Raw genomic sequence first — 57,671 nt, forward strand, 5'->3', positions numbered from 1 at the left:
GGGGAGTAAGTTATTAGGATTATGTATTATTGTAGGGTTAGTCTCGATTAACTCTGACGCATGGCTCGATGTATTGATCTGGTCAGGGATCGGTATTGTGATTCTTTGTCTGGTGTATCTGGTGTTCGATTGGGTTACACCACGCACTAAAGTCTGTGAACAGATCGAAAAAGGAAATATGGCTATTGCTCAACTGTTACGTTCATTAATTATCGGAATTTCTTTTGTAATTGGAACGTTTGTTATGTAGATCCATTCATTATAAAAAAACAGCTTTCGTATCTGAAGAATATCCTCAGACCGAAAGCTGTTTTTTTTCATTACTTATACGTTTACTACTTTAATTAAGAAGCTGCTCCATAGGAACCGCTTTTGAATGTTGTAGGATCATACCATTTGTATCCTGCCGCTGGTGTTGCCCATGGTTCTGCTTGTGGTTCTGTAGAAGTAGCAGGTGTCTCGATCGGCAACAATGATGTTGGGCTATCTAAAGTTAGACCCGATACTTGGCTTAAGCTTGTATAGCTTTCTTTCACAGCCAACCATCTTACAGTTTGTACCAACAACTTCGCATCATTCACTTCTTTGTATCCATCATAGGTTGTTTTTTTAGCGCCTGTTTCTTCACGTAGATATTTTGGAGAAGCATCTTCGACTGGTGAAGAATCACCGATAAATGCTGCTTTACCTGCTCCTACTTTAGAGATTGCTGCGTAAGGACCTTCTGCACGTCCACCGCCATTGTATACCCCTTGATCGACTGCATTGTTCCATTTAGATACAGAAGACGGTAAATATACAATTCCTTTAGCTTTGGTTGGATCTAAAATAGCTAGTGTAGAACCCGCATGCATCGCTACTGAACTCACGCCTGATGTGATTCCGAATGCTTGGGAAGAAGCTACGATATCATTGGCATTCACATCACCTAGCGCGTTGTAACGGAAACGAATACCAAAGTTCGACCCTAACCAGTCCGAACCGCTTACACCTTGCATTGCTGGAGAAGCCGCTTCTTCAGCTGTCATGCCTTTAGTTGGGTTACTGTAAGCACCACGACGGTAGCCATTGATCGCTTCAGATCCATCCCAACGGTTTTTGTTACGGTCTGCATTATAATGATCGGCAATAAAGAAAATACTACCGCCACCTTTTACATATTGAAGCATTGCTGCTTGTTCTGTTGCTTTGAAAGGAACGTTAGGCTCAGCGATAACGAATACATCGTATCCTTTGATCTTATCATAAGTAATCGCTTGCTCTCCAAATGTATAGGGTACTGGACGAGTAAGTGCATCTACTGTAAATCCGTCTGCTTTGAGTCCATTTGCAAAGTCAGAGAATCCACCATCGATTACCCAATCTGCTGCACCTGCTGTTTGAGCATGCGTGTTATCAAACAATACTTTTTTACCTGTACCGTTAGGAAGAGGTGTATCTGTCCCTGGTTCTGTAGGAGGTGTAGTTGTGCCGCCATCTAAAGTAACAGATGATGGGCTTTTCACACCTGCAAAATTATTATATGCACCGGCTGTACCTGTAACGACAATCGTTTTGCCAATTAGACTTGGATTGCTCTGTAAACCGAACTGTGAACGAAAAGCAGTACTCAATTGTACATCTAACAGCTTGCTTGTTGTACGTTCGCTGCTACTGTCTGCGATTAATACATTGAAATCATTTGCAAACGGGCTTGTAAAATCGCCTGTAGAAGCTCCTGAAGCATGTCCAACAACAATCCCTTTAACTGTAATTGTAGACCCGCCACTTTGAGCCTGAATCGCTTGAGCAACAGTTAATGTTGTTGCTGCTTCTGCTACCGGACGATATCCACCCAATAAAGAAATGAACATCAATAATGCTGTCAAAAGCACTATCGTTAACTGCTTCGTTACCACCTTATGCATATAACAATTCCTCCTTTGATAGGTAGAGACAGAATGACTCATTCTGATTCTCTTATTATCATAATTCTATTTTGTCTATCTAATTCCTCTTTTATGTAAATTTTTAATTAAAAGTAAATTTAAACATCCAGAACACTGTAAACATACTAAAAAATACGATCTCATCAACAATAAGAGATCGTATATCTATTTTGAATACTATAGGACTGGCTAGATTATTAAAGTGAAGACTGTGCTAGACAGGAACGATTGCGCCCTTGCTGTTTGGCTTGATACAACGCTTGATCGGTCTTTTCTAACAATTCATCCCACATCAGTGCAGGATACATCCCAATGCCGATCGAGATGGTGATATGAATCATTTTGCCATTAGGTAATATAAATTTCTTCTTCTCCACATTGGTACGTAACGTCTCTGCAATCATTTTGGCTTCGGTTAATTGACAATATTCCAGCCAGACCGCAAATTCTTCTCCACCTTTGCGAGCACCATAATCGGTACTGCGAATACTTTGTTGAATTACATTAGCAAGCTGAAAAAGTACGGCATCCCCCGCAGGATGACCATACACATCATTCACTTTTTTAAAATGATCAATATCAATAAACAGTAGCGAATGTGCCATATCGGTTTCCTGATGTTGCAATTGCTCAAACTTCTTCTCAAAAGCTCTTGGATTATGCAATCCGGTCAAAAAGTCGAATTGAGCTTCTTTGCTGACTTTTTCAAACAATTCGTTATTTTTGCGCAGGGATCGAGTAAGCATAAAAATAAATAAAGTCGCCGCTGATTCCACGACAATAAAAACCAATACTTTATCAATTTCATTTCTTCCTAATACGATACATAAAGAAGCCGTAGCAATAATCGTCAGTGCAATGCCTGAATATAACCATTTTTTATAAAAAGTCATACTTCGCGAAAAAATCCATGAAGCGACAATACACAGCGTCGCCGCATTGATTAATCCTAATATTGCGCTTAACCCTATCGTTGGACTCAATATAATACGGGTGATCATGATCATAATCGTGGTGATAATCCCAGCTACACTGCCACCCATACTGATCGAAAGTACAATCGATATCTGGCGTAAATCCAGCAAAACATTATCTCCAACTGGAAAGGTGAATTGCATCAATGTCGCTCCCAAGCAACCGAAAAAAAGTCCGATCCATTGACGCTTTATATAGGTACTTGTTTTGAAATGGGCATTCAAATAATTCAATAACATACTTCCAAAAAAAGAAAATGTTGCTAGAATACAAAAATTCATAAATAAGTCTTTGAACAACATTTGTTCACGTCCCTTTAACTACGAAAATAATAAGTATATCTATATACATCGTCAGTCTAACGATTTTATTCAATAGTCCTTATTTATTATTTTAGAGGGCGATACAAAACTGGTTTCTGCCTGCTTTTTTCGCTTGATACAATGCATCATCTGTTTTATCTAATAATTCGTCACACGGGTGCAGTGGATAAAACCCAATACCAATAGATACGGTAAGCGACACTTGTCGTCCATCAGGAATCACAAAGGTATGTTTCTCTATATTTTTGCGAATGTTCTCTGCCCATTCTATCGCCTCCGCTTGCTGTTCTACATGTTCTAAGATCAGAGAGAACTCTTCTCCTCCTTTACGAGAACAATGATCACAGACACGCACACTACGACGTAACACCTCTGCGAATTGAACCAGTACAGCATCTCCAGCAGAATGACCGTACTGATCATTAATCATTTTAAAATGATCAATATCTAACAGAAACAATGCAAACGGGATATGCTTTTCCTGACTTAACTGATTGTACTTCATTTCAAATCCACGATAGTTGTATAACCCTGTGAGAAAATCCAATTGTACTTCTTGACTCATAGCATCATACAGTTGGTTATACCGTCTTAACCGCTCAATTAATAAATATGTAAAAATAAATGATGAAAATAAAATAAGGATAAACAGAATCAGTGTCGTTTCTTTGGTAAACCCTGACCAGATTAGGAAAAAGAATAATGAGTTCAATGTCGAAATCAATGAAGTTATTACCCATTTACGACTAAACGATTGCCGGGTTCGAAAAACAAGATAGGTGATTAGAAGTGTCATGCAGGCGTTAGCTATCCCTAAAAAAGAAACGATACTGATTGGAGCAGACAGCCATAAGCGTGCAATTGAAATAATAAGGGTGGTAATCGTCCCTGAGATGCCTCCACCGAGCACTGTTGCTACAATAATAGGAATTTGGCGCAGATCCAGTAATGTTCCGTTATCTAATTTGAATGTAAAGTGCATCTGAATAATACCAAATAAACCCAAAAAAGCCCCTGTTAAGCAGCTTAAAACAAATGGACTAATACGCGGGTTGCTACGCCAATTACGAAAAACGATATTCCCAAAAAATAAAAAAGTAGAGATGATACAAAAATTAATAAACATATCTTTTATGATCATAAATAAAGTACCCCTTTTACTCTAAATCGCTTTCTATCTATACCTTATCTATTGTTCAGAGCAAAAGGTCTGATAGCAATATAGATTCGTCTAAGCATAATGTAATCTAACATGGAAATCACTTCAAAATTGTCTTTTTCACTTTACAATTTGGGTATAGTTCGATAAAATGTCCAATAGACCAATCATCCTACCTTTAGGAGTGAATATTATTTTTAATAAATTAGAAAAACAATCGTTGGTAGATCAAGTCTATTCACAGATTGAACAACGAATCAAAAATAACAGCTGGGCAATTGGTATGCGTATTCCCAAAGAAGCTGAATTAATGGAACAGTTCGGTGTCAGTCGTAATACATTACGTGAAGCTGTTCGTGCACTTGTTCATGTCGGTCTGTTATCGACCAGACAAGGGGACGGAACATTCGTGATCGCTAACAGTGAACTGCATTCTGTTTTGCAAAAGCGGGTACAAAATTCCACCGTTGTTGAAGTTCTTGAAGTGCGGCATGCACTCGATCGCGAAGCCGTTGCACTCGCTTGCCTTAGACGCACCGATGAGGATCTACAACAGATGGATCATTATGCTGATTTGTGCCAGCAACATATCGATGCAGGGCAGATCGCTGAATTTGTAGAAGCCGACTTTAAGCTACATCAAGCCATCACAGCCGCTTCTTACAATCAATTGCTGATTGATCTCTATGCTCACCTGTTTGAACAGATTCAAATGTCGATTACCAGTACAACTGAACTGAGTGATTCGTATTGCACAGGACATCGTAATTTGATTCAAGCGATTCGTGAACAACAAAGTGAACAAGCGATGTTGATTGTAGATGACTATATTACTTATTTTACGGATCGACTTCAGTCATTGGATCACTCTCCATCGCCTGAAGACCAAGGATGATCTATCCATGTGTTACTTATTAGGGTATCAACGCTTGAACGATCAAGTGTTATAGAAAGGACTAAGAAATGAACCGTACTTCTTTGAACGATGCGGAATCAGGATTATCCCTGAGGAATCCGCTTTTTGTATTGATTTGTATTTTGTTTACCGCTATTAATATGCGTAGCCCTATTACGGCGATCAGTCCGTTACTGGATTTGATCCGTCACGATTTCCCAGTTTCTAATACGATGGCTGGATTTTTGACCACTATTCCTTTGGTTGCTTTTGCGATTCTTTCTCCTTTTGTCGCTAAGCTAGCTGGAAAGTACGGCATGGAACGTATTATTATTATCTCGCTGATGGTCTTAACCATCGGTGGATGGTTACGTCCTTTTGGCGGACTGCCTATGCTGTTAATCGGTACATTTTTAACAGGTTTGGCGATTGCAATCGTCAATGTGATTTTGCCGGGTATGATCAAGCGCGAATTTCCTTTTCGTGTTGGGATTATGACCAGTATTTATTCGATCTGTATGAATGTATTCGCCGCTACCGCTTCAGCAGTAAGTCTACCTTTAGCTAATACGGGACTTGGTTGGAAAGGTTCGATTTTGATCTGGACGGTGCTTGCGATGGTCGCACTGATCTTATGGATTCCGCAACAACGTTACAATCAACCTGCCAAATTAATGAAACACAGTGTCAAAGCCACTCGCAGTGTATGGCGTTCTCCTTTGGCTTGGAAAATCACAATTTTTATGGGTATGCAATCTATGATTTTCTATGTATCGATCGCATGGTTGCCTGATATTTTGCAAGAACAAGGACTGACTAATATTCAATCCGGTTACATGTTATCTTTAATGCAATTTTCGATGTTGCCATTTAACTTTATTATTCCTATTCTAGCAGCGAAGCTCAAAACACAGCGTCCACTGGTATTATTCACCGTAATGTTGTACCTAATTTCACTGCTGGGCATTATCTTTGTAGATGGCTACTTATGGTGGACAGCCACTTGTCTAATTTTATTAGGGATTGCAGGCGCTTCTTCATTCAGTCTTTCCATGATGTTTTTCAGTCTGCGTACACATACTGCTAATCAAGCGGCTGATCTATCTGGAATGTCGCAATCCATTGGTTACTTGCTTGCGGCATGTGGTCCTACCCTTTTCGGGATACTGCATGATGTCACAGGCAACTGGAAATTACCGCTCAGTATACTGGTAATCGCTACTTTCGTGATTCTTTATACCGGAATGATGGCAGGCGGTAAAGGCTTTATTCATCCTGAAGAAAAAACAGCTTCTGCTGGCTAATTCAATCAAGTATGTGTGAATACCCTTAAAATCGGGTATGTTTTATAAGAGATCAGATTTAAAGGAGGAGCTAAATAATGACTACTGATTTAATTTCAGTTAAGAAGTTGAACAATGGTGTAAATATGCCCTGGTTTGGTCTGGGTGTATGGCAAGTTGAAGATGGTAACGAAGCGATTGATTCGGTAAAAGCTGCACTTAAAAGCGGTTATCGTGCAATAGATACAGCTGCTGCTTATGGTAATGAAGAAAGTGTCGGCAAAGCAATCAAAGAATCAGGGATTGCTCGTGATGAACTATTCATTACATCAAAAGTATGGAATAAAGATCAAGGGTATGAATCGACTCTTGCTGCTTTTGAAGAAACGATGAAGAAATTAGATCTAGACGTATTGGATCTCTATCTGATTCACTGGCCTGTTGCTGGTAAATATAAAGACACATGGCGTGCTATGGAAAAACTATACAAAGACGGACGTATTCGTGCGATCGGCGTAAGTAATTTCCAAACACATCATTTAGATGATTTGTTAGCTGATGCTGAAGTGGTTCCTGCGGTCAACCAAGTGGAATTCCATCCGCTATTAACGCAAACCGAATTGCTTGCGTACAGTGAAGAAAAAGGAATTCAATTGGAAGCATGGTCTCCATTAGCTCGTGGTAAATTATTCGACAACGAAGTGATCAAAGAGATCGCTGATAAATATGGTAAAGAGCCTGCTCAAGTGATCTTACGCTGGGTACTCGATAAAGGTGTCGTCGTGATCACGCGTTCGGTTAAAGAAAAACGTATCGCTTCTAACGCTGAAATCTTTGATTTCAAATTAACGGTTGAAGAAATTGATCGTATCAGTGCACTCAACAAAAATGAGCGTACCGGTCCAGATCCAGACAACTTCGATTTCTAAATCCAAAATAAAAGCTTGAATGTACTGCTATAACAGAGTGCATTCAAGCTTTTTTTTGATACAAAAAAGCTCCCGACATGTGCCGGAAGCATAATAATAACTCAAGCGCTATTCGCTATTTGAATTATTTTTCGTTATAAGCGATCAACCTACAATTGAACTACGATTGCCTAGTAAAGCTTGTTTGAGATGGTTGTATTGATTAAGTATGGAATCTACTCTTCTAGACTGGTCCAATACGCGGCGATCGTGAAGGTCATAAAACTGCACCATTTCATTAAGTTCCCGGCGCTCTAGTTCTATCGATTCCTCAATCTCTTTTAGATGTTCCAAGAAACTCACCTCCTACCGCAGTATCTTATCAAGCATTATCATGAAAACTATTCTTTTCTATACAATCTTCTACAAGCCTAGTCTTCATCAAACAGTACAACATGTAAATAGAGTACTTTCTAAGAATTTTACCAAACGATTCCTAATTCTACCATATCAGATTTACACGTACTTTATATTCTAAAGTGAATGATACCGTCAACCTTTAATTATATATCAAAATGCCCTGAACGAGCTACTTTTGTTTTTAAATATTTTTCATTAAATTCAGAGATATCGCCCCATAATGGTACACGTTCTTTCACTTCGGCTCCTGAACGTTGTAACGCTTCTAATTTGCGCGGATTATTTGTAATCAATGTTACCGGCAATGTACGTAGATGATTCAACACATTTATCGCGTCATCATAATTACGCATATCATCTTCAAATCCAAGTTCTAGATTCGCTTCTACCGTATCCATTCCTTGTTCTTGCAAGACATAAGCCATCGCTTTGCTGAATAGACCAATACCACGTCCTTCATGATTTGCCAGATAAAATAACGCACCTGATCCGTGAGCTGCAATCATTTTCATCGACTGCTTCAATTGGAATCCACAGTCACAACGCTTACTTCCAAAGATATCACCTGTATGACAAATACTATGCATCCGAATTAAAGCATCTGGAGATTGTTTGAAATCACCATATACAAGTACACTCGATTGTTGCGCTTCTGCTAAATTAGATGAAGATAACATTTCAATAATAGCCGCTTGATCATAATCACCTTCACCGCACAAATTCCCCGGCATACTATCGCATCGCAACCAGCAATACCACTGGAATACAACAGTCTCATTGTCCAAATTGACAGGTAAACGAATCGGTCCTACTAAGTAGATTGATTTATCTGCACTCGGTACGATTTGAATATGATCTTGCAAAGCCGCTGTAATTTTAGGATTAATCATTATTATTACCTCCAGAGTCCATATGTTCATGTTCTATCCTGTATATGATTGTAGATACGTTATATGAAGTGATATGGATTATATGCCTTCATGTTGGAAAGATGCAAATTGTGCGCGAAAAGCAGCTTCTTTGACCAGTTGGCTATCCAGTTCAGCCGCAGTCTCAGGACGACGGGCATGTTCAAATTCTTTTAATCGGCTTGCGCTAAACTGATGAGTAGACAGCGCATCAATGAGAATCGGAGCCAATACATGAGCATCCTTCATTGCGCTATTTACACCAATAGCTCCGGTGGGGCTAAATGTATGTGCCGCATCTCCCATAATGACTAATCCATCTTGCACCCATGTATCACAGACACAGCTCTGCACTTTGAGCAATACGAAATCTTCCCATGAACGGATATGCTGATCGACAATAGGTGTTAATTCAGGAAAGGCTTCAGTCAGTGAGCGCACAAAAGATTCAAAAGGAGTCTTGCGTAATTGAGGATACGTATCTTGCGGAATATTCCAACCGATTTGGAGATACCCGCCTTCTTGACTGAAAACCGATAACTGCGCATCTTGTGCCAGAGCCATTCGTACCGTTGCAGGCCACTGTGCAGGCGCAGGAATACGTGCCCATAATAGATCAAATCCATGCTTTACAATATCCGCATGAATCCCCGCCAGCTTACGTACCGAAGAATATCGACCATCTGTACCTACTACAATCTGGCTACGGATGGTTAATTCTTGCCCTTCATGTCTTACTTTAACACCGTTAACAGACCCATACTGTGGATCTCGTATCAGGTCAATCACCGTGGTATTCATCATCAATTCATAATTAGAATACGGCAAAGATTGATCTAATAGAACCTGTAGCAGATGCTTTTGCGGTACATGAATACCGGTATGTTGTTCTCCAGGTGCAGGTTGAATCGTTTTGATGATTTGACCATGCTGAAAATATTCTACACGTTCCATCAGCAATAGCCCTGCTTCACGAACTTTTTCATAAAGCCCGTATTGCTTCAGAATCTGCTCACCCTGTGTATTCAAATGTTCACCACGGAACTCTTTATCAATATGACCATGACGTTCTAACAAAATAACAGATACTCCTTGTGCAGCCAGTAAATAACCTAACAATGCACCGCCAGGCCCTGCTCCAACTATACATACATCTGCAACCTTTTCCATCAGATTGTTCTCCTTACCTTGCTTTTCAGTAGCTTTATTTATAATAGTTCAAATAGTAATTTTTATTACTTACTTTTAATAAGTTAATTATATTTTAAGATGCTAATCCTTGTCAACTTTTGCATAGACTGCAATCAACAACCTGTTTACGTAACCGAAAAAGCCAGAGCATCATTACGCTCTAGCTTCTTTATCGGTTGCAGATCACAAATTAATTTGAGGTTTCTGGGAATGTAATCCACTTTTAAGACCTTCTATATCTAATCCATCTGTAGCAAAGGCTTGCCGAACAAGCATCGGTTGAATAAATTCATCGTATTTGCCTAAATACGGAGCTTCTTCTTCTGCTAGTAATTGCTCTGGATTCTCAATCCGTTCACACTCTGCAATAATCTCAGCAGCAATCTCGGCGGCATCAGCTTGACCAGATACCACGAAGTAATACGGTTCTAACGGTGTCACTGATCGCAGCCCTAGACGCTCAGATAGATTGTTTTTGAGCAAACGCTCCAGTGTACGGAAAGGTTTGCTTCCAATCCATGGCAAAATAAAGCAGGAATCACCTCCAGCAGGTAACACGATTTTTTTGAGCAAATCGGTTTCTCTCGCTAATCGACGGGCTCGCTCTAATCGTGCTTTAGCTTGTGGAGCTAGATATGGATAATGATCGTTCGATGCCAGAATCTCACGAATCTTCTGCATAATCATCGTATCCATATCCCCACCAGCACCAAGCCAGAGCGTATCGACTTTCCCTTTGGATGACTTCACATAGACAGCACGGTGACGACTATCAATCTCTTCCACTTTCCAGAGCTTACCTGCTAACGAAAAACAGTACCCCGGTGGCGGAACAGTAGTAATCGAACCAATTTCTTCAGATCCATTGTAGACAGCATGTTCTTCATCGTCTTTGAATACCGCATAGAAACGGAAATTGTTTACGATCTTTTCACCTGCTAGACCGATAATCAATGTTCCTTCTTCGGTATATTGAAGATGATCCAGTTGCAGTAAATATTGTAGAAAAGACTGATATTGCTCTGCACTAAAATGTCTAAAAGGCGGTAACGTCAAAATAGCACGTGCTAATTCAGCAGGTTCAGCTTCGCCCATACTTTTGAGAATACTCATCGTCTGGTGATACAGAATCCCTATCGGTAATTTACGTGCACTGAAAGGCTCGACCCATTTCTGCTTCACATACAATTCGATGACTGCAATCGCACGCAACATAATCCACGGCATACGTGCAGGTAATTGCGCTTCTTCATCTTCTTCTTCTGGACAGACGAAGATCATTTCTGAGACCGAACCTTCACGCCGTCCTGAACGTCCTAAGCGCTGTACAAAGCTGGAGCATGAATAAGGCGCTCCTAACTGGATCACACGTTCAAGTTCTCCTAGATCGATCCCGAGTTCAAGTGTTAACGTAGCGGCGGCAACAGCAGGCCCATATCCTTCACGTAAAGCGGCTTCGGCTTCTTCTCGTAACAATGCCGAGATACTGCCATGATGCACATGAAAAATATCAGATTCATGACGATTAGCCGCGACAGCTCTCATTTCAAGCGTAATGTATTCAGCATCTGAGCGACTATTAGTGAAGATCAGTGCTTTTTTATGATGAGTCTGATCGTAGATAAAGTTATGATACGCCTGTTGAGCATATTCTAATTGTTGCGCTTGTTCTTCATTACGAGCATTGGGAAATGAAAAGTGTTCGATACTGAGGCGCAATTTGCGATTGCCTTCAGGCGATACGATCTCAACCGGTTGCCCTGTGCCTGCGGCTAACCACTGCGTCGCACTTTCATAATCACTGAGTGTGGCAGATAATCCGATCCGTTGCGGACGACAACCACCCATACGCTCAATACGGGATAATTGAGATAATACCTGAATGCCACGATCGGCTCCCATAAAAGCATGGACTTCATCAACAACGATATACCGTAGATCACCGAATAATGCCGGAATCGAATTGGGACGATTCATCAACAATCCTTCCAGTGACTCCGGTGTAATCTGTAAAATACCTGAAGGATTTTTCATCAGCTTGGTTTTCTGTGACTGAGGGACATCTCCATGCCAGTGCCAGACCGGAATATCTGAATCTCGCAATACGCCTTTGAGCCGTTCAAATTGATCATTAATTAAAGCTTTGAGCGGCCCTATATATAAAATGCCTACCGATTTGGACGGATGCTCATGTAAAGCCGTTAATGCTGGAAAAAAAGCAGCCTCTGTTTTACCAGAAGCTGTCCCTGAAGCGATAAGCAGATGATGAGGTGTGTCCAGAAGGACGCGACAAGCTTCCACCTGTGCTTCACGCATTTCTTTCCATCCACTGCGATACATGTATTCTTGTATAAACGGAGCCAGTCGGTAAAAGGGATGATTTCTACTCATAAATCAAACTCCGCTAAAAAATCATCCACTTCATCTTTAGGCGCAGACGGTTGAGGAGCTGTCCCGCTTGATGTTGCACGTTGATTCGATGATGGATTAGGCACTACATCAGGATCTGCACCATATCCTCCACCATGTGAATTTGTTGGTGCTGTCGCTAACTGCCCTAACAATTCATCGAATGATAATTCTTCATTGAAATGAAGAGTATTCAGCAAATCTACAAAATCACGCACTACTTCACGAGGTGTCAGCAATTCTTCTGCACCCATCCGGGAAACCGCAATTTGCATAAAAGCGACCAGTTGATGTTGCTCTAATGTCGATTGGTATTTGTGATGCTGACTATGAATATCACGTAGCTTTTGTAGCATTAACAATATTTCTTCATGAGATAACATTTCCAAACGAATCACAGGACCTGCAAAATTTTTGGTTCCACTGCTACCGAACCGACTTTCAGATAAACGGGAACGCAGCGCTTCATAGCTATATAATCCACGACGAGGATCTTCTACAAATTGAGGTGTTCCACCGACAAATACACCCAGATGCCCTGCTTTACCCTGCATCGTATCATTGAAGATCGTGAGTAGCTTTTCATAATTACTTTGACGGGAGACGCTATTGGAAATTTTGTATAAATTCACGCCTTCATCGACAAATAATAGCAACCCCTGATAACCGATACGAGCGGCAAATTCTGCCCATAATTTCATATAATCGTACCAGCCATCATCATCAATAATGACGCCTACATTCAGTTCACGTCTGGCTTCGGTACGGGTTGGATATTCGCCACGTAACCAGCGTAGTGCCGATTGCTTGAGTGTATCTTCCCCTAAGCGAATCCCTTGCCAGTACGCCGACAACACTTTGGCAAAATCAAATCCGTGTACCCAGCCTTCCATTTCTGATGTTACCGAATGGATACGACGTTGCACTTCAATCCCGATCGAAGGATCATCGGCAGATACATTATTTTCTTCCATTACTTGTTGTTGTAGTGTGGATATCCATTTCTGTAACATCGACTCAAGAGCTCCGCCATCTGGACGGGTACGTGTCGATAGATTGGTCATCAGTTCACGGTATGTTCCAAGTCCTTGACCTTTCGATCCTGTAAGACGACGTTCCGGAGATAGATCGGCATCGGCTACCACAAAACCGCGATCCATTGCATAATTGCGGATCATTTGCAGTAAAAAGCTTTTACCGCTACCATAACGACCTGTAATTAATTTGAAAGCCGCTCCGCCATCAGCGACATTATCCAGCTCACGTAGAATCGATTCCACTTCATATTTACGACCAACCGCTACATGTTCCAGACCGATACGGGGAACAACCCCTGCCGCAAAAGAATTCACTAATGCGGTGGTGATACGTTTGGGTATTTTCACTTCATTCATTTTCTTTTCACCTCATGATGATTGCATCAAGCACTGTTCTATATTCTTCCATAATCGTACCTTCTTCAAGTAAAAGGTCACCGATTGTATCCATCGCCAGATCATTAATTTCATCAACTAGCAGTGCTGGCATCGTGCCACCTTTACTAGCAATATCACGTAAAACAGAATCGCTAACTTCATCCAATAATCCCGCCAAAAATTGAATATGATGCGGTTGTAGACCATCGATCCAATCTTGCCACGCTTCATCCCATTCAGCAGGTAAAGGAGACAGAATAGTGATTGTCGATAAATCGGTTGGTTGTATATTAGACAAGGACGGTGAAGCCACTGGAAGTTGTTCTTCGTTTTCCACTTGTGCTGTTGACTGTAATTGCTCGGTTCCCTGTACTTGCTCTGCTTGTTGCATAGTTGGTTCTGGTGCAGATTGTTGAGTTTGCTCTAGTTGTTCTTTCGCTTCGAGCGCAGGAGCATCAACAGCTACAGCATGTTCAGCGATCCATGTTGTCCATTCTTCTTCACTACTGATTTTTTCTTCTTCCCGTAAAGTCAGCATTTGGCGAACCACATCCGAATCGGCTTGTAATTGCTCTAATACGGATGTATCGATCTGCACTTGTCTTGGTGCAGGCACTTCTTCTTGCACTGTAAATATACGCTTGATATACCGTTCAATCAAGCGAGCAATTTCAGGCTCAATTGGTGGATTAATACGCAGTCGACCACTAAATTCGAGATGACGACGTAGTTCATTTTCAGTTAATTTGACGATACTGGTTAGAAAATCTCGTAAAGGCTTATGTTCGCACAAAGGTAATCGTCTGACAGTAGCTGTTCGACCATAGATGGTTGAGTCATAGACAGCACTGCGGAACAGATAGCGCTCTGTTTCCCGATAGACGGTTGGACGGAAAATTTGAATTAGACGTGCGCCCTGCTGTTTTTCCAGAAAAGCATCGACAGCCGCTAATACTTTGGGCACATATTCTTGAATCCATTCGCTACCCTTTTCAACATAAAAGCGACTACGTTCAATATCGTAATCCAGTAAACGATGTAATAGTTCAAATGGAATCTGTACAGGCTGTGATGACCAGATACGCTCCCATTCCAGATCATCCAGTTCGGTTGGTAAATGGTCTGGCGCTGCAATCATCAATTCGCTTAACGATTCATTCAGTCCATGTACTTGCCCAAAGTCCAATACCCACTGTGGAATATATCGATCTAATTTAATAAATTTTTTACGATATTGACGCCATAAATTCATTAAATATTGATGTCCTTCTAACGGTTGTTGCCAGCCTGCTCCATTAATAATCTCATAACACATTAAGAAAATATAAGACAAATTGGTTGCAGGATATCGACCTTCACGCACTTCTTGTCGCCAGTAGAAATACCACTTTTTCTGTCGCCAGGTCATACTTTCGTAAGTCGGCCAGTAGCTCATAAAGGGTACAAATTCAGCTTCTTCTTCCCGATGTTCAATCATTTCATGAGCACGCTTCGCAAAAATGTGTTCTGCGGTCTGAATCGCTGACTTGGAACGTAGTTCTTCATCGGTTTCTACTAAGGTAGAATTGGACGATTCAGCATAAGAAACATATACCGGTGCTAGATCTGTATTCATCGTAGCAGCTTCTTCGTGATCGTGTTGAATACGATGATCGGGAAGCTCAAGATTTATTTCTGCTACAGGGTTCTCTACAGCATCTTGTGAATGTACCACTTGATGTTCAGCATCATCGATAGGTGGAATTTTCCATGAAGACATCGATGCACAATCTACAGGAATATAAGATGCCTGCTGCTTGGAATTCACTACTTTATACGTAGCTGGTTGTTGAAGCTCCATTTCATAACCACTGATCTCATCCGGATCACGATCACGTGAAGGTCGCTCTGAGATCGACTCTGGTGAGAGGTTTACAGAAGGAGTATCTTCTTTTTTATATTGAAAAGACTGTAGCCAGCCTTGATGGTCATAGATAATATGATCTTTTTTCCAATCTTCGTCTAATGTGGTGTCTGTAGTATCTATAGAAATATCAGCTGGACGCTCAGGGATACGCAATCCACGTTCTTCGGTTCCCCACTCAAATTCAGCAAATCCACCTTTACGTTCACTCACTTGTGGCAATCCAGATTGAAGTGCACGCTTCACCATCATTGGAAAAGCAGGTGGTAATTCAGTCAAAGGATGGTCAGGATCAACAATCGCATATTCACGCACAACCGAATGAAATAATTTGAGCAGACTGGTCTGAGCCGTTCGCATATGAGGTTCATCTAACTGTTGACCTTCTGCATAGATCGCTAAACGTAAGCGAGTGGTTAACTTATTCATCGCTTTATAGACTTTGCTTGTCACACTATCTGTTAATTCATCAGGTTCTAAATAAATAGCAATATCGACGCCACCTGGTAAAATGGCGGCTCTTCCAGTCAAAAGACTTGCAGGCACAGCTATAAGTGGTAATGTCGATTTGTTTTTGGCAGTACTCGTCTTGCTCGATAGTTCAGACGCTTCTTGCCAGTACGAACCAAGTGTGGGTTGCCACAATTTTTGCAATCCAGTCAATAGAGGCTTTTTCCCAATAATGGCAATCTTACATGCTGGAAATTTACGAATATATTCTTCCAGAAAATGCTGTAAAGACTCGCTGTGTCTCATCATGCCACCTAAGATGCCGCCTGAAATTCCCCAGTGTGTCAAAAACTCAAAATGCTGTTCTAGATCACGCTCTGTCGGCAATACCAAATCTGGAATCAACAATTGTTCCCACGGTCCGCTCAGTCGTTCAGAACCACGCTGAATAATCTCTTGCGATGTTAATTTACTATTTTTATCAAGCGATGTTCCGTCAGCCATTCTCCCCATCGGCCCTAGCCCTAATTCTCGTAGAACATCGGCTTCAATCTGTCCATGCTCATGAAGACCCACATAGGTTCCAGATGCACCAAGACGACGAGACAATTCTACCGCAGGATAACGAATCCCACTAATCTCAATCATCGGCACTGCTGTCACTTGTCCGACACCATTTTTGGCATCTCGTCTACCTTCTAACACCCATTTGGCTTCTACATGTACCCCATCGGTAAATTCTTCGGGAGCCGCATAAGGAATATAGTCGTCAGCCACTTGAAAATTCTGATCTTGTGCATAAGCAGGATCAATACCATAAATGATTTCTTCATCCACCGTATCCTCTAAATAATGATCAAGATCATCGACAGCATAACTGGATTCAGCTGAAGTCGAGATCGCTATCGTTGTGGTAGGCTCGCTTCCTCCTGATAAGACGGCTTCTGCACTTCCATCATAACTAGCATCAATAGGGGTACCGTCAAACAACTCTAATGTGCCCGGAACTAATCGTGCTAATCGAGTGTATAATTTATGCGCTTCTTCTGGCTTGAGCAGACATTCACTATGCCCGTAAGAAGAATGTTGCCATCTATGATCAGCATTACGAAGTGTTTTACCCATAACCATCTGCTGTACTTCCTCAGCTTGTTCCTCTTCCACGACTCCATCTGCACGCGAAATATGCAGGAAAAAGCCTCGATCTTCTTCGAAGCTTAATAATGCCGTATAGGTTCTATCTGTATAGGATATTGGCGATGGTGAATGCATAATAGACTCCTTGCCTTTCCTTCAATAATATTGATAATCCGTTTGGTAAACATAATATCCCATTATACATGAACCCGATGGGAGAATGGTATAGGTTACGAACATATTTTCGTTTATTTCTTTTTATTTTCTACAGTTTTTCTACAATTGCTTACAAATTTATAATCTGGCTGGAATCTGAAAAGAGCGATGTACCCAACCGATCAGATCCATTTCATCACTCAGACCTCCGATATAACTGATATATCCATCCGGGCGAATCAGTACATATCCCCCTTTGCCCATGCCATAGCGCTGATGAAGATCATGGTCTGCGTCCACATGAATATGAGAAGGTAACGGTAAAGAAGTCATTAACGGATGATCTGGTAACCAAATATGCACGTCAATAATATCTTTCCATTTCACAGCCACTTGAGTCAGTAAAGAACGGTGATCCGGTTCGTCGATATCATCTTCGAGTGTTGGTGGCTTAGGACTTGGAATCACAGGATGTTCTCCTGCAAATAAAAGTAGCGTATGTCGAGGCGATTGTCCGTATCCTCCATCAGGTACTCGTTCTCCTGCATGAAGCATCGGGCGATGCCAGCCTTTGCCTTGTTGTACGATTGGACTACGGTCATATGCTATACCTGTTTCTGAAAGTAAGCGGAATAAGCGTTTTTGAATTACTTTACGTGAAGAGAGTAACGGAGCGACTGTATTGCGAATAGCGATCGGTACAGAATGACGTGTAGTCGCTAGCTTGGTGAATAATGATGTACCTCGTAACAACTGCTGTCCAATCGGTTCACGTTCAGCATGATAACTATCCAATAGACTCTCCGCAGCATACCCCTGACACACTAGCGCTAATTTCCACCCTAGATTAAAAGCATCTTGTATCCCGGTATTCATCCCTTGTCCACCAATCGGTGAATGAATATGAGCGGCATCCCCTGCTAGAAAAATAGATCCTGTGCGATAGTTTTTCACTTTACGCTGATGAACAGCGAATTTTGCCAACCAGATCGGATTAGACATATTTACTTTGATCGGCAGACAAATATCCAGTACTGCTTGAATATCGGCTAATGATATCGATTGATCTTTGGAAGAAGAAATCACATATTCAGGTGGCATCCCGATAATGACTCGATGTCGATGATTTAACATCGGGAAAAAGGCAGTCAGATAGCCTTTATTAAGATACACATGCAGTTTGTTATGATCTTGCTTCCAATCGATCTGTACATCTGCCAAAGCAAACGATTGAGCTAACGCTTCGCCTTCAAATGGAATCCCGCTCAGATGACGAACCGTACTATGAGCGCCATCACAACCTACTATCCAGCGTGCAGATATCTCTTCTTCTAACTGAGCGTCACCTGCCATATGTTGCACGATAGCATGTACCTGAGAATGTTCTTGATCTCCCTGATGTAATGATATTAATTCAGTTTGCCGTTCTACAGTGCCACCTAGTGCTGTTAAGCGATCAATAAGTACCTGTTCGGTGATATTTTGTGGAACCATCAGCACATAAGGATAAGGGCTCTGGATCAATGAAGGGAACTCGACCTGTGCGAGTACTTTGGTATAGCTTGATGCTTGCATTCCGGTGACTTGATGTCCTTGAGCGATTAATGTATCTGCTACCTCTGCTTGATGTAATAATTCTAATGTCCGTGCCATCACACCTAGCGCTTTGGAATAGATCGAAGGATGAGCACATTTGTCGATAATACGATATGAGATGCCGCGTCTCGCCAGTTCAATCGCAAGCGTCAGCCCTGTAGGTCCTGCTCCTACAATCAATACATCACAATGATGAATATCCCGATAACCATTAGAATGAATCGTCATAGCTACACCTCCTTTGATCTACAACATAAAGGTACTCTTTATTTCAATGATTGTATCGTACTGTATATAGTAAAAGCTCGCTTTCTTAGAAACAGAAAAGCGAGCTTTTACATATCAAATGGTCTATCGAGTCGTGCTTATTGTACTACCTATTAAGGTGTCTCTGTTGTTGCGGAATCATCCATGATAGATGTGATAACATACTCGGTACTATCAATTTTGATTTTGTTGATATTATGGCTATCTGTTTTGGCAGGCAAATCGATCGTTACGGTATAGGGATTACTTTCAGATAGTTGTGCTTGAGATACAGGTTCGGCTTCTTCTGTTGGTGTGGTACTTGATATCGAAGAATCTGTTGTTCCTGTTTCTGTTGTTGCATCAGTATCTGTACTGTCCGTTGGATCGGTTGTATCTGAACCTGATGTGGATTCAGATGTTTTTGCATCATTATTTGTATTATTAGTCGTTGTAGATACCATCGTTACAGTAGAGCTATCATTACCATCAACTGTACTTGCTGTATCGTCATCACTCGTTGCTGTAGAATCGTTAGTCGATGGTTCTGACGAGGTATCACTACCACTACTTGTTGGTGCTTTACAGATCGACTTCGCATTTAACTGAGTATAGTCTACTTTTTGCCCATTTCCCATCATTAAAGTAGCTTTGGTAGGCGCAAAAGCTTCGCAAGTCGCACGATCAGCAAAATGGAAAGCTAATCCTGTCGCATTGCTATCTGTACTTGTTGTTGACGTTATACTTGTAGAAGCATTTGGAGTCTGTAAGGTAACTACTACTTTAGGCAGTTGAACCGTTTCTGTTGGTGGTTCTACTACTTCTGGGGTTGGTTCTACCACAGGTGTCGTCTGATCAACTGTAATCACACCAAACACTTTCAGTCCATAAAGCGATAGTCCACCGATCGCTACTAGTAATACCACTGCTAGCAGCGCTAATAAGGGCATACGTTTTCGATTACGTTTAAACCATTTGGAAAGTGGTGTCGCTAGTTCATCTCTCGCTTTAACATATACTGACCGTAAAGCAGGTCCTTCATTTGCAAAATCAGCTTTGGCTTGAGCAGCAAGTGTTCCTTTACGGAATGCTTCTGGATCATGTCGACGAAAATAAGCCAAAATAGCTGTCTCATACGCAGGTACAAATTGGGGATACTTTGACTGACGACTGGACGTTTTTTTGTTCGTGTCTGTTGTCTTCGCTCTATCTTTGGTCAATCTGTTATCAGACGTAGATGGTTGCGAATGATGAGGATCTGGTCGCATAAATTCTACTCTTCCTTCAGACCAATGGAAAAATGGATAAATTTGTTCAGGACTAGAGGCATGCTGACGAACAGCTTCGACCATTGCAGAATAATCCAAATCATTGGGTTCAGCACTATAGCTAAACGCCGCTGCCAATCGACCAAATTGACCTTTTCGAATATCTTCAGCTAACCACAACCGACCTAACTGTTGAACCTGATCTTTTTCATTCGGTTGCAATTGATGTAGTAAATTCATTAACTCTGCGGATAATTCTTTTTCAGTAAACCAGATATATAGCAGTTGCAAAGCTAACTTTTTCGCATTCAAACGACGTTCCGCACGTTCAGGATATTCATCACTTGGTAAAGGAAGCGATAAGAAGTCTGCGGTTAATAACTTTTCACGTGTCAACGAAGACCATTCCAAGTCATTCAATAACAATCGTTCAGCAGAAGCTCGCATATCATCACCTAGACCTGATTGTATCCAAGCCTCCGGTTGAATCGTTTGTCCGTTTAACGAACCTGTATCTACTTCGTCTAATAATGTAAATACTGTTCCTGTCGCAATCATCAAGTCTGCACTATGACGTAATGCTTCCATAAAGGACTGACCTGCACGATTACAATAATCGTCCATCTCTAATAACTGTGGATAGGTTGTGCCCCATTCGACAGCCAGATGAATCACTTCTTCAACCGTTTGTGCTTGATGGAATTTGCGCTCTATTAAAGGGTTCAATAACATCACAGCCAGTGTCGGCTGACTCCCTGCCATATGGATAAAAGCCTCATTCAAAGCAGGGTGTTTCTCCATCATCATATACAAAGCCTGACTTGCTGCGGTCTGTCCTGCTGCTACAGCATTACGAGTCGCCCAGATAAAATACTCTACGATTTTGCGTCCGGTATGTACTTCATCAATACCGTAATATTCGGCAAAACATTCGGCAATCGCAATATCAGGTACAGCGCCTGTTCGCATTTCATCAAATTCACGATCAAAACGAGATAAAAATAAATCATTTACACGTATCGCTGAATCTAATGCACCTGCTGGACGTAGATGTTTGAGCAAAGACTGCAAGATGGAAGCAGGGTGTTCGCTGTACAATTGCTCGTCTCCCGCTTCGACACGAAATAGCGTGGTCCACTCATCATATTGAGCAGGATCAGGCAATTCTTCCGTAGAAGCATCCCGTCCAGCTTGTCCGCTATCCGCAAATTCTTGCAATGCACGCAACTGATCCGGTTGTGCTAAATGTTCCCAGACCCATTCGGTATACACTTGACCTGCTTTTTCCGGTTGAGCAGGATGAATACGACCTGTACTCCAATCAAAATGATAATCGCGTTCAATATTGCGATCACCTGCACGAATCGATCCACTTTCGACAAACATCAGTTGCATCCCTTTACGACTTTCCGGCTCTTTGGCATACGTAGTAAACCCTAGTCGACGACGGAAAGCATATGGAAGTGCTTCGGTAATCACCGCTGTTAATTGCTTCGCATAGATCGATAATTCACTGATTGGTACATTGAGCGAAATATACACTTTACGACGCTTGTGAATCGCAGACATGACTGCTCCGATCAATTGACGAAAAGCAACACCATCTATTCCCAATTGCTCTAGCAATGCTATCCGATTGAATGCAGCAGAAGTCGAAGGGATATCTTGTAATTGTGGCAAGTCTTGTCCTTGATCGACATTGTATTGCTCCTGAAAATCGGCTTGTAACCATGTATGATATTGATGCACCCATTCTTCAGCACGTACTGCTGGAATAATGTAATTATGCGAAAAGAATGTACTTCTTAATCCTGTAAAATCGGCATTTACATAATGACTATTTCCCAGTACCATATCGCCTGTTTCCAGTCGTACCAGTTGTAGGGCAGACGGGAATAATGCATCTTCTTTTTCACCTTTAGCTAACAATTCTGCTGGCGCATCGTATACACATAATGGATGAATATACTTTTTAATAAAAGAGTTATCCAACCCAGAAGATTTGGCGATCGTATCATAACCTTCAGTGGAGCGGAAAATACCACTTTTCTCGCGTGTATACATCTGTTGATCGATCAGAGCATTCGAGAATAAAGTCAAGCTTTCCCTCTCCCCTCGATATAATTCAGTTTGTACAATAGCCAGATAAATGGCTCATCCACACGAATAGGGCTAACTACACTTTGTAGCTTCTGATCAATCGGATTACTTCCTAATGCAGAGACTGCAAAATAAGCAGTATCTTTGAAATACACATCCATCGTTCCTTTAAATGGACGATCAACACGTTCGATAAAGCGGCGGATTTCACCATCTATATTTTCAAATTCGTTCAAATCAAAATAATCACGATGAATAACATTATGGAATACGTTACTATTGGATTTGATATACTCGCCTTCATCTCCACGTAACGACTCTAGCATATCGCTTTTCGTGAGTACCACAGCTGTTGGGATATCGGTTTTGCTATCTTCTTGATGAGCAATAAAGTCGCTAAATAAGGTTAAGACCACATCACGAGGTTCATCATAACGGGACACCCATTCGCCTTTATCATCACCCAGCTTAATCCGAATACGGTCACGGATCGAGCGAATCTGTAGCGGATCAACCATAAATAAAATACCCGCAGAATTTTTAATATGCTGACCGTGTAAACCTAGATAATCTTGATCGACCATACCTTCACCAGCCACATCAAAAAACACCAGTGTTAAAGGTGGCTTAGATTCATCTTTGAATACGAATTGGAAAATAAAAGGTTCTTGCATTCGTTCTTTTTGCGTGGAACCGAGTAGATCGCCACGTTCAAATAAAGGTTCTTCATAATTGATACGGAACTTGCGGCTAATCTCTGTCGTCAATGGCATACAAGCGGCATCAAAGTTCTCTGCTGTTGTATTTTGCAAGGTATGGATCAGCGCTGTCATATAGACCGATTTTCCTACCTGCGAAGCTCCAACGATAGAAATAATATTACTCGGTACTTTGCCTGAAGTAACAGGTAATTCATTATGACAATGAGGACACAGACGACGACGTGTAACTTCACCATAACGATCATTTAGCCCAACCAATACATGATCCGAATAAATACGTTGCTCTTCAGGGACATCCGTCGGAAGCAATACAGCTTCCATATCATGCACAGTATCAAGTCCGAAGCGAGAGCGGTACTTGTTTAACTTCGCATCTTCACCGAGTCCATAATCTTCATCATCTTCACGGTGATGCGAAGCACGGAACTCTACATCTTCCGGTGAAAATTTGTTAAAACAAAACGGGCATACGATATCATAAAATAACGGTCTAGGTGCGGCTTCCGGTTTCTTTTTGAACCAATCGAAGATATTCATATCAACTATCTTCCCCCTACTCCAAAATCAATTCGTACATCTGTCCATATGTACGTCCATCGGTAAAAAAGAGTCTTACATATTCATTTTTGCCTACTTCAATCGCTGGCAATTCGTTACGTCCTGCTTGAAAAGGAGCTGCAAAAGGATAAATAATGCCATCATCTTTGTTTGTAGCATAGCCGCCTTCTTTTTTCACATAACATAATACTTCTTTGGGAATAGGAACTTCTGCATGAACTTCGATCCGAACTGTTTTACGTTTACCAAACCATGTTCCTTGTTGTTTGATCGAATAGTAAATTTTAGCTTTTCCTGCACTGAGTTCTATCGTATTTTGACCGTCAGGTTGACGCACCAGTACCGTTTCTCCTTGTTCTTCATACGTGAGATAGACGGTATACGTCATTCTGCCAAAATGATCGACTCGTTCTGTATAAGAGCCATTATTCGCTTTATATTCTTCTTTAGTGTATAGACGCAGACTGGCAGGAGCAGAATCTGGCTGATCCGACTGACTATACTCTTCTTCGCCAACTGCGGACATCTGCGTTACTTTTTCGATATAGACAGCTTCAGCATCACGTGGCCATAACCATCGCAATGTACATAATCCGTCTTGCGCTTGTCCGGTCAATCCATGAATCCCTTGATTGGTTTTCAGTTCGGTATACAGCATGTAAAGATCCCCTTTCCTGGTCTGCATCTATCTATAGATTGGATTATATTTTAAAAGTTAGAATTAACGTTGGAATGTACCACTACTTGTTCCCCGGCGGCGGCGTGGTCCTTCAGAAGGTGTAGTTGGCGTTGGTGTAGAACTGCGTTTGATCATTCGTTTGCTATTTTCACCAATAGGTACCACCAGTGTAAATATAGCGATAATAAACGCTAGAATCATCACTGCTAAAAAGCGTACGACTCCATCCGTCCAATCTGTTTTGCCGATACCCCATTCCAGTAACCATCCTGCCAGTAGACCGGCGACTCCACCACCAATTCCAAAGCTACGTGCCAGAAAACGGTTATCAAACATTAATCCCATACCGACACCCATTAATGCTCCCAACAACATAACAAGGATCACGTGTAGAATAACATAGTAGAGATTGCTGTAAAACGGTTCACTACGTTCTGTGACCAGTGTACGTTTATCTAATGTATCGTAGATTTGTTGGAACGTCTGTGGTAATTGAGAAGCATCAGATACATTATAATAGTTACCGCCTGTCTGACTAGCAATATCTGTCAGTAGATTTGTTCCACCTGCATCTGTCAAATTCAATCCTACTGTATTAATCGAGATTCCTTTAGCTTGATAAGGAGCCAGTGCTGAAGAATCCAATGCACTATATCCATCAGACAACATGATTACCACAGTACCACGAGTATCATCATTTTGAGCTGTAATTTGTTGCATCGCTGTTTCTAAAGCACCTGTAAAATTAGTGCCTCCTGTAGTTGTTGCCATTGCATCCATTGTAGTTGTAATCTGCTGTTTGGATGCATCATTGATTTCGGTCAATGGCAAAACTACACTTGCTTGATCACTGAATCCGATAATACCTACACGTTTATCATCATCCATTGAATTGACCATATTTTTAACCGCTTGAAAACGTTGATTTTGTGCATCTGTTTCTAGCATACTACCAGAATTATCAATTACCACGACAACATCACGAATCGACTTTACTCCATTAAATCCGATCTGGTAAATCGCTTCGCCTCCAAGACCTCCAAGAAACATAAGAACCAATGTAGCAGGTACAAATAGTTTCCAAGAAAGCCCTGCATAACGTTGACGCCATGAAGCCCCACTTAATTTCGGTGAAATCGTTTCAGCTAACAAACAGAACCCACCAATAAACAAACTAATTATTCCGAAATATAATCCAATTAGAATCACACGCGGCATCCGATCAAAATAAGAATGGATCAACCATTCTCCCAAAATAAAACCAATCGCGCCTCCAATCAGACTGAATAATAGCATAAGCCAATTCACTTTGCGTTGCATATGTGGCATCTCCCCTTTCATTGGAGTAGGTGAAGTTTCGTTTATAGACTTTGAGTAGTTAGAGTTTCTGAATTAAACTTCAACCTTAAATAAAGTGCGGTGGTGATATAAAAAAGCTATGTAGAGAGTGGATGTAAGTTTGACCACTTCGAGGAAAAGATGATCCTTTTCCTCTTCGTTACGTGGTAAGTGGCTACATAGTTTTAAAAAATATAAAAGCTTAGAAATCCCTTATTTTTTAATCATCACATGGTGTCTTAAATAAAACAAGAAACCAAACTTTCAAGTAACTTGTTCTTTTCTTTCTTCTTACCCCACCCTGCCAGGCAAATGCTACTGTATTGAATTTTTAGCATGTACTCCCCGCTCTGAGCGGAGGGAAAAGAATCACTCTGAAAGAGCGAAGCGATCGCATTTTCAAATCGATACCGACCGCAAAGCGGTTATTCAAGGTATCGATTTGGAACAGCGACGACAAGAGTGATTCTTTTCCCAAAGCGGTCAAACCAACGTACAAGCTATACATGAAAATCATACCCATTTGCAATATACGTATCATAATATGTTTTACCATTACGATAGTAGATCAAGTCTTCAATTGTAAATCCACCCATTAGATTCAGCTTTTCTACACCACTGGTGCGATCTTCATGGACAAATCCTGTTTTGTAAATACGAGTCGTATTATCGACACCTGCGGCATACCGTACAAATTCACCATTTGCATTACCAAACATATATTTTTCTTCATAACGATGTTTGTGCGTATAATCCAACAGACGAATATGAATAACGGCTCGGTCTTCAAGCGTACGATACAACTCTTTGAATAAATCTTCTTGCGATAACGCTTGCTTATTCTCGTATGCGATCGTAACATTAGCACGATTCAATAATTCCTGTTCAAAGGTCTGTGTAAATGCTCGGGATGCTAATAATTCTTTACGGCACACGTCCATCAGACGTTCCAATAGAGTAGAAGCTCCTTGCTGTAACCATAACGTTACGTCGCCTACACTTCGCTCTTCGAAAAAGGCACCATCTCCACGTTTTTCTTCAATTTCGTCCATAACTTCAGCGGTTAGACGACTGTAGTAATCATGGATATTTTGCCCGATATAATCATCTGCTGTACGAATACTATCTGTTGCAGCTACTTGTAAATTAGAACCGAGCGTGTCCATACTTTTCACCTGTTGCATACTGTCACGATGAACCGTAGCCAGATGCTCTTCAAAACGGCGATACAAACGCAATCTAGTTTGCAAACGCAAAATATGCAATTTACGTGGATAAATCGTATCAATCAATGCACGGGTAAGTCCGCGAATATTATGCTTTTCCATAAAAGGTAATCGCTGGAATGATAAATCGTCTGCACGACTGTTGTACCATTCATCCAGTTCGGCTTGTGCATTTTCTAAGGTATTCATTAGATCACGAGTACGTGCATGATAATCTTGCCAGATGCTATGTTCTCCTGATTCATCGGTCCATTCTGCTAACTGATAGAAATGGATATGAGAATGTTGACGAAGCATCTCTGTGATATTCGCTTGCAGTTCACGTCCAGCATCCCATTGTTCGATCCGCTTAATCATTTCTTGCTCATAATTATCACGGAAAAAGCTTTCGCCACCATATTCGAACAGAGCATGTTCTGCTTCACGTAGACTCATTGATTTGAGCTGATTAAAGCTTGTCGCTCGTGTCATAAGACCATTCATATCTTCCAGACGACTGCTATTAGGTACGAAATGATCTATTCGATCATCCATACGCTGTTCATCGAGACCTAATAATTCGAGCTTCTCACGGCTACCCACAATCGTTGAATGCTTCATCCGCTTCATGATGCCGTAAAAGAATTGCTCCAATACAGTCAAAGCAATCGCTCGATCAGGTCGTCTAACTCTAGCAAATCCAGCAGACACTAAGCCTTGATTGCCGTCTCCATTACGCACATTATTTTTGAACGCATTATTATTGTAATCTGATCCATAAACAGAAGATTCGCCACCCGTTTCCAGACGCTGACGGTTTTTGAGCAGACTGATCCGACAAATAATATCGTAGCTACTTTCCATCCCACCATTGACCGAGATACCTCGTTCATTACGATCAGATAATACATAAGCCAGTTCGAATAATGGAGAAGGCGCATGTTGTACCATAACGGCTAATCCGTCTTCAGTACGTTGTAACGGCGCAGTCAGTGTATAATCTGCTGATTGTATATGTTCCAATTCTTTTAGAAAAGCAACACCTGCTGAACTGGAATAACCAAACTGTTCTTCTTGATCACCTTCATATATGAGCGCATACATATCCATCTGTACAGACTTGAAAGACTGTCCTAGAATCGAACGAGCTAACAATGATATCTCAGGAACTAGGATATTCATCGGATCATCGACACGTGTAATCACAGAAACATGCAATCGATCAAACGAAGAATACATACGTCCGAACTCAGCTAAACGGCGAGCCGCCTGCCGGAACGTACGATTCAGTTCCAGCAGATGCTTGCCATCTTTTTGAAAATGGTGATGCCAATCAGGGCGTTGCGTTTTTTTGTGATGATCATTAACAGTAGGACGGGATAAAAAAGTCGTAATTTTTTGCGCTTCTAAAGCATCTGTAGTCTGACCTGTACGCATAGAAGTAACATGTTCTTGCTCATAACGAGCTTCTTTAGCACGTCTAGCTTGCTGCTCTTCTCCTGTCGGTTCAGGAGCAATTTCGACATACATGACACCAGCACTATTATCCCACTTCTGAGCATTAATCTGCATAACAGGACGTACAGCATCTTGAATCAGATCCCCGATAAACAGGAAAACGGCGGGGTAGTGAATACTGCTCCGCCCATCTCCCTGCCCGGCTGTTTTCTCCTCGTCAGCAGCATATGCATCTGCGAATTGTTTCAGCCGAACGTCCATCTTATTTCAACTTCCGGCGAATATCGCTTAATTTCGTAACCATTTGTTTGTAGAATTGGTAAGCTTCATCACCATTAGCCAATTCAACACGTTCGTATTCTAGACGATCTCTAGCTTCTAGATACGCTTCATACAATTCATCCAATTTGTTAAGAAGTGGTGCGATATCTTCGGATGAAGTCATCTCGTTATCTCGGCGATCGGCTTTGCGCATCAATGTCGCACGGTTTTTCTGATCAAGATTGCGGAAATGTTCAAACACTTCAAATTCCACAAAATTACGGCTCTTCATCAGATTTGCAAAAGCATCCCATGCTTCTTCTTCTGGATCACGATCATATACGTACAATGCACCTTTTTTGGTAATTGTATCGGTATAAAGGGCTTGTAAGAACTGATCAGTCAGTTTCTCTTCACCTTCGTAACGACTTAACATACCTTCTAATTCGGCAATTTTAGCTTGAATACTTTCATACTTAGCCAGTTCTGCACGTACACGTTCGATCATTTTTGGTGAACGAATCAAGTTTTCGCGTGCTAGATCTTCGTTAAAGCTACCAAAGATATCTTTCGTCGATTCATGTGGCAATCCTTCTGTCATTAAGCGTCTCAATTCAGCTAGCGCGCGCTTAACCTCACCCAGATTCGGACGAGCTGCATCCAGACGCATATCATAACTAGCCAATGCAGCAAGTAGATCGAATGATTGTGTGAAATGAACCGCAAAACGACTGCTGGTGTTTTGATCTGCATCTTTTTCAACGATAATGCCTAGTTGCTTCGCACGAGCATAATCTGCACGCACACGAGCATTGTAACTTTGTACACGAGCATTGGTGTACGTTTCACCCCATGATTGTTCAGGGATCGGTGAAGGCAAGTACGTCCAGTTTTCTTTCTCCGTCTGTACCAAATGTCGGCCAATACCTTCACGGTCAAGAATCGTACGCTCATAGTTCTCTTCATACACTTTCAGTGGGGTATAAACGAACAATGGCACACCATTACGAGTATTCAACCAGAATATACGGTTTTTCACTTTACTTTCTTTAATCGTAAAGTGGGATTTACCCAGTGCATTATTCTGGAAGTTACGAATACCACGCAAAATGCTCGGCGCTTGAACAGGAACAGACACGAATCCCCATGAAGGGAAATGAAGATTACCTGCACTGTTGCTCAAATGGAACACCGGTACAGCTTCATCGTCCAATTTACTAGCAATGGTACGTTCTACAAATTTCTCGATCGGCTCATCTTGACCGTACTTCATCACTAAGAAATCTTCCATCGAACGTGTGATCAGATCACCGAATTTGTCGCTTAAGAAATCAGAGATCGAACGTACAATATCAACTTCTTGCTCTTTTACCCATTGATCGGAATGCTCTAGCAATTGTGCAGAGAAATCACGAATCAGATCATCGCCATCTTTGCTATCCATAATATCGCTCACTGCTTTAGAGATATCCGGTACGCTGACTAGATTCCAATAGTACGTTTTGTTACCACGATGATCTTCTTGCTCATTCGCATTGGTCAACAACTCACCATTTTTCTCGAAAATAGAGCTTAATGCATTCAGTACTTCGGTAAATACACCATAAATACGATTATTTTCACGATTCAACATTTCATACAAATCTTCATAGAATTCGATCATTTGTTGAGTACGTTCTACATCAGCACGCAACCAGTATTCATCAATTTTAGCTTCAATATATACATTTTTCTTTTTGTCTTTGGATACAAAAGCACTTTTCGCATCGCCTAGACGTTCATTGGCATAATCAGCCGCTGATTCGATATCACGTGGAATACGAGTCTGACTTTCACGCAAGGTTTCGATATACGATAGTAGCATTTTCAGTAATGAGAATCCTTTTTCTGAGTACAACAGACGTGATACATAGAAAGGACCTTGTTCTGGATGCAGGAACATACGGCGAATCTGATCCGAAAATTGTCCGACAATCTCGCCTGGCAATTGTTGCTTCGCTTTGATGTATTCTTCACGAGCACGAATCAAGAATGTTTGCTCAAGTTCCGTATCCATATTCACAGCTTGCATTTTGACCACATTGTTGAAGCTGAGACGTTCACTATTTTCAAATCCAGGCAATGGTTCTGGAACACGAGATTCGAATGTTTTGGTCATTGTCTCGACATCTACACCTAGTTTGCGAGCGAAGTTCTCTACCGCTTCTTGATCTGGCGCTTGATCGAACATTTTGTCCATTTTCTGGAACAGGCGATACGCAAGATAGGTTGTCATTTCTTCGATCGGCAAGACCGCAGAAGATGCACCGATAATGTTGTATTCATAGTTCGCAGGATACGCACGGTTCATCTGTGCAATATTGGTACGAATATTACTGATATAATCATGGATCGCAAACTCTTCACCAGATGCTTTTTCTTCACTCGCCATAAAGTTGGTAATATTCTCAGCAGTTACATTCATACAATAGTCGTATGCATTTTCAAGCAATTTACCTTCAGTATTCGTCGCTGAGATCAAATGACATAGATTAAATGGAGCCAGTGGCGAATTGACATTCAGTATACTGCCGTATTGCTGTTTAAAACGTTCCCCACGACTGTCTACATTCATCCAGTAATCGAGCTCTTTTAGAGCAGCATATCCATTTTTGCGAATATATTCGCGTGTATGCTCGCTTAAGCTTTTATTGGATAAGTTGACGTCTGGTGTAAATAAATAACCTAGCATATTCAGACGGTCTACTCCTGCTGCGCCATAATCACGTTCTACAATACCACGCACAATGTACGAAATATCTAAGAAACAACCACTACCTGTACCGCCCGATAGCCCTGTCAGTAGAAAGACCATTAATTTTTTGTTTGTACCGACAGATAACGTTTTGATTTTTTTATCGATACTTTGTACGACTTGATTAATCTTTGTAAATAACAGCAATCGTCCTGCTTGGCGTACACCAGCCGCGCCATTCATACCATCAGTAATCCCTAGTTCTGGAGATAACCATTCCGTGATATACGGTTCTAATAGGCTACGGTTTTGAAGTAATCCACCAATCTCTGCATTGGATAACAATACAAACTCATTGATTGGATCAAGTCCGATACCTTTATATTTTTTATTGCGATCTTGTTCGTTCGTTTCAAAAGCAAGAAATTCGACATTATCCGGTTTGTCTTGCTTTTTCTTAGTCATTGGATCTTCTGGAAGCTTAAAGCGTCGGTTGATCTGGTATTTTAGACGCAATAGTGCATCAATACCTGTACCCCCAAGTCCGATAATCAAAATAGGGTTGTCGATCGTATCGACGCGTATTTTATCACTGACAATACCACCGCCAAGTGATACGTCCAGTTGTTGAATGTGTTCTCTAACGATTGGTTTCATGAATGATCCCCCTTGGGCGAATTAAATTTTCTTTGTTTTGTTGGTGGGTGGTTGTGAGGACAAGCGCTGCGGGGTGGATAGTTCTTGCCGTCGCTGGTAAGATCGGATATCTTGATTTGACCACGGAGTGGTCGATATCCGAGTCTTAAAGGCGACTTTCAGAACTATTCCATCCCCTTCGCTTGTGCATCCTTCCACTTTGGAGCGCTTGAGTAGGAAGAAGAAAGATTGAATCGCTTGGATTTGCAATCCGGTGCTGGGTTATAATTTACAAATTATAAGAATGGAATAAGCAATAGATTATATAAAGATATATGTCATGAGATACATACTTTAAAGTACAGGTTTTGGTTTCAATAATCTATTGTACTGAATGATTATGAGATTTTGGAAAGAAGAACTAGATGACGAATAAGCAATTATATAATTTTTTAGTATACATCAGTCATATGAATAGTTTGTGTACACTATTATGTTAGATATTCAAGCAAAATGGTTTTATCGACCTGACGTAATCCAATCGTGATGCGGTCACCGCTTTTGAGTTCAAAGCCTTTAGAAGCGTCGATCGCACGAGCAGATTTTTCGATCACATTATCGGCGTTGTTCCGAATCATAATGCGGTCGTTACTGCTTGGTGTGAACACGATATTTTCGGTTTCTTTAAGCTCAGGTGCGAGTTGAACTAATTGATGCAGGTTGAACTTGCCGCGGAATGTAGTCAGTTTTTTGTATTGTGGGTATGAGCGTTCGCCGGTATTCTCATCACGAATCTCGATGACTATTTGTCCGACAAATCCACGATTTCTTTTTTTCAAGAAACTCAGTAAGAACCACAATCCTGCAAGTACCAATAATGCTACGACTGCAATAATGATCCATGTCATCAGACCTAAGCCTGCTTGTTCACCACTACCTGATACTCCACCTTTAGCGTCAATCGTTACAGGCGCTGTTTCACGGTAAAAGCTTTGTTCTTCTGCACGAGCAACCAGTTGATAGACATGGTTGTCTGGTACTTCAAAGGTACCTTTAAATTCACTACCATCTGTGGTTAAAGGAACTTGACTGGTGGTTCCTGTATCCACATCCGTCACATTGAGTACAGCTTTCATACTACTGGCTTGCGAATTATCTGTTAATTTCTGACCACCGCTTGTTAAATAAGAAACGATATCGATTTTATCGCCTTTACTGTATGCTTTGGTTGGAATAGGATCTAGTGCTAATTCCAGGTTATAATTGAACACCAGATTAATATCAATCTTATCTTGATCGACACCCTTAACCTGTAATGTCCAATCTCCTTGCTCTGGAGATAGTAATTTGACTAGCGAATAACTTTTAGAAGTAGACATGCTTACTTTATCCGATGGCACAGCTACGGCGTTTCCAGATGGATCGACTAATTTCACTTCAACCGCTTCTGAAGACATAATCGAGATGTTCGCTTCTTTTACGTTGGCATTTGGAATATGAATTTTCACATCTTGAAATTGTCCATTCCCTGTAATTGAATCGACAGGTACGACATTCACTTCTTGATGAGCTGCAAAAATTTCACTTAAAATCTCTGGCAATTCTTCTGCTGAAGTTGTTACAAAAGATTTACCACCTGTATCATCAGCAATTTTTTTCAAAGCTTCTTGATTCAGCTTACCGTCTGCATTTAGACCAATTGTATAGACTGGATAGCCATCTTTTTTCGCTTGTTCTACCGCTGTATTCAGATCCGTATCGGCTTGGCTATTGCTACGCCCGGAATTACTATTCAACTGATTGTTACCATCCGCGAACAATACAATCATCGGTTCATGCCCTTGTTGAGCATTATCTTGTAAAATAGTAACGGCTTCTTTCATCCCTACCGAAATATCGGTATACGCTCCTCGGGTAAGTCCATCTATAAACGATTTCAGTTCTGTTTTATCATCAGCAGACTGAATAGCAGTCAATGCTTTCTCGCGTTCAATGCGGTCTGTATACGATACTATTCCTACGCGATCGCCTTGCGATGGTAGCATATCTATAAATAGTTTCATCGCCTCACTACCAAGCTGTTGTGGATCACTGGATTTCATTGAATTACTTGCATCCAGTACCAATACGGCATCAACAGATGTAGTCGAATTATTGGGGCTCGTTGTCGCTGAAGCAGCGAACATCGTGCTAGGCAGCTGTGTCAGGCACAGAACCAAAGCCAGCAGGATATACATAAAACTTGTATTTCTTCGGGACATAAGTCTACTCCTTCACTGGATAGATGGCTCTACGATACACCATCTTACGACATTTTCATTAAGCGCTGGTTAATTTCACCTTAACATGCCTTAAAAATCATAAAGTGAAAAATTTGATACTATTCTAATTACAATATCCATTTTACTCCATTTTGGATAATAAATCACAAACCCATATGAGCTTTTGATCATAACAAGCCGGATACCATTATAACGCATATTCCCAAATATTTTCCCCACCTTAAGACGGGGGAAGCCACTGGACTATAGGCTAAAAGTTGAATATTGCTCACCATTTTCGCTATTCTGTAATAGATTATGCGCTAAAATATAGGTATAGTGAGGTTGTTGAACATTTTATAATTCAACGAGCAATCACGATCCTCCCTTAGATTAAAGTTAAACTCGATAAATCTGATTAAGAAAGGAATGTCATATGTTTGCATACGTATGTCTCGCGGTTTTGTTTCTTTTTGTTATCATAAGATTGTCTATGTACGCATTTAAACGCAAACGTGTCCCGACAGAAGACGAATTAGAAAAGCAATTACTATCTACTATTAACCAAAGAAGCTAACGGATGCGCAGATTTGCCCAATTCCTTGTTATCTGACTCCTGACGTTATTTATAAATACGATGTATAGCGAGTGATCTTAATCCATGACAACCACCAAAAAATCGATTCAATTACCTGTGCTTCATCGCACCCGGCGGGTGTATGATCCTTTACGGATATGTCGTAAATGTCGAAACTTTACTATTTTACCGGGCGACGCTTGTCCGGATTGTGGCAAACAAGCTCTTGTTCCTGTGATGCGACAAGCCAGCCTACGTGCCAAGCGCAAAATGCTCAATGAAATTCTGTTTGCTCTTCTTCTTACTATTATAGCGGTTGTTGTATCTAAAGAGATGACCGAAATCATAATCTCTGTGATTACAGGTGTCATATTGATCGTCGCCTTAATTCTGGTACAACGTCGCATGTTATCCAAAGAAACATTAAGGCAGTTAGCCCGACTATTCAAAACAGAAGGCAAAACGATCTATGAAGGCACTGTACGTGATCAATCGACAGCAGTAGCAGTTGTACGTAGTGGTGAAGATGTAGAAGGATATCATATGTTACGCCAAGCAGCTGTTGTAGTGCATAATGATCGACTACGATTAGCTCAATTATCCCTGTTACAAAATTTTCGGTTACGCAGTGATATGGACCTAGATCTCGATTCATTGATCGTACATGATTTTGATCCGTTATTAGCCGAATATATCGGTGAAATCGCTAAGATTAAGCGTGAAATGGTGAAAGATCGCGCAATCCGCTATGTGATTGCCCATGAACCGCAAATTTTAAAAATGGAAAATGGCATGAACATTTTGGTTAGTGTTACGTCATCAGCGGTACGAATGAAGCGTTATGTCACGATGTATCCAGGATTTATTCGCCGTTATGCACGCTTTTTGCCAAAAGATCGCTTTCTTCGTCTATACCGGATGATCCAAAATGATCCTGCACAAAAAGACAGTACGATGGCTGTCGATCTAGAGAATATCCGCCAGGAATTGTACAAAGGTGATTCTGATTTTGAGCCTGCTGTTACCGGAATAGGCATCTCATGAGTATTATTCGTTTATTTGCATTACGCAATCTGTTAATTGTAGCCTGCGCTATTGCAGCTGGACTAGCGATCTATAAAGGTATTCAGATTTCTCAAAAGATTCATGCGGTGCAAGAAGCTGATCGTTATTATGCACAGCAAAAATGGGTCGAAGCGGAAACCTTTTATCAAAAAGCCAATACCAACACATCGATTCACTATCAAAATGAACATATTGCGAATCGGTTACTTCAATTATTACCTATTACCGATTGGAAACAGACCGTAAGTTCCAGTCAACAACAGCTTCAATCTGCCGCTAGCACCCAGCAATTTCAAGCTTATATGACTGCTTATAAATTATGGCAACAGCAGATAAGTGAGCAACAACAAGCAGATCAAAGATACACCGTACAGTATAAACAGATTACCAATGAATCGAAGATCAATGAGCAACTCAAGACTGATTTCCAAGCATTCCGTGAACTGTTTGAAGCCGGTCTGCAACATAATATACAAAAGCGCAATTATACCGATGAATCCGACAAATGGAATCTATTAATGATTCCAGAGAAATATTTAGCGGTCAAAGGTACACGTCAAGCTTACTTGAATACACTGTTCAAAACATATGATCAGACCAAATTAACACGATTGGCTGCTGCTGGCGATTTTACTGCTTTTCTAGAGCAAGCACGGATCACTTGGGAAGGGTATCACCAGCATAATTGGAGCGCAACATGGGTACTGACTATTGCTCAAAATAATGCAGCGACGATTCTTAACAAAGATATTACAAGTCAGCAGATCAGTAATTTTGTGACTCATGCTCAACGCTTCAATCAATGGGTAACGACTGTGAACTTAAGTTCGTCTCCTGTAACCACAACGATCAATAATGAGATTGCTTCGTTAATTCGTGAAGCAAATACGCTGGTTACAGCGGGTCAATATCAGCAAGCTCTTGATATTTATCAAGCCTTACAACCTGTGCAAGATATGACTACGCTGATCGGGCAGACCAAGTTAGCATGGGCTTCTAGTGATCCACTCTATGTTTTACAAAGTTCCAATCCTTCATTGACGTATCAACATGTGGTCGGAGGCACCAATGGGCTGAATGCAGATGTATATACACTGGCAACCGATTCTGCTAATCATCTCTATATTGGTCGCATGACCGCTGATGGAGCAACCAGTATTCTCTCTGGAGAAATTGCACAGAATGCTGGTCAGATTCGTACGCTGGCTATTGTGAATACATTAGGAACACCCGATCAACCTGTTATTGAGATTCAATCGGAGCCGAGTGGAGATCGTACAGCTCTTTATTCTTTTTATGCTGTAGAAAATAGTGGTTTTCGTGCACTGCTTTCAGTAGAAGCTGACGGATATACCATCGGTGATAACCAAACGATTCAGGTGCAAAATCCATCTGATCTTCCTAAAGGACAGACAGCGATCTATACACGTAATGAAGACGGAGAGTATACACGTACAGAGACACAGAATGAATATACTTCGATTGATGGAGCCACATTAACTAGCTATCTCAATGAGCCTGTTTCATTTGAAACCAATATCGTATCGGTTGATGATCAGGGTGCGATAGCCTTAGTAGGTGAGCAATATATTCGTCTTCGTGGTGCGCTTAATTGGGCAACAGGTACGTTCATCGTATCCGGTGTGTTCCGAGGAGAATTTGAACCTTTCACATCTTCATCAGGTAGCAATGAAACTGATCCTTCAGCAGAAAATAACTTTTCTACAGAAGGAAACACAGTGCCTACCGATGAGACAGGGTTAATGCAAGAACCTGATTATGGAGTCGATACACCTGACGCTCCTGCTAATCTGGATGCTAATGTAACGATTCCTGTATTTGAAGTCGAATCTCTACAATAAAAGATAATCTACATCAAAAAAGCTAGTGATTAGGAGCCAATACCTCCGCTATATCACTAGCTTTTTCTGAATTTATCCGCCTAATCCAACAAAAATCATAATTAATACCAGTTCGATCATATATCCAATCACTAATAACATGGGAATACTGATTACTAAAAGAAAATTGCGCATAGAAGCACTCACATCTGGTGCTTTGCTTATCCAGCGATATAACCCTCTCCACGCCAAGATTAGCGCAGGAACAATCGCAAGTATTCCTACTGTAACAACAGCTATATAGAGAGACTGTTGATCAGCCGTACTGGCACCTTGTGTCATCAGATTGGATTTGCGGATCATCAGGAACACCCACACAGCCGCTACAAGAATATAATATAATTTGATCCCATTGCTAAATGAAATAAGCTTTTTGTCCAAGCTTGTTCCTCCTCTATTCTCAATCCATACTCGTTCGTCCACGTATCTTCTAATTATATCAAGTTCTATGTGAAAAAGAAGCAAGCGATCAATGCTACAACAAAAGCAGACAAAACGGCAAAAGACCAAGATGATGTTCTTGGTCTTTTGCCGTTATTTGATTCATACGTTTCTATTGTACGTATACATAAACTATTTATTTGCGTTTGCGTGAATTCATCACAGCAACTCCACCAAGAACCAAGGCAATAATAGCAATAATCAATGTCGTCACTTGAAGACCATTACTGCTCGCTGGTTGTTCCATTGGCATAGTATTCATATCAGTCGATGGTGCTGTATCTGTTGTTGTACCTGTCGCTGGAGTTGTTGCTGTTGTATCTGTGCCTGTCGCTTCATCTGTCGCTGTTGCAGTATCTTCTGTTGCGGCTGCATCATGTCCATCTGTTGTTGGCGCTGCTGGTGTGGCTGTAGCTGCATTTTCAGTAATCGTTGTAATCGAGTGTGGAAGTTCGCTGCCTTCTTTGCCTGTCCACTCCACTACGCTACCATCACTATAGTATTGATAAGCATCCCAAGCCAATTCGCCATCTTTGGCTGGATTTTCACCTACAAATACGAACTGTTGAAATTGACCTGCTTCGATACCGCCACTTTCAGCTTCCCAAGTGATCGATGTAATCTCATCAGCATCATTTTTCTCAGTCGTTGTTTTCCAACCCGGTACAGGTTGATATTGTTTGAACGATAAATTTTCCGGTACTTTTAAGGTTACTTTAGTCGTTGGCAAGTCTTTTTCAGAAGGTACTTTGATCGTATACGTCTCCCATGCGGAAGGCATGGACTGAGCAGGCTTAACCGTTACATGAGCACTAGCAATACTGCTAAATGTAAGGAATCCTGCTACCATTACTGCGGAACCGATTGTGATCATTTTGGTAAATACTGAATTTGTTTTCATTCTGTATACGCCCCTTTGTCATGTATATATAAAGACAGGCAGATAGTGAATTACCTGTTTTCGAACAAGTTATGAACCTACTCGCAATGTAAAATCAGTGTCGATTGTATCCAAAGATTTGGTCAAAACATGAACTTTCACATTCCAGTTCCCATTCATACTCACCATACCTGATTTCTGATACACGCCGTCTTTTCCATCACTTGCAGTCAGTAAGATTTCAGTAGGTGCCATCGCCATATCCATATGATTCATGGTTAAAGTGATCTGTTCCACATCTACAGGTTTGGCTTCATTTTTATTTTTGACCGATACGATAAAGTTATTGCTACCCATCTGTGCGCTAGGTACTTCTAACTTAATCTCATATCCATCCACTTCTTGTGTCTGTACGGTCTGCTTCGGTGTGGCTCCATTACTGATCGGCCCTGCTTGTGGGGATAAATGAACCAGTGCTGCCGCTAGCATCAAGATCACAAAGCCAGTCAACACTTCCCACATCAAGTCTTTGCCCAGTTCTTCTTTTTGCTGTCGCCCTTTCACATAATTCATAGCGCCAAATGCTGCCATAACCAAGAATAACAACATTTTAGATAATAGCGTTAAGCCATAAGCGGTATTGAACAGTGCTTTGAGACTAGGCAAATAAATAATACTTCCATAGATACCTGTTACTAATAATGCCGCTACTGATATAATCGCCCACCATGAGAATCGGCGAACAATACTCCAATATACGACTTTGCGTTCATCTCCTGCAAACGGAGCCACAATACGCGGGATAAACACAGCCATCGCTACTAGTGCACCACTCCAGACGAGAGCAGAGACCAGGTGAATAAAATCAGCTGCGATCGCTATACCTGCATACGGTTCTGCATAAGCGTGTCCATCAAGCGACTTGGCAAGTAACTGTACAATCATCAGCACCACAGCAACGATACCAACAGTTCGCTTCGCCGAGGAAGACAGTTTGCTATGAGCATATAACGCTAATACGATAACCATTAGTACAGCGGTAATAATCTGGATCAACCACACCTGTCCGAAAGTCGTTTCACGGAATGTATTAGCGAATTCAGTGGTGGTCTGCATGATCGGTATATCTGCATTCCAAGCGATCCGCAAAGGCAATTGAATCAGCAATGCAATCACAGTGACTGCCATACCTATCCATAAAAATAGAGTATAACGACGTTGACGCATCCATGTTGTCGCTTCAGATGTACGTAATTTGGCAGGGAGTAAGAATAATGATAAAGCAAGTAATCCCAGTACCAAAGATTGACCGGTATATTGCAACCAGCGCATCAAAATCAATAGCGGATTCACCGATTTACTATCCGGTGTTGTAGTTGCCGCATCAGACATCTTTTTGCCAGCACCGTCTCCTACTTGAAATACAATCCCACCTTCTACGGGATGTCCATCTCCTGAGACCGCTTTCCATGAAATATTGTAAATATCGTCAGGAAGCTTCACAGGAATAGCTGCTTCTAATAGAGCCGCATTTTTACTATCAATAACAGCTTTGACTCCATCAATTTTTTTACCGGAGGAATCCATCAATATAATCTGATAATAAGCAGGTTGTATCGATTCATTGAATAACAATGTAATTTTATTAGGTGCTTTATCTAGCACTTCATTTTGAGCTGGAGAAGATTCTTGAACATACGAATGAGCAGAAGTACTTTGTGGAAAAAATAATCCGCCACAGATACTCACTATCATCAGTAGTACTGGTAACAAAAAACGCTGCTTTCTGATTAAAAAATGAGAATAACTATAAATACGCTCCACCTACTTTATGTGAGATGCCTTCTATGAAGTCTGTTGTATGCAGTCACAATTTCTATACTATAGAAGTGTCTTCATCCTGAACATGACTATATAGGGCTATATCTATTCTAAATATGGCTTAAATTTGAAAAAATTATGGACGATGGAGCTGATCAGACGCTAATCCATGCTCAATCGCATATCTTGTTAATTGTACTCGATTTTCCAATTGTAATTTGTGTAACAGATTTTTGAGATGATTTTTGACAGTTTGTTCTGAAATATTGAGTTCTGCTGCGATATCCCGATTAGTTAGCCCGGAAGATACCCAGTGTAAAATTTCTCGTTCACGCGGTGTTAGCGTATTCGCAACTGGATCGTTGTGCGCTTTGGTTGCTGGAAATTGTTGCAGAATACGCAATGCAATTTCTTGGCTAAGCCCTGCTTCATCAAGCACCACACTACGCAAATACTCCAACCACATCGAAGGCGGTAAGCTTTTGAGAATATAACCTTGTGCGCCTTGCTTGATTGCTTCAAATAAATGGGCGGCATCATCGGATACTGTCATCATAATAATTTTGATATACGGGAATCTTAGCTTAATGAGGCGTGTCGTTTCTAAGCCATCCATCCCTTTCATCGAGATATCCATCAGAATCAGGTCAGGCATCCATTGTTCAGTGAACTCTAGCGCTTCTTGACCACTCATTGCCGTACCTACAATATTAAACATCGGATCTTCTGATAAAATAACACGCGTCGCTTCGCGTGCATGAGCATGATCATCAACAATTAAGACACGTACACTATTCATCATGTTGACCTCCTTTGATGATAAATAAAGTTCGCTCTTGTTCACGTTGCAAAGCAAATGTCCATCCTCTCCACTGTGCACGTTCGGCTGTTATTTTCAATCCAAATCGACCGGGCAATTGCAAAGACTGTTCATGAAATCCTTCGCCATCATCTTCAATCACAATCTGCCACCCTGTTGGATTTCCTTCGCTATGTATCCATACCTGACTTGCACGCGCATGTTTGTGAATATTTAATAATCCTTCTCGGATACAAGCTAGTAATTCTGCTTGTTCTTCAGGCTGGATATATTGATCGTCTAGCTTCCAATCCAATTGAGTCTGTACACCTGCTAGCGGAATCATTTCCCAGACACGATAAGCCAGCGAGACTTCTTCTGTCTCTCCGCTCCGTGGCACATGTTTGAGATCAGCGATCGCCTGCCTTACATCGTGATTGGCTTCGCTCACTGTGCGACTGATATCATTCAGCGTTTCTTGGACTTGTGGATCATCATACATTCGCTTCGCTCGATCTAACTTTACCCCTAACAAAAATAAAGATTGCGCCACTCCATCATGAAGTTCTCCTGCTAACAATTGGCGTTCTTCTAATTTTCCTTTGACAATACGCTCTTGATCCAGCGCTGCTCGTGTATTTTCAAGCATATCAAATAGCTGGCGTAGTAACGTCACACTAACCACATAAATAATAACTGGCGATAACCAGTTACCCACTTCCATTGAAAGATAAGGCATTAGAAATTGATGCCGAATATATTCCCACAACCCGATCGTCACTGTTGGTAAAAATAAAATGATCCATTTGATTTTGGTATATGACATATAACTCTCCTTTAATTACGTAAAAATTGCTCTTTGCGATCACTATTGTACGTGTTTGTGGAGGATTATGACATATCTCACGTATGGACATCATGTGAACATATCGAAATAAATACTTATTTTTAAGAAAAATTGAATAATTCATTTGCAATTGACTGCGTTAATGTTTACAATAAAACTATGATAATGATTATCATTCCTAGTCAACTGATAATGAAGTGATAATATAAAAATTGTTTTTGAAAAATATACTATTTTGACTTTAAAGGAGCCGGAATCTCGATGAACGTAATGACACAGAAAACTTCACTACAAACAGACGATTATCTGGATCTTCTCAACCTTGCCGTGCGTATTGGCGATCTAAAATGGCAAAAAGAAATTATTCGTAAATTAGAATATATGAAACATAGCCAGACTCCTTCTAGAACTCGCGCATAGTTGTTGAGAACCAAAATATATCCCTTTTACTGAGAATAAAGATCATATGGATGATCTTGTTATACTATATATAAGGAAGATTAGAATGGTTGAATCTATGACCACGATCTGTTCCTCAAGGCCGATACTTCAAAGGTGAAGATATCGGTTTTTTTATGTGTATAGATTTTTATGTATATAGAAGTAATTTATCAGCATACATCTTTATAGAACATCAAAAAGCCTGTAAGGACTAACTCCTCACAGGCTTTTTATTATATTCGACTCCACTAAATGGATGACTTTATCAATACATAGGACGACGACTATATTCTACAACAATGCTTCGATATCTTCTTCCATATCCAACGGATCTGTTGTCGATTCAAAACGTTTAACTACTTCTCCATTACGATCGATCAAGAATTTGGTAAAATTCCATTTGATTGAATCGCCTGGCAAATACTCTGGATGTTTCTCGTTCAGCAATTGTACCATCAATTTAGATACCGAGTGATTCATATTAAATCCTTCAAATGACTTCGCTTCTACTAAATATTTAAATAGTGGATGAGCATTTTGATCACGTACATCTACTTTTTGGAACATTGGGAACGATACGCCATAATTTAACATACAGAATGCTTCTACTTTGTCATTACCATCAGGTTCTTGATCTGCAAATTGATTACAAGGGAAGCCTAAGATCACCAAACCTTTTTCTTTATAACGATCATACAGCTTTTGTAAATCTTCATATTGGAAAGTGAAACCACATTGACTTGCTGTATTCACGACTAAAATTACCTGATCTTTATATTGTTCCAGTGAAACGTCTCTACCACTCATAGCTTTTGCAGAAAATTGATAAACACTCATGTTGGCTCTCCCTTTGTGTTGGACACATGTAATAAGTCTTACTACTATATAATTATAACCAATATTTTGTCGAATAAACACACATTTATATAAAATTTAAAAATTTTTTTAGTTCTTTAAGCCTAGACAAGCAAAAAAACCAGCCATAGTCATCACTAGGCTGGTTTTTTTGCTTATTTTTTATGAGATACATTGATCTTTTTACGCTTCATGTTCTTCATCCATAAACGGTTTGTTGACATAGTAGTACATGGTAGACATAAAGACTGCTCCACCGATCAGATTCCCAAGCGTAACAGGAATAAGATTATGAATAACACCCGCAAAATTAATATTCGCTGGATGATCGACCACTAACGCAATCGCAAAAGTACACATATTAGCAATACTATGTTCATATCCAGAAATAAAGAAACAGAATACAAATAACATCATCGCAAACAGTTTGGCGCCGTCGCCTTTCAAGCCCATCGGAATAAAGAAGGCGAGACAGACGAGCCAGTTACACAATATCGCACGGAAAAACAATTGCATCGTAGGCGCTTCCATTTTATGCTGAACGACATTTAACAGAAAAGCATTTACCGAATGATCTGCATATAAGCCGGTTAAGAAAATCAGTAGCGCAAATGCACACGCCCCCAGTATATTGCCGAAGTAACTGGTAATCCACATTCGTATCACATCTAACCACCTCAGCTTGCGCCGTATCGCAGCATAGGAGTAATAGAATGTATCTCCTGTAAATAGATCTCCACCGCCGTAAGAGATCAATATGATCGCCGCTCCGAACGTTAACGCAGCCATTGGATACGCCATCGGGGATTCTACTGCATAAAAGAAGTTCCCTGTTTTAAAAGCAACAATAACGCCAAACCCGATAAACATACTGGCAAGCATCGAACGCGATAAATAACGAAGCTTGCTTTGTTTGTAGATCCGATTTTTTTCGAGTGCTAGTTTTTCGACCTGTCGTAGCGATTGTACTTCCATACATTCACCGTCCTCGTTATTAAGATGTGTTCGATGTGCTGTTGATCATAGACATTATAATCTTCTTTACACCGTTGTTCGGATATTGAATATGTATTCTACTAACGAGATTGTCCCTTTTCCGATGTGCTTTTAAGTATAGACAATCTGACGGTTACTGTATCACAGGTTGATTATTTGGAAAAGAGGTTATAATGTATATCATAGATTTATATGTAAATTTATACTGTGTATAAAAATTTATACTAGAATAGTACTAGAAAATGACCTTTCTTATTGTGACTAGGAATATAAGTAGGACATAGTTCCTATTTATCGACAAATTGTGACTAAAGTCGTATTTGCTATAACATTTGAAAATAATTCTACCGAAATGATAGTATAGACATTAACAGACACACATTGGACACATCATTTTTCAGTAAACAATGACCTTAGATCTAATTCAAAGGTCTTGATCATATATATAGTTTTCCCTTATGTATCAACACTTTTATTGGACTGTCGTTATAGTTTGTTCATAAATTCGTCAAAATTTAATCCGAATTTAAGGTAATTAATGTGAAAAAGTGTTAATGTAAATTTACAATTAATAATAAGAGGTGACCGAAAATGACAAATACAAGTAAAGTACAACAACTTCGTGATATGCTTCCAAAAGACCAACAATCTATTACTCGGTATGTAGAGCACGCATTAGAATCTATTGATGAATTGGTTGAAAAACACCGCCAATATACTGCTTCACTTGCAATCTATGGTGACAGAATCAATGGTAACGAAGAACGCGTATACCGTGATACGATCGCTGAGATCAAAGCACAATTGGTAGAAACATTGGAAAGAACAGTAGAAGACTTCACTCACAAAGGTGACAAACACTGGCAGAACAATTATAAAGACGGAATCGTATAAGATACGCTTTTTACGATAACTTAATTATCGCTTCATATCAAAAAACCGCAGCCCGGATCGCTGCGGTTTTTTTGTGTATTCATATGGTTCAATAATACGGCGCCATCATTAGATATACGATAACACCAGTAGAACTTACATATAACCAGATAGGCATTGTCCAACGTACAATCTTTTTGTGTTTGGCAATCTGCATTGTCCATCCCCACACTAGAGCAAAAAGAGAAAGTGGAACAATAATAGCAGCCAGAAAACTATGAGTAATCAGAATAAAGAAATAAATAGGACGAATAATACCTACACCACCGAATTTAGCTGTTTCTGGTGATAAATAGTGAAACGTCAGATACGTCACTAGAAACAATAACGTCGATGAAAAAGCAGCTAAAATAAATCCACGATGGACTTTAATATTCTTTTTCAAAATAGCAATCAATGCTGCAACTAGAAAAATAAACGTAAAACTGTTAAAAATGGCATTCATCCGTGGCAACATTGTAATATCAAAACCGACTGTCCCTTTGTAACCAATCGCTGGTGAGAAAAATAACAGCAGAATAATAACGTTAGCAATCACCGATACTGTAATAATCGTTCCGGCAAAGTTTTTATTCGTTTTTGGTGTTACCACATTAGGTTGTGTATTTTTATCCATGCAAACGCTCCCCATCTTTCAAGTTCATACTCTCATTATAGTTTTATATTGGAGTTGAGGGTAAGCACTTTGGTGACAACAGTTTGAACATTTCAAAGTTGTTTGGATTTTAAACGTCTTTACGCCAAATATCGTGATAATCTTTATTGCGTTTGAATAGGGCTAATGCATAGGAACAAGCAGGCACAACTGTTTTCCCTTGTTCACGTGCGATATCGACAGCACGCTTCACCAGATCTTGCCCTACTTTCTGACCACGTAACTCTTCTGATACAAAAGTATGATCAATAATCATTGATTGCTCATCATAATCACTAAATCCGATTTCAGCTTTGGTTTCTCCATCTATTTGTAGAGCAAGTCCTTGTTCTGTCTCGATTACTTTTTCCATCTGTACAATCTCCTTTTTTGCATGAATCTGCAAATGTGTTTGGATTTACTTCCTATTATTGTTTTATCACCTTTATTGCTAGTCCAGAAACAAGTCTGCTATCAACGCCATATCGTGCATATTTTAACTAAATATTTGCAAAATATTAATTTTTTTTAAATTTTGGTACAAAAGTTTTAATTTTCTATTAAGAATTATCAAATAGTGTCGAAATATATATCATGTTTACATTATGCACTTGGGAGGTTTGGGTATGCAGTGGTTTCGGAATTTGAGAACATCAGTCAAAATTATTTCTGCTTTTTTAATTATTACCTTAATCTTTGTTGCTTTCGGATTATACAGTTTGCAAAATCTAAAAGATCTGAATACTAAGGCTAAAAATATGTATAGCCATAATCTTATAGCGGTTAAAGATTTATCCGAAGTGGAAGTTTATTATCAACGCTTACGGGTAGCTGTTCGTGATTTGAGTACAGCACAGACTCCAGAAAAAGAACAAACATTACTTACTAAAATGACAGACTTTCAAAAAAATATGGAAACTTTGGCTCAAACGTATGGTAATTCCATCACCACCACAAATGAAAAGCAAGAATTTGATCAATTTAATCAAGCGTATAACGATTACTTAACGCTGTATGAAGAAGCTACTCGTTTGGCAAGAGCCAATAACTTAGCTGCATTTAACGAATATAAAGACAATACCCTTAAACCTGCTGGCGATCAGGTGGCAGATAGTATCTCTGGCATGATTGATAACAACTCGAATCTTGCTCTACAAGCCAGTCAGGAAATTGAGCAAAGTTATGCAGCTTGTGTCAAAATCACTATCGTTTCTCTTATTCTAGTAACATTATTTAGTATTTTGCTAGGTTCTCTTATCTCACGCAGTATCTCGTCTCCTCTACGTAAGCTTACAGATCTGATCTCTAACTATGCCAAAGGCGATCTTAGCCAGAGCTTAGAAAATCATAACAAAGACGAAGTTGGACAATTGTCTACATCGGTTCATACCATGGCTGATAACCTACGTCAGTTGATTACACGCATTACAGTATCTTCTGAAAATGTAGCTGCTTCTTCTCAAGAAATATCAGCAAGTACAGAACAAATTGCAAATACCAGTAATACACAAGCAGAATCTGCTTCAATGATTACTGAATTATTTAAAGAGCTATCTGCTGCGATTGATTCTGTAGCCGTTAGCGCAAGCGGAGCCGCTGAATTATCTAATCTGACTGTAGATATGGCACAGCAAGGTGGACAGATTGTAAGTGAATCTAAAGCATCTATGCATGAGGTCAGTCAATCCATGAACAAATTAGAAGAAGATTCTCAACGTATCGGTGATATTATTAGCGTTATTGACGATATTGCGAATCAGACTAACCTTCTTGCGCTAAATGCAGCTATTGAAGCCGCTCGTGCAGGCGATCAAGGTAAAGGATTCGCTGTCGTTGCTGATGAAGTCCGCAAACTGGCTGAACGTAGTATAGATGCTACCAAACAAATTTCTACGATTATCAAAGTGATGCAAAAAAATACACAAACGAGCGTCAAAGCTGTTACTGAAAGTGTGACCCAATCGGTACAGACAGAAGAAGCTTTTCAAAAAATTGTTCATGTGGTGAATGATTCGGCGATTAAAGTTAATGAGATTGCTGCCGCTTGTGAAGAAGAAGCCGCTCAAGCCAATGAAGTAATGTTTGCTGTTGAATCCATCGCTGCGGCTAGTCAAGAATCGGCTGCCGCTTCTGAAGAAACAGCCGCAACCTCACACTCTTTAGCACAACTTGCTGAAGAATTGAATACCGCTGCTTCTGTATTTAAAGTATAAGTAGCTTCTATTCGATACGCTTTAACCCAGACAAAAGCCAGTCATCTTCGCTTCTGATCTAAGATCGGATTCGGAGATAACTGGCTTTTTATGGATGATTCAAATTATTCGTGTTGCCCGCCTTGAAAAGCAGTCTCATCTTGAGGAAGCTGTTCTTTTTGGGTATTCTCAGCCGCTAATAATTCAGCGGCATTATCTTGAGGACGATATCCGATCTCTTCGGCGAGATAATCAATATTATAATAATTATCTGTATTGGCTGATGTGCCATACAGATTCATATACTTGCGATCGGCTGGCGCTTCGATACAGCATTTGACCAACTGAACAAGATCACGTTCAGAGATCCAGATATGAGTTGCACGCTCAGAATGAGGACGATCATCACCGGGAAAGTTACCAATCCGAATATTAAATGAAGACAGTTGATGTTGATCACTATACAATCGACCTAACAATTCAATATAACACTTACTTAATCCATAAATGCTATCCGGACGATAAGGATCATTCACATCAATATCTTCTCCTACTTTGTAGAAGCCTGTGGAATGATTTGAACTTGCGAAAATGATCCGTTGTACTCCATTTTCTTTGGCAGCTTCAAATAAGTGATAAGCACCGGTTACATTTACAGGCAAAGCTACTCCTAGAAAATCATCTTCATCTTTTTGCCAGGCGATATGCAGAATCGTATCCATCCCGATTGTTTTTTCTTTAATTTGCTGTGCATTCGTAATATCTAACGATTCGATTCCTTGATCAGCATCGGCTTCAATATCTGTTGCTAGTACATCATATTCTTGTTGTAACCCTCGATAAAGACTGCTCCCAATCACACCACTCGCACCTGTTATTAATAGTTTGCGCTTCATGTGATCCCTCCTTTATTCGGATGACTGAATGTATTTAGCATATTGTTGTAGTGCACGATCAATCTCAGGGAAACGTAATGGCTTGCTGATAAAATCTTGCATCCCTGCATCCAGACACATCTGCCGATCTTCCATACGAGCAAAAGCAGTTACTGCGATAATCACAGGTTGCTCTTGTTCTGTCAGACGTGCTCGAATATTACGAGTCGCTTCGATTCCATCCATTTCAGGCATTTGGATATCCATAAAAATAATATCGTACGGATGAGCAATCGCTGCCGATAATGCTTCCCGTCCATTATTAGCGACATCAGCTTGATAGCCAATTTTTTTCAAAATTTCTACCATTAATCTCTGATTCACCGGATGATCTTCTGCCAAAAGAATCCGTAAAGGACCATATTTGAATTCAGGTGTGAGATAGTGATCTTTGTAATGACTACTCGCTCCTATTTGGATCGCTCTATCCATAGATTCTTCAAAAGGTTGAAAAGGAACTACAAAGCAGAAGGTAGCCCCTTGTCCTTCTTCACTATCCACATCAATAGAACCACCCATCAATTCGATCAACTTTTTGCAAATAGCCAGTCCTAGACCTGTACCGCCATATTTACGATTAATGGCAGGATGAAGTTGAGAGAACGATTGGAATAATTTATCCTGTTTGTCGGATGAGATCCCGATTCCGGTATCTTTGATCTCAAATTCCAAAATACTTTCTCCTGTAGGTCGTATATCTAACAACGAAATTGATAGACGTACACTTCCTTGATCAGTGAATTTAATCGCATTACTAATCAAGTTAACCAATACCTGTCGCAATCTCGATGCATCGCCTACCACAGAAGAAGGGACTCGATGATCCACATGGTACGTCAGCTGTATATCTTTTTCGGCTGCCCGTGAAGTAAAGAGATCAAGTACACTATCCACTAGAACAATCAGATCAATCGGTTCATGATCAAGTACCATTTTACCAGCTTCTATTTTACTGAAATCGAGAATCTCATTTAGAATATGCAGTAAGGCATCACTGCTATCTTTGATAATTTCGGTGTAGCTAAGTTGTTCTTCATCAAGCGGTGTATCTGCAAGCAATCCAGCCATTCCGATAATCCCATTCATCGGTGTACGAATCTCATGACTCATAATCGCCAAAAATTCTGATTTCGCACGATCGGCACGTTCTGCAAGTTCTTTGGCACGAATAATTTGCTTTTCATTCGTAATATCATTAAAAACAATAACAGCACCTTTGCGTTTGCCACGATCCCAGATGGGTGTGATACGATAAGACACCAGAAAGCTTGATCCATCTTTACGCCAGAAAATAGCTTCCTGTTCTTCGTGAAAACAGCCTTCTAGCAGTGCTACATAGATCGGGTTCTCCTTAGCGACATAAGGGCCGCCATCAGGATGAGCCAACTGGAACATATCCAATAAATGCTTACCAATTAATTCACGTGCATGATACCCTAACATACGAGTCGCTGCCGGATTAATAAATGTAGCAACTCCTTCATTATCCAGTCCAAAAATACCTTCTGATACTGAATTCAAAATAAGCGTATACTCGTTGCTTAATTTCTCAATCTGTTCGATATATCTTCTCATTTCAGTGATATCGGTAGCAATCCCATACACACCCACAATTTGCTTGTCGACCACGATGGGTACATTTACAAGGCTAATTGCACGCCGATCCCCATTTTTCAAAATAATTTGAGATTCATACGTCTGTGGTTTTCCTTTTAAAGCCAGTTCAAAATGTTCTGCGGTATCATAGATATCTTCAGGAGCCACTAGCGGTTCAAAAGGCATGCCGATCAATTCGGCTTCTGTACGTTCTAACAATTTTTCCATATTGGAATTAACTGTGGTATACCTACCGTTAACATCAAATGAAAATACACCGGCTGGATTATATTGAAATAATGACTTGTAGCGTTGTTCACTTTCTTCAATCAATAAAGCCGCTTGTTTGCGTTCATTAATATCACGCGCAATCGACACCATTTCTTGAATATGACCTTGATCATCATATACATAACGACCGGACAACTCCATCCATACATAGCTGCCTGATTTGTGACGTTGGCGGTAAGTGATCGGTTGAGGCTGTTCCCCTTGCAAATTAAGAGTCATATATTCTTTAACGTTATCAACATCATCTGGATGAATATAATGAATTGCCGGTGTACCTTCTAACTCTTCCGGTTGATAGCCTAGAATCGAGTAACACGCAGGTGAGCAATATAAATAGGTCGTATCTTCAACAGAATTACGTGAAATAAAATCAAGTGACTGCTCAGAGATCAAGCGATAATTACGCTCGCTATCTTTCAGTCGCTCTTCCATACGTGTACGCTCTGTAATATCTTGCGTCATCCCGATCAGATGAATCGGTTGCCCTTGGTCATCCAGAGCGGCACTCCAATGCGATTGCAAATATTTCATCGTCCCATCGGCTAGCACGATCCGGTACACATGCTCTCCGCCTTCACCTGTAAGTAACGTATAGCGAATCGCTTTACGGAAATCAGACAGGTCTTCTGGATGAATCATTTTCAAAACATCTTCACTATAGGGCTCTTCAGACTTAAACACATATCCGAATAAACGTCTGGTCTCTTCAGCAAAGCTAAATGACTTATTGATAATATCCCAATCCCATGCTCCAATATGAGCAATCCGTTGTGCTTCAGCTAAGCGATCTTCATTCTTTTTGCGTTCATGTACATCCCGTCCAACACCTAATACCTTCTCAATCTCACCTTGCTCATTACGCACTACTTGAAATAAAATCTCAAACCATAAATAATGCCCTTTTTTATGCTTGAGACGGCGGGTCATTGTACCCCATTCCAGATAGGTGTTACCGCTATTTTTCATTTGTAATGCATCATCAGGATGGTAATATTGCATCCGATCTTGTCCGATCATTTCCTCAGGATGATACCCGAGTACCGTATAAAATGAATCCGAGACATAGCGTAGTATTCCCTCTGGCGTACTATATGAAATTAAATCCCGTGCATTCTCTGTAATTAAATTATACAAATCTTCATTCTCAGCAATAATCATTTCATGCTCTTTCTGGGACGTAATATCCTGGAATTGAGCAATATAATATAAAGGTTGCTGATCCACATCTCGAATCAAAGACACATCAACAGATGTCCAGATCAAATGACCTTTATAATGTAAATAACGATGTTCTGTATGATACAATTCCGATGAACTTTCTTTCATTTGTGTATATATACTTTGATATCCTGCTTGGAATTGATCTTCTAAACGGGTAATATTCTCTTCACGCATGCGGCACATTTCTTCTTCAGAGTACCCCAGCATGTTGCAAAAAGCAGGATTCACCTGTAGCCATGCTCCATCGCTTGGTGAAATCACAGCAATCCCGAAAGGAGACATACGATATATATGTTCGTAAATAATTTGGTTTTGTTCTGAATGGTTAATCACTGTATTCCCCTCCATGTTGCCGTACACACTCTCACGATTTCGAATTGGAAATCTTCTATATCTATAAACTACCCTTTAATACGTTTAACGAATAGGCATTGGCGATCTTTATTATGTATAATTTTTCACGTATATTCCTTTGAAATTATTCTGTTGATATCAAAAAAGAGATATCTTGTCTAATGAACAAGATATCTCTTTCTAATTAAGCAGGTTGTATGACTTCTTCGCCGTTCAGAATGAGTCGATAATGAATATCTGCACTCAATGAATCGGATACGGCACAGTATTTTTCTTTTCCCATCTGGATTGCTTTCCATACACGGTAATCTGGAATATCACCATCGACTTTGAAAATAAGATCGATCGCTGTGAACCCTTTAGGCATAGCTTCTCTGCGCGTTCCTTCTGTCTCGATTTCAATCTTGTGAATATTATGCAAAAATGTATCCAAAATCATCGTAATATCAATACCGATACAACCTGCTAGACCTGCAAGTAATAACTCCATTGGTGTTGCGCCTTTACCATCTCCGCCATACGCAGCCGTAGCATCCATTCCGATCGGATAACCCGAAGGCCCTACAGCTTCAAAAGCTCTTTTACCATTCCATACTGTTGTTACATTCATTATGTCTACCTGCTCTCATTCGTTTATTTGAAATTAATAATCCATCACTTTACTAAGAAAACGTTGGGCTCTTTCTGTCGCTGGTCGCTCAAAAAAGGATTCTGGATCAGACTGTTCTATAATACGTCCTTCATCCATAAAAATAACTTTATTCGCCACCTGACGGGCAAATTTCATCTCATGGGTGACCACAATCATTGTCATCCCTTCTTGCGCCAGCGATTTCATCACATCCAACACTTCACCGACCAATTCAGGATCAAGTGCAGATGTCGGTTCGTCAAATAAAATAATTTCAGGCTCCATTGCCAGTGCACGTGCTATGCCTACACGTTGCTGTTGTCCACCAGACAAACGGGAAGGATACTGATCTTTCTTCTCCAATAACCCTACACGGCTCAGCATTCGTTCGCCAACATGACGAGCATGTGTACGTTCTAACTTTTTGACCATACGCAACGATTCCGTGACATTGCCCAAAGCCGTTTTGTGCGGATACAAATTAAATTGTTGAAAAACCATACCGGTCTGCCTGCGAATTTGAAGCATACGTTGTTGACGTTCTTTCAGCTTCATAGTGCTTGTTACTTCGATACTGTTCACTTCGATAGAACCTGCACTTAGATCTTCTAATCCGTTCAAGCAACGTAACAATGTACTTTTCCCTGAACCGCTGGGTCCTAGCAACACCACAATCTCGCCTGCTTGTATATTCAGATCAATCTCATGTAATACGGTATGTGTGCCAAATGTTTTGGACAATCCACGAGTTTGGATCATAATACTTCCCTCACATTCGTTTTAGTATGCTTTAGCCAATCGTCGTTCGATACGTTCCAATATCGTTGAAAAAATCGTACTCATGATCCAGTACATAATCGCAATTCCGATATAAAAAGGCATATAAACATAATATTGAGCAATCAACAAATCAGCCGATCGCAATAGATCGGTTACTGTAATGACAGATACCAACGATGTTTCTTTAAGCATCCCGATAAAGGTATTGCCCATCGGTGGAATGGCGGTACGTGCTGCTTGGGGTAACACAATACGCCACATCGTCTGCGCTGAAGTCATCCCTGTTGCATAGGCTGCTTCTGTCTGACCTTTGGGAATCGACAAAATCGCTCCACGAAAGGTCTCTGATAAATATGCACCAATATTAATACTTAATGCGATACAAGCCGCTGGAATAGCATCCAGTGTAATGCCATAATCGGTCAGTCCGTAATACACGATAACCAGTTGAACGAGAACAGGTGTCCCTCGAATAATAGAGACATAGAATCTCGCAACCCAGCGAATCGGACGATTGCCTTGCATACGTGCAATCGCGACAATCACACCGATAATCAATCCAAAAAACATAGATATGATCGTAATCAACAATGTATAACCTGCACCTTTTAAAAGAAAAGGTAGGTTATCCCATACTAATTGCATACGTATAATCTCCCTTCTTGATCACGGTAAAACAGAAGACTGCGCACCGTAGTGAACGCAGTCCTGATCAAGCTTTCATCTTTACTATTATTCAGCAGCAGGCTTTTCGCCAAACCATTTGACAAAAATAGTCTCATACGTGCCGTCTGCTTTCATATCAGTTACTGCTTTATTCAATGCTTCTAATAGTTCAGGATTGTCTTTACGAATAGCTATACCCGCTTGGTCGGATTTGATCGCATCACCGACAGCTTTGATTTTGAATCCATTTTCTTCAACGATCGGTTGGAGTGCATAAATATTGTTGATTGTGGCATCAATACGTCCTACATTCAAATCTTGTAATGAAGTAATCACATCATTGTATGTTTTGATATTGAAGTTACCGACTTGTGGCAACACTTCTGTACGAAGGTAGGTTTCATCATTCGTTCCAAGACCTACACCGATATTTTTATCTTTAAAATCAGCTAGCTTGGTAATCTCGTTATTATTTTCATTGACGATGATTTTCACCTGATTGGTAATATAAGGATCAGAGAAATCCAGTTGTTGCTTACGCTCATCTGTAATTGTAACCTGACTGATAATCGCATCGAATTTGCCTGCTTGTAGACTTGGAATTAGACCGGAGAATGCTTGTGTTGTAAATTCAGCTTTTACCCCTAGACGTTTGGCAACTTCTTTGGCGATGTCTGCATCGAATCCGTCCACTTCTTTGTTTGCATTCAAAAAGTTATAAGGTGCATACGTACCCATCAGACCGACTTTAAGTACACCGGCAGATTTAATATTTTCGAGTTCATTTCCTGAAGCTGTTGTTGCTGTGCTTTCTGAAGTGGTATTACTTGCTGTATTCGTATCTGCTGAACGTGGAGTGGCATTACCACAAGCACTCAATACCAGTACAACCATAAGCAACATAGCCAAAGCTATCGGTGTAGACGTACGACGCAATAATTTCATTCTATTATTCTCCTTTAATCGGTTCTGCCTAGCAGACCATAAAATTCAAAACGTGCTGTTTCTTTAGCCAATTGTTCAGCACTATGATTCAACAGACCAGAAGATGAACCATTAGCGGCGCTAAACAACCAACGGACAACAATACCTTCGATCAGACTCATTAGAAAAGCTGCACGTACAGAAGGTTCTGTCTGTGCTGGCAACATCTCTAACTCTACCGCCCGCTGAATATTGTGTACAAATCCTTGCTCCATCTGTGAACGAGTGAGCATAATCTGCTCACGTACAGCTTCACTAAATCCTGTACCATCTAACAACATCCGCATCAAATGAGTATGTTGTTCTGCAAATTGAAATAATTGATATAGTAATTTCTCAGAAGCTTGTACCATATCATCGGCTGTACCAGAATGTGTGCGATAACCAACACCGATCACTTCTAATAATTGTTGTCTACCTTGCTCTACAATTTCGAGCGCAACACTTTCTTTGCTTTTGAAATACCAGTAAAACGTTCCTTGCGCAACGCCTGCTTCAGCTACAATATCTGAAACTTTTGTAGCATGATAACCAGACTCTACAAATTGCTTGAGCGCGATCTGCATTAACTTTTCTCGCTTCTCGATAGCATCCTGTTCACGAGCACTTAATGTTGTATTATCGATACGATCAACCCCTTGATTGACTCGTCAGTCGGTTTATTTTTAAATCCTATCCGATAACTTGGTATTTGTCAATAAAAAAACGCCAACCTCGTATGTAGCATACGTCATCGGCGTTTCAGTTCTATTTGTTTCAATGATATCTTAGTAATTGTTATTTGTTGTATTGGATGAATTACCTGATTTTTTGTCGCGCATGGATGTTGCTACACGACGCACTTGAGAAATTACTTTATCACGTGCACTTTTATTACGCATAAGATATGCTGCACCCATTCCGATTGCACTCCATAACGCTTTTCTTCCAGTCATTTTCATTTCCTCCTTCATTCTATTCAATATATACGTTAATTTCATTTGATTCCTTGTGTGTATTGCTTATCTACAACTTACCCGCTTGTTTCTAAGTTAAACCTTATATAAGCAAGGATTAAAGAATAAATAATTAAAGTTGAATTTATCTTAAAAAAGTTATTCAACAACTGACATAACAGAATTTCTTTTTAGATATGTACAATCTGCAAATCTAAATATAATGATTTACAGACTTTATTTATACCAGACGCGCGCCCAATTGATTAGATATACCGCGCACAGCTTCCCCCATAACACGATTATGATTCCAGATAAAGAGAGGACGCAACAACGGTTCCCAACGTTGCATCCATGGTTTATTGGTGTGTACT

At 40.4% G+C, this 57,671-nt stretch carries 44 protein-coding genes (2 of these 44 cut by a window edge); 9 read left to right on the forward strand and 35 right to left on the reverse strand.

The genetic code is table 11. From position 1 onward, the window contains the following. Positions 1 to 250: the 3' portion of a DUF350 domain-containing protein gene (locus PTI45_RS21395; RefSeq protein ID WP_069329606.1), read on the forward strand. 155 nt of this gene lie to the left of the window's left edge; 250 of the gene's 405 nt are visible here — the last part of the coding sequence; the start codon falls outside the window, past its left edge; the stop codon is at positions 248 to 250. Between the two features lie 94 nt (positions 251 to 344). Here PTI45_RS21395 and PTI45_RS21400 read toward each other — a convergent pair whose 3' ends face one another. The 3 genes from PTI45_RS21400 to PTI45_RS21410 all read right to left on the reverse strand — a co-directional run bounded on the left by PTI45_RS21400 (position 345) and on the right by PTI45_RS21410 (position 4,367). Continuing rightward, complete coding sequence (locus PTI45_RS21400) at positions 345 to 1,853, reverse strand: DUF6359 domain-containing protein (protein ID WP_425415588.1); 1,509 nt, start codon at positions 1,851 to 1,853, stop codon at positions 345 to 347. A 272-nt stretch (positions 1,854 to 2,125) separates the two neighbouring features. Then, on the reverse strand, positions 2,126 to 3,142 hold the full coding sequence (locus PTI45_RS21405) for a GGDEF domain-containing protein (RefSeq protein ID WP_175425244.1): 1,017 nt from the start codon (positions 3,140 to 3,142) through the stop codon (positions 2,126 to 2,128). Between the two features lie 154 nt (positions 3,143 to 3,296). After that, positions 3,297 to 4,367: a GGDEF domain-containing protein gene (locus tag PTI45_RS21410; protein WP_069329609.1), complete on the reverse strand. Its 1,071-nt coding sequence runs from the start codon at positions 4,365 to 4,367 to the stop codon at positions 3,297 to 3,299. Positions 4,368 to 4,578: 211 nt separating this feature from the next. Between PTI45_RS21410 and PTI45_RS21415 the strand changes: the two genes are divergently transcribed. The 3 genes from PTI45_RS21415 to PTI45_RS21425 all read left to right on the forward strand — a co-directional run bounded on the left by PTI45_RS21415 (position 4,579) and on the right by PTI45_RS21425 (position 7,492). Next, positions 4,579 to 5,280 (forward strand): FadR/GntR family transcriptional regulator, encoded by a 702-nt coding sequence (locus tag PTI45_RS21415; protein WP_139129312.1) that lies wholly within the window; start codon positions 4,579 to 4,581, stop codon positions 5,278 to 5,280. 68 nt (positions 5,281 to 5,348) lie between these two features. Then, positions 5,349 to 6,584 (forward strand): CynX/NimT family MFS transporter, encoded by a 1,236-nt coding sequence (locus tag PTI45_RS21420; RefSeq protein WP_069329611.1) that lies wholly within the window; start codon positions 5,349 to 5,351, stop codon positions 6,582 to 6,584. Between the two features lie 77 nt (positions 6,585 to 6,661). Next, a complete protein-coding gene (locus PTI45_RS21425; RefSeq protein WP_069329612.1) occupies positions 6,662 to 7,492 on the forward strand; it encodes an aldo/keto reductase in 831 nt (276 codons plus the stop codon). A 144-nt stretch (positions 7,493 to 7,636) separates the two neighbouring features. Here the strand turns inward: PTI45_RS21425 and PTI45_RS21430 are convergent, their stop codons facing one another. From PTI45_RS21430 to PTI45_RS21495, 14 genes are all read right to left on the reverse strand, one after another. Further along, a complete protein-coding gene (locus PTI45_RS21430; RefSeq protein ID WP_069329613.1) occupies positions 7,637 to 7,825 on the reverse strand; it encodes an aspartyl-phosphate phosphatase Spo0E family protein in 189 nt (62 codons plus the stop codon). A 209-nt stretch (positions 7,826 to 8,034) separates the two neighbouring features. Then, positions 8,035 to 8,781, reverse strand: coding sequence for a GTP cyclohydrolase II (locus PTI45_RS21435; RefSeq protein ID WP_069329614.1), 747 nt, complete (start codon positions 8,779 to 8,781; stop codon positions 8,035 to 8,037). Between the two features lie 78 nt (positions 8,782 to 8,859). Next, on the reverse strand, positions 8,860 to 9,969 hold the full coding sequence (locus tag PTI45_RS21440) for an FAD-dependent monooxygenase (RefSeq protein WP_069329615.1): 1,110 nt from the start codon (positions 9,967 to 9,969) through the stop codon (positions 8,860 to 8,862). 204 nt (positions 9,970 to 10,173) lie between these two features. Continuing rightward, positions 10,174 to 12,381: a DEAD/DEAH box helicase gene (locus PTI45_RS21445; RefSeq protein ID WP_069329616.1), complete on the reverse strand. Its 2,208-nt coding sequence runs from the start codon at positions 12,379 to 12,381 to the stop codon at positions 10,174 to 10,176. Continuing rightward, on the reverse strand, positions 12,378 to 13,793 hold the full coding sequence (locus PTI45_RS21450) for an ATP-binding protein (RefSeq protein WP_069329617.1): 1,416 nt from the start codon (positions 13,791 to 13,793) through the stop codon (positions 12,378 to 12,380). Before PTI45_RS21450 ends, PTI45_RS21445 begins: the two co-directional genes overlap by 4 nt. Positions 13,794 to 13,800: 7 nt before the next feature. After that, positions 13,801 to 17,439, reverse strand: a complete 3,639-nt coding sequence (locus PTI45_RS21455) for a TerB N-terminal domain-containing protein (protein ID WP_069329618.1) — start codon at positions 17,437 to 17,439, stop codon at positions 13,801 to 13,803. 159 nt (positions 17,440 to 17,598) lie between these two features. Then, on the reverse strand, positions 17,599 to 19,284 hold the full coding sequence (locus tag PTI45_RS21460) for an FAD-dependent monooxygenase (protein ID WP_069329619.1): 1,686 nt from the start codon (positions 19,282 to 19,284) through the stop codon (positions 17,599 to 17,601). 152 nt (positions 19,285 to 19,436) lie between these two features. After that, the gene (locus PTI45_RS21465; protein ID WP_069329620.1) at positions 19,437 to 22,670 is read right to left on the reverse strand and encodes a GAP1-N2 domain-containing protein; all 3,234 of its coding nucleotides are present in this window, start codon (positions 22,668 to 22,670) and stop codon (positions 19,437 to 19,439) included. Then, positions 22,667 to 23,929, reverse strand: a complete 1,263-nt coding sequence (locus PTI45_RS21470) for a TRAFAC clade GTPase domain-containing protein (protein ID WP_069329621.1) — start codon at positions 23,927 to 23,929, stop codon at positions 22,667 to 22,669. The genes PTI45_RS21465 and PTI45_RS21470 overlap by 4 nt, the downstream gene beginning before the upstream one ends. Before the next feature lie 16 nt (positions 23,930 to 23,945). After that, the gene (locus PTI45_RS21475) at positions 23,946 to 24,608 is read right to left on the reverse strand and encodes a beta-mannanase (RefSeq protein WP_069329622.1); all 663 of its coding nucleotides are present in this window, start codon (positions 24,606 to 24,608) and stop codon (positions 23,946 to 23,948) included. A 63-nt stretch (positions 24,609 to 24,671) separates the two neighbouring features. Further along, the gene (locus PTI45_RS21480) at positions 24,672 to 25,949 is read right to left on the reverse strand and encodes a vWA domain-containing protein (protein WP_069329623.1); all 1,278 of its coding nucleotides are present in this window, start codon (positions 25,947 to 25,949) and stop codon (positions 24,672 to 24,674) included. Between the two features lie 518 nt (positions 25,950 to 26,467). Beyond that, positions 26,468 to 28,891, reverse strand: a complete 2,424-nt coding sequence (locus PTI45_RS21485; RefSeq protein ID WP_069329624.1) for a transcription initiation factor TFIID — start codon at positions 28,889 to 28,891, stop codon at positions 26,468 to 26,470. Position 28,892: 1 nt separating this feature from the next. After that, the gene (locus tag PTI45_RS21490; protein WP_069329625.1) at positions 28,893 to 32,282 is read right to left on the reverse strand and encodes a tubulin-like doman-containing protein; all 3,390 of its coding nucleotides are present in this window, start codon (positions 32,280 to 32,282) and stop codon (positions 28,893 to 28,895) included. Between the two features lie 470 nt (positions 32,283 to 32,752). Further along, the gene (locus PTI45_RS21495; RefSeq protein WP_069329626.1) at positions 32,753 to 34,522 is read right to left on the reverse strand and encodes a vWA domain-containing protein; all 1,770 of its coding nucleotides are present in this window, start codon (positions 34,520 to 34,522) and stop codon (positions 32,753 to 32,755) included. Between the two features lie 661 nt (positions 34,523 to 35,183). Here PTI45_RS21495 and PTI45_RS21500 point away from each other — a divergent pair. Together PTI45_RS21500 and PTI45_RS21505 are read left to right on the forward strand one after the other, a co-directional pair. Further along, complete coding sequence (locus tag PTI45_RS21500; protein ID WP_069329627.1) at positions 35,184 to 36,143, forward strand: hypothetical protein; 960 nt, start codon at positions 35,184 to 35,186, stop codon at positions 36,141 to 36,143. Continuing rightward, positions 36,140 to 38,026: a hypothetical protein gene (locus PTI45_RS21505; protein WP_069329628.1), complete on the forward strand. Its 1,887-nt coding sequence runs from the start codon at positions 36,140 to 36,142 to the stop codon at positions 38,024 to 38,026. The genes PTI45_RS21500 and PTI45_RS21505 overlap by 4 nt, the downstream gene beginning before the upstream one ends. A gap of 72 nt (positions 38,027 to 38,098) precedes the next feature. Here the strand turns inward: PTI45_RS21505 and PTI45_RS21510 are convergent, their stop codons facing one another. The 5 genes from PTI45_RS21510 to PTI45_RS21530 form a co-directional block, all read right to left on the reverse strand. Beyond that, a complete protein-coding gene (locus PTI45_RS21510; protein ID WP_069329629.1) occupies positions 38,099 to 38,446 on the reverse strand; it encodes a hypothetical protein in 348 nt (115 codons plus the stop codon). Between the two features lie 196 nt (positions 38,447 to 38,642). Beyond that, positions 38,643 to 39,407: a YcnI family copper-binding membrane protein gene (locus tag PTI45_RS21515; protein WP_069329630.1), complete on the reverse strand. Its 765-nt coding sequence runs from the start codon at positions 39,405 to 39,407 to the stop codon at positions 38,643 to 38,645. Positions 39,408 to 39,476: 69 nt separating this feature from the next. Next, a complete protein-coding gene (locus tag PTI45_RS21520) occupies positions 39,477 to 41,141 on the reverse strand; it encodes a copper resistance CopC/CopD family protein (protein WP_139129303.1) in 1,665 nt (554 codons plus the stop codon). Between the two features lie 202 nt (positions 41,142 to 41,343). Beyond that, a complete protein-coding gene (locus tag PTI45_RS21525; protein WP_069329632.1) occupies positions 41,344 to 42,006 on the reverse strand; it encodes a response regulator in 663 nt (220 codons plus the stop codon). Continuing rightward, entirely contained in the window at positions 41,999 to 42,832 is an 834-nt protein-coding gene (locus PTI45_RS21530) for a sensor histidine kinase (RefSeq protein WP_069329633.1), read from the reverse strand. The genes PTI45_RS21525 and PTI45_RS21530 overlap by 8 nt, the downstream gene beginning before the upstream one ends. 282 nt (positions 42,833 to 43,114) lie before the next feature. On the opposite strand from PTI45_RS21530, the gene PTI45_RS24290 reads away from it, so the two are divergent. Then, on the forward strand, positions 43,115 to 43,273 hold the full coding sequence (locus tag PTI45_RS24290) for a hypothetical protein (protein ID WP_175425245.1): 159 nt from the start codon (positions 43,115 to 43,117) through the stop codon (positions 43,271 to 43,273). A gap of 312 nt (positions 43,274 to 43,585) precedes the next feature. Here the strand turns inward: PTI45_RS24290 and PTI45_RS21535 are convergent, their stop codons facing one another. Together PTI45_RS21535 and PTI45_RS21540 are read right to left on the reverse strand one after the other, a co-directional pair. Next, positions 43,586 to 44,131, reverse strand: coding sequence for a glutathione peroxidase (locus PTI45_RS21535; protein WP_069329634.1), 546 nt, complete (start codon positions 44,129 to 44,131; stop codon positions 43,586 to 43,588). 201 nt (positions 44,132 to 44,332) lie between these two features. Continuing rightward, a complete protein-coding gene (locus tag PTI45_RS21540) occupies positions 44,333 to 45,124 on the reverse strand; it encodes a formate/nitrite transporter family protein (RefSeq protein WP_069329635.1) in 792 nt (263 codons plus the stop codon). A gap of 612 nt (positions 45,125 to 45,736) precedes the next feature. Between PTI45_RS21540 and PTI45_RS21545 the strand changes: the two genes are divergently transcribed. Next, entirely contained in the window at positions 45,737 to 46,039 is a 303-nt protein-coding gene (locus PTI45_RS21545; RefSeq protein ID WP_069329636.1) for a hypothetical protein, read from the forward strand. 88 nt (positions 46,040 to 46,127) lie between these two features. Here the strand turns inward: PTI45_RS21545 and PTI45_RS21550 are convergent, their stop codons facing one another. Together PTI45_RS21550 and PTI45_RS21555 are read right to left on the reverse strand one after the other, a co-directional pair. Continuing rightward, positions 46,128 to 46,694: a DUF420 domain-containing protein gene (locus PTI45_RS21550; RefSeq protein ID WP_069329637.1), complete on the reverse strand. Its 567-nt coding sequence runs from the start codon at positions 46,692 to 46,694 to the stop codon at positions 46,128 to 46,130. A 109-nt stretch (positions 46,695 to 46,803) separates the two neighbouring features. Next, positions 46,804 to 47,085, reverse strand: coding sequence for a GNAT family N-acetyltransferase (locus tag PTI45_RS21555; protein WP_069329638.1), 282 nt, complete (start codon positions 47,083 to 47,085; stop codon positions 46,804 to 46,806). Positions 47,086 to 47,338: 253 nt separating this feature from the next. On the opposite strand from PTI45_RS21555, the gene PTI45_RS21560 reads away from it, so the two are divergent. Next, positions 47,339 to 48,925: a methyl-accepting chemotaxis protein gene (locus tag PTI45_RS21560; RefSeq protein WP_069329639.1), complete on the forward strand. Its 1,587-nt coding sequence runs from the start codon at positions 47,339 to 47,341 to the stop codon at positions 48,923 to 48,925. A gap of 104 nt (positions 48,926 to 49,029) precedes the next feature. Here the strand turns inward: PTI45_RS21560 and PTI45_RS21565 are convergent, their stop codons facing one another. The 9 genes from PTI45_RS21565 to PTI45_RS21600 form a co-directional block, all read right to left on the reverse strand. Next, entirely contained in the window at positions 49,030 to 49,800 is a 771-nt protein-coding gene (locus tag PTI45_RS21565) for an NAD-dependent epimerase/dehydratase family protein (protein WP_069329640.1), read from the reverse strand. Between the two features lie 12 nt (positions 49,801 to 49,812). Beyond that, the gene (locus PTI45_RS21570) at positions 49,813 to 53,280 is read right to left on the reverse strand and encodes a PAS domain S-box protein (protein WP_245703528.1); all 3,468 of its coding nucleotides are present in this window, start codon (positions 53,278 to 53,280) and stop codon (positions 49,813 to 49,815) included. Positions 53,281 to 53,485: 205 nt separating this feature from the next. Further along, positions 53,486 to 53,911 carry an OsmC family protein gene (locus PTI45_RS21575; protein ID WP_069329641.1) on the reverse strand — a complete coding sequence of 142 codons (426 nt, stop codon included), beginning with the start codon at positions 53,909 to 53,911 and terminating at the stop codon, positions 53,486 to 53,488. 33 nt (positions 53,912 to 53,944) lie between these two features. Beyond that, the gene (locus PTI45_RS21580; protein WP_069329642.1) at positions 53,945 to 54,691 is read right to left on the reverse strand and encodes an amino acid ABC transporter ATP-binding protein; all 747 of its coding nucleotides are present in this window, start codon (positions 54,689 to 54,691) and stop codon (positions 53,945 to 53,947) included. A gap of 21 nt (positions 54,692 to 54,712) precedes the next feature. Further along, positions 54,713 to 55,357, reverse strand: coding sequence for an amino acid ABC transporter permease (locus PTI45_RS21585; protein ID WP_069329643.1), 645 nt, complete (start codon positions 55,355 to 55,357; stop codon positions 54,713 to 54,715). An 87-nt stretch (positions 55,358 to 55,444) separates the two neighbouring features. Continuing rightward, entirely contained in the window at positions 55,445 to 56,323 is an 879-nt protein-coding gene (locus tag PTI45_RS21590; RefSeq protein WP_069329644.1) for a transporter substrate-binding domain-containing protein, read from the reverse strand. A gap of 14 nt (positions 56,324 to 56,337) precedes the next feature. Further along, positions 56,338 to 56,928: a TetR/AcrR family transcriptional regulator gene (locus PTI45_RS21595; RefSeq protein ID WP_069329645.1), complete on the reverse strand. Its 591-nt coding sequence runs from the start codon at positions 56,926 to 56,928 to the stop codon at positions 56,338 to 56,340. Positions 56,929 to 57,129: 201 nt separating this feature from the next. Continuing rightward, positions 57,130 to 57,297: a hypothetical protein gene (locus PTI45_RS24295; protein ID WP_161594286.1), complete on the reverse strand. Its 168-nt coding sequence runs from the start codon at positions 57,295 to 57,297 to the stop codon at positions 57,130 to 57,132. Positions 57,298 to 57,538: 241 nt separating this feature from the next. Beyond that, positions 57,539 to 57,671, reverse strand: the 3' end of a protein-coding gene (locus PTI45_RS21600) for an SRPBCC family protein (protein ID WP_069329646.1). 329 nt of this gene lie beyond the right edge of the window; 133 of the gene's 462 nt are visible here — the last part of the coding sequence; its start codon lies off the right edge, out of view; it ends in the stop codon at positions 57,539 to 57,541.

Origin of the sequence: Paenibacillus nuruki, from assembly GCF_001721045.1 — a bacterium.
Classification (GTDB): Bacteria; Bacillota; Bacilli; order Paenibacillales; family Paenibacillaceae; genus Saccharibacillus; species Saccharibacillus nuruki.

Bases quoted from the DNA above. Each gene is read 5' to 3' on its own strand.
- PTI45_RS21490 (WP_069329625.1), bottom strand. From the start codon at position 32,282: ATGAAACCAATCGTTAGAGAACACATTCAACAACTGGACGTATCACTT.
- PTI45_RS21575 (WP_069329641.1), bottom strand. From the start codon at position 53,911: ATGAATGTAACAACAGTATGGAATGGTAAAAGAGCTTTTGAAGCTGTA.
- PTI45_RS21590 (WP_069329644.1), bottom strand. From the start codon at position 56,323: ATGAAATTATTGCGTCGTACGTCTACACCGATAGCTTTGGCTATGTTG.
- PTI45_RS21545 (WP_069329636.1), top strand. From the start codon at position 45,737: ATGACAAATACAAGTAAAGTACAACAACTTCGTGATATGCTTCCAAAA.
- PTI45_RS21580 (WP_069329642.1), bottom strand. From the start codon at position 54,691: ATGATCCAAACTCGTGGATTGTCCAAAACATTTGGCACACATACCGTA.
- PTI45_RS21535 (WP_069329634.1), bottom strand. From the start codon at position 44,131: ATGAGTGTTTATCAATTTTCTGCAAAAGCTATGAGTGGTAGAGACGTT.
- PTI45_RS21520 (WP_139129303.1), bottom strand. From the start codon at position 41,141: ATGATAGTGAGTATCTGTGGCGGATTATTTTTTCCACAAAGTACTTCT.
- PTI45_RS21530 (WP_069329633.1), bottom strand. From the start codon at position 42,832: ATGTCATATACCAAAATCAAATGGATCATTTTATTTTTACCAACAGTG.
- PTI45_RS21505 (WP_069329628.1), top strand. From the start codon at position 36,140: ATGAGTATTATTCGTTTATTTGCATTACGCAATCTGTTAATTGTAGCC.
- PTI45_RS21515 (WP_069329630.1), bottom strand. From the start codon at position 39,407: ATGAAAACAAATTCAGTATTTACCAAAATGATCACAATCGGTTCCGCA.
- PTI45_RS21475 (WP_069329622.1), bottom strand. From the start codon at position 24,608: ATGCTGTATACCGAACTGAAAACCAATCAAGGGATTCATGGATTGACC.
- PTI45_RS21500 (WP_069329627.1), top strand. From the start codon at position 35,184: ATGACAACCACCAAAAAATCGATTCAATTACCTGTGCTTCATCGCACC.
- PTI45_RS21400 (WP_425415588.1), bottom strand. From the start codon at position 1,853: ATGTTCATTTCTTTATTGGGTGGATATCGTCCGGTAGCAGAAGCAGCA.
- PTI45_RS21525 (WP_069329632.1), bottom strand. From the start codon at position 42,006: ATGAATAGTGTACGTGTCTTAATTGTTGATGATCATGCTCATGCACGC.
- PTI45_RS21555 (WP_069329638.1), bottom strand. From the start codon at position 47,085: ATGGAAAAAGTAATCGAGACAGAACAAGGACTTGCTCTACAAATAGAT.
- PTI45_RS21455 (WP_069329618.1), bottom strand. From the start codon at position 17,439: ATGCATTCACCATCGCCAATATCCTATACAGATAGAACCTATACGGCA.
- PTI45_RS21565 (WP_069329640.1), bottom strand. From the start codon at position 49,800: ATGAAGCGCAAACTATTAATAACAGGTGCGAGTGGTGTGATTGGGAGC.
- PTI45_RS24290 (WP_175425245.1), top strand. From the start codon at position 43,115: ATGAACGTAATGACACAGAAAACTTCACTACAAACAGACGATTATCTG.
- PTI45_RS21425 (WP_069329612.1), top strand. From the start codon at position 6,662: ATGACTACTGATTTAATTTCAGTTAAGAAGTTGAACAATGGTGTAAAT.
- PTI45_RS21480 (WP_069329623.1), bottom strand. From the start codon at position 25,949: ATGCAACGCAAAGTGAATTGGCTTATGCTATTATTCAGTCTGATTGGA.
- PTI45_RS21495 (WP_069329626.1), bottom strand. From the start codon at position 34,522: ATGTCCCGAAGAAATACAAGTTTTATGTATATCCTGCTGGCTTTGGTT.
- PTI45_RS21445 (WP_069329616.1), bottom strand. From the start codon at position 12,381: ATGAGTAGAAATCATCCCTTTTACCGACTGGCTCCGTTTATACAAGAA.
- PTI45_RS21440 (WP_069329615.1), bottom strand. From the start codon at position 9,969: ATGGAAAAGGTTGCAGATGTATGTATAGTTGGAGCAGGGCCTGGCGGT.
- PTI45_RS21405 (WP_175425244.1), bottom strand. From the start codon at position 3,142: ATGTTATTGAATTATTTGAATGCCCATTTCAAAACAAGTACCTATATA.
- PTI45_RS21435 (WP_069329614.1), bottom strand. From the start codon at position 8,781: ATGATTAATCCTAAAATTACAGCGGCTTTGCAAGATCATATTCAAATC.
- PTI45_RS21550 (WP_069329637.1), bottom strand. From the start codon at position 46,694: ATGGATAAAAATACACAACCTAATGTGGTAACACCAAAAACGAATAAA.
- PTI45_RS24295 (WP_161594286.1), bottom strand. From the start codon at position 57,297: ATGACTGGAAGAAAAGCGTTATGGAGTGCAATCGGAATGGGTGCAGCA.
- PTI45_RS21470 (WP_069329621.1), bottom strand. From the start codon at position 23,929: ATGAATATCTTCGATTGGTTCAAAAAGAAACCGGAAGCCGCACCTAGA.
- PTI45_RS21420 (WP_069329611.1), top strand. From the start codon at position 5,349: ATGAACCGTACTTCTTTGAACGATGCGGAATCAGGATTATCCCTGAGG.
- PTI45_RS21595 (WP_069329645.1), bottom strand. From the start codon at position 56,928: ATGCAGATCGCGCTCAAGCAATTTGTAGAGTCTGGTTATCATGCTACA.
- PTI45_RS21560 (WP_069329639.1), top strand. From the start codon at position 47,339: ATGCAGTGGTTTCGGAATTTGAGAACATCAGTCAAAATTATTTCTGCT.
- PTI45_RS21450 (WP_069329617.1), bottom strand. From the start codon at position 13,793: ATGAATGAAGTGAAAATACCCAAACGTATCACCACCGCATTAGTGAAT.
- PTI45_RS21410 (WP_069329609.1), bottom strand. From the start codon at position 4,367: ATGATCATAAAAGATATGTTTATTAATTTTTGTATCATCTCTACTTTT.
- PTI45_RS21460 (WP_069329619.1), bottom strand. From the start codon at position 19,284: ATGACGATTCATTCTAATGGTTATCGGGATATTCATCATTGTGATGTA.
- PTI45_RS21540 (WP_069329635.1), bottom strand. From the start codon at position 45,124: ATGGAAGTACAATCGCTACGACAGGTCGAAAAACTAGCACTCGAAAAA.
- PTI45_RS21485 (WP_069329624.1), bottom strand. From the start codon at position 28,891: ATGGACGTTCGGCTGAAACAATTCGCAGATGCATATGCTGCTGACGAG.
- PTI45_RS21585 (WP_069329643.1), bottom strand. From the start codon at position 55,357: ATGCAATTAGTATGGGATAACCTACCTTTTCTTTTAAAAGGTGCAGGT.